The following is a 57,671-nucleotide window of genomic DNA, read 5'->3' on the forward strand; positions in this document are numbered from 1 at the left end:
TTGCTTTGACTTGCTCATATTCCCCTATCAGAAACTGATATTTCTGAAGGTAGTTACGAGTCAGGGTGGTGTCGTTGGTTGTTCTTCGCATAACAAAATATACTCGATAAATTTTGTCAACGAATTACATAACATCTACAAGGATGACAACGTTGAATGGGAATCGTGTTAGTACCCTAAAAACTATTTCCAAAAGTCACTTTCAGCGTTCAATGCCACTTCAGCCTCAGAAGGCGGATATTTGATCTGACTGATCACCATATCCCGGGCCTTTCTGGCATCCGGAAAATTGAAGAACATCCAATCATGGAACATCCCGTTAAATTCGTTGTAGTCGAACACTACCGGTTCAGATTCAGCTTTTAGCCTTAACTTTCGCGAATCGGCCAGCATGATATCGTGGGTTCCCACAAACAAAGCGGTTGGGGCAATTCTGCGAATATTACCGTAAATGGGACTCACCCTGTAATCTGTCAGATCCAGATCAGATGCATATTGTTCTCCTAATGTTCTGAGGACTTTTGGATCCATAAGTGGGTCGTCTTCTTCGATATCCTCAATAAGAGGGTTTGAAAGACTTAGGTCCAGCCAGGGAGATAAAAGTATCAATTGGGAAGGCTGAGGAACCTTGGTATTGACAAAGAACTGGCAAAGGGAATGCGCGATGCCTCCTCCATTCGAATCCCCAACAATGGTCAGGTTTTCGGCACCGTATTTTTCGAGTAGGTCCGAATAAAGGTCTGTTAAAAAATAGATAACCTCAGAGGCTGAACTTTCAGGCAGTAATGGATAATCAGGAGCTATGATATCCTGATCCAGTTTTTCACAAAGATCCCTGATCATATTCCAGTGAAACTTCATGAAGCTTTTTGTAAAACCTCCACCATGTATGAACAGGATCGCTTTATTCGACCTTTCTTCTGATGAGGAAATATTCCAGATCTTCCAAACGTCTTTTGTTTTATGACTGACCTCATACTCGTTTCTCAGGTCAGTCGGTGGCTCACTTTGAGAGGAAGGAGCCTTCCACCAATCAGAATTTAATTTTTCCTTGTAGGAAGAAATTCTCAGGGTGAAGTTGATGGTCTTTGATATCAGATCGGGTTTTCTCATCAGAGGAGTTATTAAGTTCGACTCTAAAACGGAATTACCCACCGCAACATTCAAAAATAAGTAACTCCATCTTCAGAGAGCAAATATTGAATATTGGTACTCAATCCAGATCTTTGATAACTGCCTAAAACTTCGAAGCAGCGGGGCTCAACGTAAGCACTGTCTGCCTAGTTAAACTTTGAGATTCTTCGCGGCAAGCCTCCCAACCCTACTTCAAACACCACTTCGCTCAGAATGACGAAGAGAGGAGTGAATGGTGTGAAATTAAGTTGTCATCCCGAGTGCGCGCTGACTTGTAAGGGGTTAAGATGTTGAACACGAGGGATCTCAAAGTGAGTACTACCTGCCAGATCTAAGTTTGATATCCTTCGCGGCAAGCCTCCCAACCCTGCAATTAACCCCGCTTCGCTCAGAATGACAACATGGAATGGGAGTGAAACCCTAAAAAATGCCACAAAAATAATTCGGCCTTAGAAAAATGAGCGTAAAGAGTATGGCGCAATGTAGCGTTAAGAAAGAAATCATACCGCATGGTACTAGATATATGGGCAAGCCAGGAAAAGGAGCATTGATTTCTTTTAGCGAAATGGAGTCAGACTCAGCTCGGTTTTCGTAGCCGGGAGCTTTTGTTTCTTTTGGCGGTCCAAAAGAAAGGGAGAGCTAGATGAGGTTTAGTTATAAATTGTGATAGCAAATAATGATCACAATATTTAAATACACCACTTCTTCAATCAAAATTGAATGTTCCTTGTTCGATATTCTTAAGCCTCGTATCTTTAAAGCTCACAACCAAGGTTGGGGGTGCTTGCATAGCGGGCTGAGATTACACCCTGATACCTGAACCGGATAATACCGGCGTAGGGAAACCTGTTTACCGCACAGTTACGCAAGTTAACCTCCTCCATTAATTTTAAGTTTTTATGGAGGAATTCAATGTTCAATTCTATTACTGTAAGGTCGTTGTTTACGGCTTTGCTACTCACCGTACCACTACTCTTTTTAACCCATCAATCAACGCTGGCACAAACCATTTCCGGAACCGTGCTGGATGCTCAATCCAAGGAACCACTGGCAGGCGCGGCCGTACGGCAGGCAGGGACCTCCCGAGGGGTTGTTACCGAAGATGACGGCTCTTTCGAGATCAGGCTTTCTGAAAATGGAAAAAGGGCTTTACTTATTACTTACCTGGGATATAAAGACCGGGAAGTTGATCTATCTGTACCAAATAAAACAGGCGAGATCTTCATGTTTCCTGAGACCTATATCGGGGATGATGTTTTTGTGAGTGCCACCAGGGCCGATGAATCCTCACCGATCACCTATACCAATGTGGAAAGTGAAGAGATCGACCGGCGCAACCTGGGGCAGGATGTTCCCTATTTACTGCAAAGCACCCCGTCGGTCACTACAACCTCTGATGCCGGTGCCGGTATCGGATATACGGGCATCCGCATTCGTGGAGTCGACCCGGCACGTATCAATGTGACCATCAACGGGATCCCGGTCAATGATGCAGAATCTCATGCCGTGTTTTGGGTGAACCTGCCTGATCTGAGTTCTTCAACTCAGAACATTCAGATACAGCGTGGCGTGGGGACCTCGACCAATGGGGCCGGCGCTTTTGGCGGTACGATCAACCTTCAGACCAGTTCCTCCAGGGTGGCACCATTTGGAGAGATCAATACCGGTGTGGGATCTTTTAACACTCAGAAGTACAATGTGAAGCTGGGATCCGGACTCATGGAAAACGGATGGCAGTTTGAAGGCCGTCTCTCAAAAATTGATTCAGATGGATTTATCGATCGCGCCAGTTCCGATCTGGATTCCTATTTCCTATCAGCTGCCCACCACGGTGATCGCAGTTTACTGAGAGCGGATGTGTTTTCCGGTAAGGAACGCACCTATCAGGCCTGGTATGGCATCGAGGAAAGTGTACTTGAGAATGACCGTACCTTTAATGAAGCAGGAACTGAAAAAGCCGGTGAACCGTATGAGGATCAGGTTGATGACTATCAGCAGAATTATTACCAGTTGCACTATTCGTATATGCTGACCGATACCTGGAATGCCAATATCTCGGCATTTTATACCAAAGGGTTTGGGTTTTATGAGGAGTACAAAGCAGGTGAAGACCTTGAAGACTATGGCATTGAGCCGGTCCTCCCCTCTACACCAACCGAATCTGACCTCGTACGGCGCCGCTGGCTGGATAATGATTTTTATGGGACCATATTTTCAACGAAATATACCCCTAATGATACCTGGAATGTAACCTTTGGTGGTGGCTACAGCTACTATGATGGAGCCCATTTCGGGGAAGTCATATGGGCCCGTTATGCCGGAGACAGTGAAACTGAAGACCGATACTATGATAATGACGGTATCAAAAAGGATTTCAATCTTTACGGAAAACTGCAATATGGGCTCACCGATAACCTGAATACCTATGTTGACCTTCAGATTCGTAATGTTAACTACGACTTTCTTGGGAATGGATTCGTTCAAAGTTCAACCGGGGGTAACGTTCGTGACAGCCTAGTGGCTATTCAGCAGAGTGATGAACTGACCTTCTTTAATCCAAAGTTCGGATTCGTTTATAACCTGCCTGAACGTCAGCGAGTCTATGCATCCTTTGCCATAGGTGGTAAAGAGCCAACGCGTGATGAATATGTAGACTCAACCCCACAAAGCCGTCCAGATCCGGAGCGACTCTATAACGTTGAACTGGGCTATCGGGGTGATTTCAGCCGTCACTACGTGGGGGCCAATGTCTACGGAATGTTTTATCGGGATCAGCTGGTGCCCACCGGGGCGATCAATGACGTTGGTGAGATCGTCAGGGAAAATGTGCCTGAGAGTTATCGGATAGGGCTTGAACTACAGGGTGGTGTGAGTTTATCAGAGCATTTGAGCCTGTCAGCCAATGCGACCTTCAGTAGAAATAAGATCGTGGAATACACGCAGTTTACCGATCAGTATGATGCGAACTTCAACTATCTGGGTCAGCAGGCCACGACCTACGAAGATACGGATATTGCCTTTTCACCCTCTGTGATCACCAATGGTATCATCGGGTATCAATCCGGAGGACTGAATGCGGAACTGATCAGCAAGTATGTGTCCCGCCAGTATCTGGATAACACCCAAACTGATAGCCGGTCCATCGATCCCTATTTTGTAAACGATCTGAGACTAAGTTATGCTCTCGATAAAATATCTCTGCTGGAAGGTATCACGGCCACCCTGCAGGTTAACAATATTTTCAACCATGAGTATGAAACCAACGGATATACCTTTGGCTGGCTGCAGGCCGGTGAACCGGTGAACTTTAACTACTATTATCCTCAAGCCGGAACAAACTTTCTGTTTCAGGTAACCTGGAAGTTTTGATCATTCGGCAAGTAACAGACTTTAAAGGCCAGAAAGCATTCAAAAAGCCCCGCTCGTGAGATCGGGGCTTTTTCATTATTGAATATTAGCGTGGTCTAAAGTCGGCCGTAAATATGTTTGAACTCAGTTCATAGTATGAGGCGGAGCCTCAATAGGGCATTGCGCAGCAGAACTACGCAACGAGCACTGTCGGTCAACCGTCCCCGGTCTTCCGTCTAAAGTCACTCAAAACTAAACACTAAAAACTCAAAACTCTGCCCTATTCCTTGCTTCGCCGAGAATCCATTCCCCACATCAGTTTGTTGCGAAGAGTCTCGAAGTAATCCTGACCGGGGAGGTGAATAAGGTCGAAGGTCAGGTCCGATTTCAGGATCTCGATCTCAAAGGGAAAATGTTCGATCTCATGGACTTGTCCGTCATATGAAAAGAGTACCTCACTTTGCTGTTTTTCGATCCTGATCTTGAGAGGTTTGGTCGAATTCAGTACCAATGGGCGGGTAGTCAGGGTGTGCGGGTTGATGGGAGTTACCACAAAGACCTCGGTTCCGGGAGCTACGATAGGCCCCCCGGAGGCCAGGTTATAGGCTGTAGAACCGGTGGGGGAAGCTACAAGCAGACCATCTGCCCAATAGGTGTTAATGAGGCTGCCATCATATTCAGCCGATACATTCACCATGGAAATAGAATCTTTTCTGGTGAATAAGAACTCATTCAGGGCGTGAAATTCATCCCCGCGGGAAGTGGTGGCTTTCAGGAAAGAGCGTTTGTCTAAGGTGAAATCATTTTCAAGAAGCCGGTCAAGGGCCGGTTCCAGGTCTTCGATCTGAGTGTTGGCCATAAATCCAAGCCGGCCACTATTGATTCCGAGGATCGGTTTGTGAAGGTCTTTGGATATACGGGCCGTGTATAGGATGGTGCCGTCACCACCCATCACCAGAATGATATCACTTGCCCGGATGGAGTCCAGATCACTTTCGGTTTTTTGTATAACGGCATTACCGTTTAATCCCGTTTCATCACAGATCTCTTTATTGATATAGAGTGAGATGTTATTTTTTTTGGCCCAATCAACGGCCTTAAAGAGAACCTCCCTAACCTCATATTTACCTGGATTGGCGACGATCGCAAGTTTCATCAGTTAGCTCCGTTCATGCTGAAAGAAGAAAGATCGATATTCCATGGGTGTTGCGTCACCGTAATGCCTTGCACGTTATTGTGGGATAACAGGTAGATCGGGGCATTCCAGGTTAAAACCTTTTCAGTGCCGGGGTAGGGTTTTGTGGTAAAAGTGACCTGATCGTTGAAAGCATAAGATGCATTCATCGAAAAACTATATCCGGATCCGTTAATTTGTGGTGCCACATTATTCAGCAAAAATCGATAAAAGGGGTGCGCAGTATGCGTGATACTCATATTGGTATTTTCACCCTGCATCGCCTCAGAAGTATCTGTGTAAGACACTGTAAGCGTGCCGAGGGCATCACTGATCAGGACGGAATTTTGATCCAGGTTGTTCATTACCTGGTTTACCTTATCAGCTTGACCTGACCCAATATTGAAATACATTGGGTACTCAGAGCCGACCGTGGCCTTATGCAATTCATAATTGTTGTAGAAACTGCTGAGTAGTGCACCCGTAGAATCTGCAACTGTTAATAAAGTGGCCGGTCCTAATTCCATAAGAAGATCGATCTTCTCTCCGGCAAATTCCTGGTATAGATTCCGTTCATTGATACCGGATATGATATCAAGCCTGTTGATATCGGGCAGATTGGATGAATGATCGTCATTTATGGTCAGTAAATGCGTGTTATTCTCTTTTTGAATGAATCGGAATCTTCCGGTACCCGCGGCCTGCTGAATAGGACCTGAATCAGGTACACTTTCTTTGGCATAAATGGAGGCCGTGGGGTGCGCTAGCAGTCTCAAAAAATCAGAAGAGGGTTGGTTCAACACAAAAGTAACTGTAGAATCATTTTGAACACGTATTCCATCAATTTCGGAAATGACCCGTTTTGAAGGGTCTTTAACGTATTTCAGCTCGTTTTGAAGGGCTTTGAAACCTCTTATATGTCTGAACTGATCTCCGGTGAATTCAGGGACGTTATTTCTTGCCATGCGTTCAAAAACAAACTTGACGTCACTTGCAATAAACTGTCTTCCGGTTCCGCTTTCAAAAGCCGGCGAGTCATGAAATTTCAGGCTTGTTTTAAGGTGAAAGGTAAATTGTGTTGAATCGTCATTTACGGTCCATCGATTGGCCATCAGAGGGTAAAGGTTGCCATTGTCTCCAATTCCTACCAACCTGTCGTAGATCAGGCTGATGACCCTTAATTCACTATTGGAGGTTGCAAAAAGAGGATCCAGTGACTCAATAGCCGCAATTTCTCCGATCCTGACCTGAACGAAATCATCTCCTTCGGTTGTATCAGGTTCTGGTTGCCGGGCAGTGGTGTCGGTGGCAGCGAAGAGGTCAGAACTGCCCGTTCGAACGGTAACGGTCTCAGGCCCTTTCCCACAAGAGGAAATGAAAAAGACGGGAAGAAGTAACAGGATCAGTTTTTTCATGATAGAATTATGTTGTCCGTGGTTATTTAATTGAAGATATGAACGAGCCAAATCATTCCATATAGGGTAATTCCTGTATTATTTGGTGCCTTTCAGTCCCTTAAGTCCTTTCATGGCTTTTTCGCTGAGTAAATTGGTGTCATAGCTGCGAACCCGTCCGTTCTTCTCACGATGTCGTTCAATTGCGATTCGGATCAACTCTTCCATCAATTGGGTAAAATCAAGATCCGTTTTGTCCCAAAGGTAAAAAGAGAATGACCCGGGTATGGTATTGATCTCATTGAAATACACTTCGTCTGTATTGGAATTAACGAGAAAATCGAGCCGGGCCAGGCCTGAGGCCCCAAGCACAGAAAAGGTTTTAACGGACAGATCCTGAATTTTTTTCGTCAGGGTTTCAGAAATATTGGCAGGGATCTCACGGTCGGCTGATGCCATCCCTTTTTCGGCCCCTTCTCCACTTTGGTATTTATCCTCAAAACTCAAGGTTTCAGTTTTACCAAGTGGCCGCTCACAAACACTGGGCTTACAATCTTCCGGAGTACCGATAACCGAACAATTGATCTCCATTAAGGGATTGACGGCCTCTTCGATCAGCAGATGGGCATCGTACCTAAAAGCAGTTTCAACAGCCTCAGTGAGTTCATTACGGCTATTGGCGATGGCGACGCCTATACTGCTGCCCAAAGACACAGGTTTGACGATCAGCGGATACCCAAAATCTTCAGCTACGGTGATGATATCATCCTGTTCTTCAACCCAGTCACTTTCATAGAAGTTGACGGCTTTGGTTACAGGAATGCCTTTGGCCCCGGCAACCAGCTTAGCTTTTACCTTATCCATTCCCAGTGATGAGCCTAAAACACCACTTCCGGTATAGGGGATATTCATCATTTCACACACTCCCTGAAAGGCACCGTTTTCACCTTCACTACCATGGAAGGCGCATAAAACAGCATAGACCGGTAAACTCTTTGGTTTTGAGAATAAACCGGTGACGTTCTGCTCCCTGAGGAAAGTTTTTCCATTCTCGTCCTTCACAAAAGCACAATCCTGTGTCTGTTTTTCCAGGGTAGGAAGATCCTTGTAGTTACTCAGGTCAAGAAGGTGGTCTCCGGTCAGCCAGCGCCCGGATTTGGTCACATATAAAGGAATGATGTGATAGGAGCTGTTTTCAAGAGCTGAGATCGCCTGGATGGCGGTGAGTACAGAAACTTCATGTTCTGGTGAAACGCCTCCAAAGGCTACAATGAGATTTTTTTGGGACATAGGTTATGTATATGATTTTCAGCGAAAATAGGATTGTTTAGGGATAATTGTAAGCGGATCAGGAGAATTTAGTTGTTAGGTTTTAGGTGTTAGTTTTAGGATACTTGGCACCTAACACCTAAAACCTAACAACTACTTTACTTTCTACTTGTTCCGCATTGTGATATTTTCAATATTTGCCGTCCTCTTCCAACCCAAAATGTAATGGTATTATGAGTAAGGTCATCACATCTGTTGAACAGCTTGATTTTAAATTATCAGACTTGCAGGATATGCCTGCCCCCGGAAAAGTTCTGATGGTGAAGCCTACCTATTTTTCGGTAGAATATGTGATCAATCCGCATATGGAAGGAAATATCGGGGATGTGGATAAACTTGCAGCTCAAAATGAATGGGAGCACCTTCGTTCTGCCTATGAGGAACTTGGATTTTATGTTCACGTGGAAGACGGTGTGCGCGGGTATCCTGATATGGTTTTCTGTGCCAATCAAAGTTTGCCAAATATCACAGATAGTGGGAAGAAAGAAGTGATCATGAGTGTGATGAATTCAGATCAGCGCAAAGGGGAAGTTCCATATATTCAGAAGGTTTACGAAGATAGCAGCTACGATATCGTTCGCCTGGATGAATCAAGATTCTCGGATTTCGAGGGTATGGGAGATGCCTTGTGGCATTTTAAGAAGCGGTTGATCTGGGGTGGTTACGGATACCGTTCTTCCAAAGAAGTGTATGATGTGATATCTGAAACCTTTGAGACCCCGGTCATAGCCCTTGAACTGGTTGACGATCGGTTCTATCATTTGGATACCTGCCTCTGTATCCTGGATAATGAAACAGCGTTGATCTATCCAAAGGCATTTACAGATGAGGGACTTGAACTGATCAGGTCAGTGTTTTCCAATGTCATCGAAGCCTCAAAATATGAGGCAGAAAAGTTATTTGCCTGCAATGCTACCTGTCCGGACGGTAAGAACGTACTTATACAGCAGGGTTGTGTGGATGTGAACCAAAAATTAAAGGACCTGGGTTTTAAAGTTCATGAGTTCAGCACCTACGAATTCCTGAAAAGCGGCGGTTCCGTATTCTGCATGAAAATGATGCTTTGGTAAATATAGTGTTATCGTGCGATGGTGTTACTATATTAGTTTTTATTAAAATGTTTGATCAATGATAGAGTCATTTTTTGACACCTTAAAGCATCCTCTCTAAGTAATTCTGCTTTTGCTTTGGTGATGTATTCTAAGTCTTCAGCAACGTATAATAAGCTCTGAACTTCGGCCGCGGAGCTTTGTGCAAAATCAAAAAATCGAACTGAATCTTTTCTGTGAAACCGTGAAAACCCTTCAGCAATGTTAGTCATAATAGAAACGGTTGCTCTTCTGATTTGATCGCTAAGCCCAAAATCATTTTTAAAAGCCCCTTGACTACTAATTTTGTAATTTTTCGTTACAAGTAACCTGGCTTCTTTCCAACAATTTAAATCTTGAAATCTTGTGATCTTAGTCATGGTACATTTATTAATTATGATTTATATACTAAGAGCGATCTAAAACGAATTACTTACAAAATTTTCAAAAATCATTTTAATAACCACTATAAGATTAGAAACCGTAACACCATCGCACGGTAACACCATATAGCTTTAAACATATGCAAATCGTCAAAACCTCCATCTCTCTCCTTGTTCTTCTCGCCCTGATCATAGTATTGAATACCAAGATCGGTTCGGTGCCTCCGTTAGGAAAGTTCTTTGATCCGGATGCGGGATTCTGGGCGAATGCTGAAAACGGTGAATTTGATTCCCTCGAACTGGATCTTCCGGGTCTTAAAGATAAGGTTAAGGTTTATTTTGATGAACGACAGGTTCCCCATGTCTTTGCTCAAAATGAACATGATCTGTTTATGGCGCAGGGTTATATCGTAGCTCGCGACCGACTTTTTCAAATGGAGATGCAGACCTATGATGCGGCCGGCCGGCTTGCAGAGGTCATTGGACCTCAGCTGTTGGAAAGAGACATCAATACACGCCGGCTTGGCATGACCTATGGAGCCGAAAAAGCAATTGAAACCATTGAGAAAGACCCACAGATCAAAGAAGTAGTTCATGCATATTCCAAAGGCGTTAATGCCTACATTGCCCAGCTTTCTGTAAAAGACTATCCTGTTGAGTACAAAATTTTGGATACAGAACCTGAAAAATGGGAACCGGTTAAAACAGCCTATCTGCTGAAGAACATGACACGTACTTTGGCCGGTCGAAATAATGACGTGCGAAGCAGCAATACCAGGCAATATTTTGGGGACGATTTTATCGAAACCTACTTTACTCAAAAACCCGATCTGAACGACCCGATAATTCCTCCAACCCGTGAATGGGATTTTGTAGCTGATATTCCTGAAGAACCGGACTCCATTTTTGTGCCTGCTGTTTCAAAAGTGATAGACCCTTTTCCTGTACCTGAAGGTATTGGCAGTAATAACTGGGCTGTAAGTGGTGATAAAACCGCCTCCGGTTATCCTATACTGGCTAACGACCCTCACCTGAGCCTGACACTCCCTTCTATCTGGTATGAGATGCAGCTAACAGCACCGGGTTATAATAGCTATGGAGTAACCCTTCAGGGCTCCCCTGCCATCATTATCGGTTTTAATGAACAGACAGCCTGGGGGACCACTAATGTGGGATCGGATGTGATGGATTGGTATGAGGTAACATTCAGGGATGATACCAGGCAGGAGTATTGGCACGATGGAGAATGGAAAGCAACCAGGCGTCGTATCGAGGAGATCAAAGTGAGAGGCGGAGAAACCGTTATGGACACCGTGATCTACACCCACCACGGACCGGTGATGGAAGTTGAAACACCTGAAGAAGGCGTATCGGTGTATCATGCTCTGCGATGGATTGCTCATGAGCCATCCAATGACCTCAAGACCTTTTACGGGTTCAATAAGATGAAGAATTACGAAGATTATCGTGAGGCAGTAGGGAATTATGTGGCCCCGGCTCAAAATTTTGTATTTGCTGATCAGGCCGGTGATATTGCCTTGTGGGTATCAGGTAAATTACCAAAGAAATGGGAATTCCAGGGGCGAACCGTGAGTGATGGGAGTGATCCTGTTTACGAATGGAAAGGTTGGATACCTACAGATCAGAATCCACATATAAAAAACCCGGAACGGGGATTTGTAAGTTCAGCCAATCAGGAGTCCGCAGCACAGGATTATCCATATTACCTGGATGATGATTTTGCTCCTTTTGAAAGAGGTCGGCGAATCAACGACCGATTGTCTGAGATGAATGATATCACTCCTCAGAATATGCAGGAACTGCAAATGGATAACTTTGCCTATACGGCATCCATCATCATACCACAAATGATAGAGTGGACAGACCAAAATGGATTATCAGAACTGGAACAGGATGTGTTAGAAGACATGAAAAACTGGAATTTCATGATGGACGCAGAGCTTATTCATCCAACCGTTTATCTGGTATGGAGGAACCGGTTCTACCGTGCGGTTTTCGGGGATGAGTATGGAGGTACAGAAGCCGGGTTACGATATCCATCACGGGATATATTTGTGGAGGTGATCAAAAAAGATCCTGAAATGCGCTTTGTAGATAACATCAACACACCTGTTGAGGAGACTGTAGAACAAATAGTCACAAAAACATACAGGGAAACGATCGCGAATTTGCTGGATTTCTACGGTGAGGATACTGAAAACTGGAAATGGGGCTACGATATTGATAATGATATCGATCATATAGCACAGATCCCCGGCTTCGGTCGTCAGGACTTGTTTAGCAGCGGGTCTGCTGAATCGGTAAATGCAACACGCGGTGGTAATGGCCCATCATGGCGGATGGTGGTTGAACTCGGACCGGAAGTAAAAGGTTGGGGAGTGTACCCTGGCGGACAATCAGGTAATCCCGGTTCTCCATACTATGATGATATGGTTGATCCCTGGAGAACAGGACAGCTTTTTGAGCTGAATTTTTTGCAGGATGAACCGTTAGATTATAAGTATCAGATAACAATGAATCCTTCTGAATGATGAATAAGACTGAGATCGACCCTGTTGTAAAAAATCTGATCCGTTTCAGCCTGTTGCTGATGATATTACCCGCCTTGTATCTGGGATTGTGGATCTGGATATCCGGAAGTGAGGGGCTGACGTACTCTGAACAAGTACAACTGTTGATGAGCTATATACCGGAATCAGTTCGGAATCCATACCTGGTGACGATCTCCCTCTTCGGGATGAGTATCACCTCAGCAGTCTTTGGGCTGTACGGATATATCAAGAGTGAAGCAGACTACCCAAGAAAGACCAGCTTATTCATTATGACCCTGGCCACTATCATGAGCATCTGGTTTGGCCGCAGTTTGTTTTAATATCAACGTCTCGCCCCGGATGTAATCCTGAATTTCAAAATTGAATGTTCATTGACTGCCTGCCGGTGACTTCGGTTTCAGTCATATTCTGACGAAGGTCACGACTTAGTTGCTTTGTCTGTTTTTGGTATGGGCTTATGAATGTTAATGAAAGCTTTAAATCAGGTCAGGCTTGGTTGCTTTAATCCCGCCCTCACCCAACTCTTTCTTCTCAAGGAGAGGGCTTTTTAAGTTCAAAAATGGATTCATGGTTATAATATCTATCACAAGCGGGACACTTGCGATAGTTTTAGGAGCGAGTTCTGAGTCCCCCACATCGAAATTGAATGTTCAATGTTCAATGTTGGAAACGCCTTCCGCTTCCCGTTTCATCCCAAAAAACTTATCTAGAACCAGAAGAGTGGGGGATGCAATAAAAATGATGACCAGTGTAGCGGCATGTGCAATAGTTGCATAGGCCAGACCGGTAGCTTCAGGAACTGCGTAAAAGATGAACAGACTCTTGGTTATAAAAAGATGGTATGAGCCGATACCACCGGGTGTTGGGATGGAGAGGCCTACAGCACTTACGACTGTAAGAACAACAGCCTCAGTAAAACCAAGTCCATATTCAGCCTGCATATCAAACATCCAGAAACCGGCATAGGTCATAAAAATATAAAGGGCCCATATCAATGCTGAATGAAAGATGAACAGGGGCCAGTTCCTCAGGTCGCGAACAGCAAGTAATCCATCCACGAAGGTCCTGATGACCTTTTGAATTTTGACCACAATTTCAAAGATCTTCCCTTCTGTTCTTTCACTGGCTATCTTGAATAACCAGTAAAATAAACCCAGGCTTATCAATGCTATTCCACCGTATTTGAGTAATGTAAACACCAGCTCCATTTGCGTGCCGGGGTCAGTGATATCAATTCCGAATAAACGGGACAGTACCTGAGGGTCAGCGATCAGAAAAATAACCACGAAGGCCATCAACAACAGCATACCGAGAAGATCCACTACACGTTCAAGTACGATAGTGCCAATGATCTTGCTGTTACTTTCGCCTACCTGCTGTGCTACATAGACCGGCCGGGCTACTTCACCCACCCGGGGTAAGGGAATGTTAACGAGGTAACCGAACATCACACCGGTATAAAGGGTAAGTTTGGATGGGGTCTTTTGCCTATCAGTGAAAAGCATCTTCCAGCGCAGGGCTCTTATATAATGGGCAAAGAGGGTGGCGATAGTAAAGGGTAAGATCCACCAAAATCGCATTCCTCTGGCAGAATCCAGAACTTCAGAAAACTCAACCTCACGAAATGCCAGCCACATGAAAAGTATTCCCAGAAGTATACTTCCTGCGATCTTTAATAGTTTTTTCCCGGTCATCAGTTAATGGTCATTATTTAAAAAGCGTTGGCATTTTATCATAGATGAATAGCAGATAGCACTTAACCCATTAATATCTCATGTCTACAACTTCAGCATCATCAGGGTATTCAAGCTGAAACAGGTTTGATTCGGGAGCATAGAAACGGCCATTACTGAAGTTGGTCACGATCTCATTCTCTGAGATATCGATTGCAATGATACGAAGAGGGCGCAGATCCGCATCCAGAAGTATTTCGACCTCAGCAAAAACAGAAAAGTCATCTGTTGAAGTAAGGGTGACCAAAGTGCGTGCCCCCTGTTTACGTTCCGAAACGGTGTAGGTGGAGTCAATTCCACTCAGCATACGGGATGGGGCGAAATCATCTTCATCAGGATAGTATGTATCGATAATGACTCGGTTTCGGTCGGCATCATAAACACGGGAGGTTTCACCGTCCACTACAATGGTCTGACCATCGGCCATGAGTTTATAGCGTACCTGATCGATCCAGATCTGTCCGGCGCTTGAAGTGGACTCTCCGGTATAGGAATCGGTGTAGGTATGATCAAAATCGGCAGCAAATACTTCCCCGGTCTCAAACCGTTGCTTCAGCAGGTCAAAATTTGGTGTTTGGGCAAGCAAGTTCGAACCGGTAAGCAGGAAAAGAGCAATGAGCAGGACTACAACTTTAAGGGAACCGGAGGTTCCTGCAGGCATTCCTAACCGGAGGTTCGGAACGAGGTGGTCGAGTTGAACAGGATATGATGGAGAAACTGATAACTGCTTACTGTTCACTGCCAACTGTCTATCCTTCATATTCATCCAGGTTATCCAGAAGTTCCTGAAGTTCATCTTCATCCTGTACAAGGACGTCCCGTGCTGTACTGCCTTGATATGGTCCAACAATGCCTGCATTGAATAATTGATCTATGATTCTGCCGGCGCGATTATAGCCGATCTTTAGTTTACGCTGTAACAATGAAACCGAACCTTGCTGATGCAATACCACCAGCTTGGCAGCCGCTTCAAAGTATTCGTCTATATCATCTAACGGATCAGGAATGTCTGCAGTATCATCTTTTATAATTGGGAGGTGAAATGGTTGCTTATATCCTGCCTGTTGACCTATAAAGCCATTTATGCGTTCAACTTCTTCAGTCGAAACAAAAGCGTTTTGGATCCTGATCATCCCGGTTCCATTATTGAAGAGCATATCTCCCATTCCGATGAGCTGATCGGCTCCTCCCTGATCCAGGATAGTTCGGGAGTCAACTTTGGAAGCCACCTGATAGGCAATTCGTGCCGGGAAGTTGGCTTTGATGGTACCCGTAATAACATTCACAGATGGTCGCTGAGTAGCTACCACCAGGTGAATACCAATGGCACGGGCCAGCTGTGCGAGTCGCGCTATGGGTTCTTCGATCTGTTTTCCGGCGGTCATCATAAGGTCAGCCAGCTCATCAATGATCACAACAATATACGGCAGGTGGCGGTGACCGAGCTCCTCATCAAGTTCCCCGGTCTTGTACTTTTCATTATAGGATTTGATATCGCGAACCATGGCCATCTTGAGCAGATCATAGCGCTCATCCATTTCCTTGCACAGACTTTCGAGGGTTTCCTGGGCCTTAGTGGTATCGGTGATGATCGGTTCATCAGAATCAGGCAGCATAGCCAGGAAATGATTCTGAATATTGCGGTATAGTGAAAGCTCGATCTTTTTAGGGTCGACCATCACAAATTTCAGATCATCGGGATGACACTTATATAGCAGGCAGGTTATGATAGTATTGATACCAACAGATTTACCTGAACCCGTGGCACCGGCAATAAGCAAGTGAGGCATCTTGGTCAGGTCGATCATGAAAACTTCATTCTCGATAGTCTTTCCAAAGGCGACCGGAAGGGTGTAGTCGGTTTCTACAAATTTCTTGGTATTCAGCACCTGCTTGATGTACACCGTCTCACGGGTACTGTTCGGGACTTCAATTCCAACTGCAGATTTTCCGGGTATTGGTGAAAGCATACGCAATCCCTTGGAGGCTGTAGCCATTTTCAGGTCATTCGAGTAACTCTCGATCTTGGATATTTTGACATCAGGAGCCGGTTCCAGCTCATAGAGTGTAACAGTAGGCCCTACAATGGCATTGATCCCGACGATCTCGATCTTATGTCGTTTGAGTTTATCAAGGATGATACGCTTGTTTTCCTTGATCTCCTCTAGGTCTACTTCATTACCTTCATCCGGTGGGGAATCCAGAAGGTCTACTTTAGGAAATTTGTACTTAATGACCGGTACTTCCTTGGCTTTCTTTCGGTTGAGTTTATCCAGGTCTTTCTCATCAGCCTGTTCATCACCCTTACCTACATAAACGGAAACCTCGATGTCATCCTCATCACTGTCAATTTCTTCTTCTTTTTCTAAAGAAGCGCGTTGACGTGTATCAAGAGTTTTGATCTCACTTTGTTCCTGTTCCCGCTTTTTCTGGTCTTCTTCTTCAGATTTTTCGACAAGTTCATCTATGGAAGGGGCCGGCTTAACGGGTTCTTTTTCATTTTTCGTCTCTGAAATGGGTTGTTTTTTGAGCTCTTCTTCATCCTCAGGATCATCACTCTCAGATCTTTTAGCTGCTTTGGCAGCTCGTTTTTCAGCCAGCCGTTCTTCCCGTTCCCTGGCTTTTTCTTCTTTACGAAGCTGGCGGGCCGCACGACGTTCTTCCATCTTCTCCTGAATATTTTCTATCCAGAGTTTCACATTGTCAATGGTTTTTTGGAGATCACGGTCAATGAACATCAAAAGTGTGATCAGAACCAGCACTGACAATATTATGATGGAACCAATGCTTGTGATGTTGTAAAGCACCTGTGCGATGGCAATGCCGGCCGTGCCACTCCAGATGGAATCATCCGGAAAATCAGCATTGGTGGTCAGCCACCCTATAAAAGTGGATAGCAAGACCATGCTCCAGATACTGAGAACGGTCAGCCAGCCCAGCTCTTTGAAATCGCGGCGCCTAAAGGTATGCCAGCCGTGATAACCGGTTATCAGTGCCAGTATGATGCTGGTGTAACCGAATAAACTATGCACGAGGTAGTGAGAGATATAGGCTCCCACAGGTCCAAGCCAGTTTTTGACAAGGCGTGAATTGGCATCCGGATTGAACAGGTCAATAAATGAAATGCTTCGGGCGTACTGATAGTCTGCCGGATTATAGGAAAAGATGCTTAAGCCGAGCAGAACAGCGATCGACATAATTATGATGCCGATGATCTCCTTCTTGCGGTTAGAATCGAGTCCGGGGGTGCTTGTAGATGTATTTAGTTTGCTTTTAGCCATTTAGATCTTTGAGAATTCCGTCCCTCATTCCGGGGAGCACATCAAATTCATTAACTTTACAGCAGAATGAAATATCACCATTTGGAACAAGTTCAGCTAATCGTTTTGCGTGATCACTTTTACTTATGGCTCCCTCTAAATCATGCCCATATTTTTCGAAAAGACCAAATGCTACTTTTGCACCGTCTTTGGCAGAATCGGGCAGGTGCCCACCGCTGATGGTATGTAAGAGGGATCCGGCAAAGAGTGTGTCTTCAATTGAAAGTCGTCCCTGCCAGCCTGAACAAATCAATACAATTTCGTCATCATGCTCTTTCAGGGCATTCAGGATACTCTGTTGATTCAGGAAGGTTCCCACATAGACCTCACTTGCCAGCGAGGCCTTTTTGATAGCCTTGGTTCCGTTAGTGGTATTGAAGATAAGGGTCTTGTCTTTTACGGCCTCACGGGTATATTCGGCAGGAGAATTCCCTAAGTGATAGCCTTCGATCTTGGAACCATTCTTTTCACCGCAAAGTAGGTAGTCTTTTTGATCCATGGTGGTGGCGATCTTCATGGCATCACTCATATCAGCCACCGGGATCACTTTTTTAGCCCCATTGTGTATGGCTGTGGTGATGGATGATGAAGCACGAAGTACATCAATGATGACCGCACTTTTACCGCGAAGCTCTTCTTCCTGAAAAGCCTGAACCGAAAAAAATACGTCGATATAATTGATATCCGGCATGAATTCTTACTCTCTAACTATCTGTTATTTTGAATTTATTTTTTGATAAAAGGAGGACGTGTAACAGTGGCGTTAGCTGTCTTGTTTCTAATAACGATCTGAATTTCTGTTCCCTCAGCCGCATACTCTTTTGCCACATAGCCCATTCCAATACCTGTACCTAAAGTAATGGACATTGTTCCGCTTGTAACCTCTCCAATGGACTCACCATCAGCATTTTGGATCTCGTAACCCTGTCGCGGGATGTTACGCTTGCCTTCAACCGTAAACCCAACCATCTGTCGCTTAAGGCCTTCTTCTTTCTTTTGTTGAAGCACTTCCTTGGCAATAAAATCACCTTTGTCGAATTTGGTGATCCAGCCCAGTCGTGCTTCCAGTGGATGGGTGTCTTTGGAAATATCATTGCCATAAAGGGCATACCCCATTTCAAGCCTAAGGGTATCACGGGCTCCCAGTCCACATGGTTCAATACCAAATTCCTCTCCGGCTTCCATAATGGCATTCCATGCTTTCTCAGGTTCTACATGATTCTTATCAAAATACAGCTCAAAGCCCTTTTCTCCGGTATAGCCCGTAGCAGAAAAAACCACGTTATCCATACCGGCCAGGCTACCCATTTTGAAAGAATAGAAGCCGATCTCACTCAGGTCAAGATCTGTCAGTTTTTGTAAGGTCTCAATAGATTTTGGGCCTTGCACAGCAAGCAGGCAGGTGTCATCCGATTGATCCCTGACTTCTGCATCAAAGGAGTTGTTATCCAGGATCCAGTTCAGGTCTTTTTCAATATTGGAAGCATTGACTACGGCTATATACCCGGCGTCATCAAAGAGCTTATAGACGATAAGATCGTCCACAATACCGCCATCGTCATAACACATGCAGGTGTACTGCGCTTTCCCTTCCGTAAGTTTGGATGCATCATTGACCGTAACTTTCTGGATAAGGTCCAGCGCTTCCGGGCCACTGATGAAAAACTCTCCCATGTGCGACACATCAAACATACCTACCCGTTCACGCACGGCGGCATGTTCGGATTTTATTCCGGCATATTGAACCGGCATCTCAAATCCGGCAAAATCCACCAGTTTGGCACCGGCTTTTTGGTGAAGGTCGTAAAATGGAGTTTGCTTTGGCATAACTGAAATCAGGCTGTATGGTTTAATAGGTTGTTAATAATAAATATATCTGTGTGCCCCTGAAAATTCACTGACCCCAAAGGTACGGGTTTGTAAACCAAAAATCGGCATAACATAGCTATTTCTTGGGAATGTTTGTTTAATGGGATATTGACAGGCCGATCCATCCATATGTGTCCCCACATCGATCTATCGGTCCATCGCCGATCGGTGAATCGGTCATTCAGGTCATCCACCACCTCGTAGAACACGTTCCCAACATCCGTGTTGGGAACGCATGTACGGACCTCCCGGTCCGCGTGAATGGATAGTGCCCCGATAGTTTTCATGATCGATTGTACAGCCCAATCTCCGAAGGCCCTCCCAAGCCATACCACCCATCAGGCGGAGGTTCTTTGTTTTTCATTCTAACCCCGGGATAAATCCCGTGGCTAATGATGTCATCCCTTCAGGATGAATGCGCAAAACAATACGGTTCCCGGCTCACCGACTTCGGTCAGTCAAAAATCGGTCGTTCGGTCCATCGCCGATCGGTGAATCGGTCATTCAACCCATCGGTACTAACCCACAACCATCCGCAGGATCCGTGTCATCCGCGTTCCATTCCCTTAGTTAAAAAGACTATCCAGGGTGGATCATTTTGCTTTTACTTAGCCATACTCGGCTGGAAGCAGGAGCCTGTCTCGCCGGCATAGGCAGGCTTATGGAATGGCATTATGCAGCAGAGCTACGTAATGAGTAAAAACCTGTAGGGGCCATTCATGAATGGCCCCTACAGGTTTTATGTTCTCCGAAAAGAAATTCTCCCTTTGAAGGGAGGTCGTTTGATCAGCTGTTCCTGATCGAACGTGTGGGATGTGTAGAAGTGGAATAAGGCGAAAGAAGTAAATAATGTACCACAGCTCGTAACTCCCGCTCCGACGCAGAGCGTACGGAGCGAGGGGCTGACCACTTGGTTTTGGATTATTCGATGTTGGCTACTGAAAATCCCTCCCCTTTTCATATCCCATGCGAATAATTCTTATCTTTAGCGCCTGAAAATTAAATTAAGACCGTTCATCAGATACAGGTTAAAGCAGTAGTTTATGTCTATAAATAAAGAACAGGTAAAATCTGCCCTTAGTCAGGTTCTGCATCCATCCGAACAGCGTGATCTCATTTCGCTCGATATGGTTCAGGATGTGATCGTTCAGGATAAATACATTTCTTTCACCCTTGAATTTCCGGAGAAGGATGAGGCGCTCGAAACACAGTTGAAAGAGAAGGCCGAAGAGGCCATTCAGAAATTCATTGATAAGGAAGCGATCGTGGATATTCAGGCCGCCGTGAATTTATCGCTGAAGCGAAAGATGGAAGACTCTGATCCACAGAAACAGCAACAATCTCAGCAGCCTCAGATCCTGCCCAATGTCAAGAATATCATTGCCGTGGCTTCCGGAAAAGGCGGGGTGGGTAAATCTACCGTGGCGGTGAATATTGCAGCCGCACTCGCCAAAAAAGGCCATAAAGTTGGGCTGATGGATACCGATATCTACGGACCCAGTATCCCAACCATGTTCAATATCCATGACCGGCCGAATATCACAACCCAGAAGAAACTGGTACCGCATGAGAAATATGGCATTCGTCTGGTTTCTATGGGATTTTTAGTAGATGTGGATCAGGCCATGGTGTGGCGCGGACCGATGGTGACCAGTGCCGTAAAACAGTTTATGACCGATGTGGAATGGGGTGCCCTCGATTACCTCATTCTGGATCTGCCTCCCGGAACCGGTGATATTCAGCTGACCATCGTGCAGACGGTTCCCCTGACAGGAGCGGTGATCGTATCTACCCCACAAACGGTGGCCCTGGATGATGCCCGCAAAGGCGTAGCCATGTTCAACAAGGTGAATGTTCCGGTATTGGGGATGGTCGAGAATATGGCTTATTTCACACCGCCGGATATGCCGGATAAAAAATATTACATCTTTGGAAAGAGTGGCGCTTCCCATCTGGCACAGGAAATGAATGTGCCTGTTTTGGGTGAAGTGCCGATACAACAAACCGTTCGTGAAGGTGGCGACTCCGGTAAACCGATCGTACTGGAAGATACGGAGTCACCGGCCGCAACAGCCCTGATGGAAGTGACCGGCAATATGCAGCAACAGCTGGCTATCCGGGAGAAGGAGCAGGACTCCGGTAAGAAGCTGGATATCAAGTTTAAGTCTTGATATAGATCACATAGTTTGTTGGTTCTGACGCAGAGCGTCTGAACCAGCGATTAAATTATAAACAGGGCTGTAATCCCGAGTATATATTGGATTACCAAGGGTGAGTTGTATAACATGAGCCTGCCTGCCGGCGAGGCAGAGGATCTCAAAATTTGATCTATTTTCTTAAGCACACTTTGATATCCTTCGTAAACTTCTAGTTGGTTTCGACGCAGAGCGTCTGAACCAGTACAAACCATGATCTTGGTTTGTTGCTCCCGACCTGTCTGCCGATAGTTACAGAGCATCCGAACTAGTAAGTAATGCAATTACTCCTAGATCAAGCCTGGTTCCGTACGCTCTGCGTCGGAACCAATAACCTATTCAAGATCTGATACAAATAACTCATGGACATTATTTACCTGCTTGACCTCATAGGTACTTTTGTGTTCGCCATCAGTGGGATACGCCTGGCGGCACGGACCGACATGGATGTATTTGGGGGAGCCGTGATCGGCTTCGTTACGGCCATTGGCGGAGGCACGGTGCGTGACCTGTTGCTGAACAGTCACCCCATCACCTGGATGGCGGATATGACCTACCCGATGGTGATCTTAGCTGCTGTACCGTTTACTTTTCTTATGGGTAAAAAGCTGAACAATTTCAGTAAGACCTTCTTCATTTTTGATACCATTGGTATTGCCATGTTTACCATTATTGGCATGGAAAAGGCTCTTTCCTTTGGCTTGAATCCATTCATGGCGGGAACCATGGGAATGATATCAGCGGTGGTTGGAGGGGTTATCCGGGACGTGCTTTGCCGGGAAGTGCCTCTCATCTTCAGAAAAGAGATCTATGCCACGGCCTGTTTGTTAGGTGCGGTCGTTTTTTATCTGGGACTTCAGGTCAACTTGCCTGATAACCTGAACTACCTGCTCACAACGGCCGTGATCATTACTATTCGCACTATTTCAGTTAAAAAAGGACTTTCATTGCCTAAGATGAAGGAAAGAGTTTGAGGCAGGTATTGTAGATGTCAGGTAATTCGAGGACAGACTATTAAACATGTTCTTGTACGACCCTGAAGGGGGTACATATGAATAGCCTCGGCCAATGAAATGCGGTAGCATTGAAGCAGGCCGGGGTTAGAAATATGAATCAACAAAGCTTCGCCCAAAAGATGAGTTAGTCTATACCGTTTAACGAAGCTTGGGCAACCAACTTTTTAGGGGCTTTGGTACCCGCTTGCCCCAACCCTGCGATAGCCCTGTGATATTTTGGCACCTTTCGTTGCTTGGGTTTTTGCTAGTACGGGGATATATCCCAGGGTTGCACCCGCTTACGCGGTTTTACCCCGGGCTATTCATATGTGACCCCTTCAGGGCCTTCATCTTAACCAACATTGTCCTTGAATTATCTGACATCTACTGGTACGACAACGTGCGCTTCAATTACCAAATCAGAATAGGTCATGCTGAGGGTATTCCCGAAGCACCTTCAAGGCTCTGATAATTTATCAGCCAACAACTATGTCGGTACAAAAGAAAGGGGCAATTGAATACAAGTACTCGATCCAGACCTATAATAATAGCCTAAAACTTCGAAGCAAAGATGACAACTTAATATTGGATAGCTTGATCACTAATCGACATTCACAAACCAAGCATCATTCCCGAACCATCTCCTCAAAGTGCTCTTCGATCTTATCCGGGGTCTGGGTGAGCTTACTGACCAACCAGGTGGCAAACAGGCCAAGGAAGAATCCGGGGATGAGTTCATACATGTTGTCTTTTAGAACAGGCACAAAATACCAGATGATGGTCACAATTGTTCCGGTCAAAAGACCGGCTATGATGCCGGATTTGGTGGTCTTTTTCCAGTAAAGAGCCATGATAGATGTTGGGCCAATGGAAGCACCCAGTCCTGCCCAGGCAAACAGTACGAGCCAAAAGACAATGTTTTCTGCAACCAATCCAAATATCATTGATATGATCACTAATACTACAACCACAATACGGCTATAAAGCACGAGTTTCTTCTGAGGCAGTTCTTCGTCTCTTTTGATGAGCTTATCATATATATCACGGACCACACTTGATGCGGCTACCAATAACTGGGAATCGGCGGTGGACATAATAGCGGCAAAAATGGAAGCGATCACCACGCCAAACAAAATGGGATGAAGCTGTGTCTGTGCCAGCAGTGGGTAGAGGTTTTCCGTATCGCTGCCCGGCAACATGGAAACTTCAGGGAAATAAGCCCGGCCCACCAGGCCGATCATCACGGCACCGGCGGCCATCATTACATTCCAGAAGGTGCCAACGTAAGCAGCATATTTAAGCTGCTTGGCATCATCTATCGACATATACCGTGAAAGAATATGTGGATTTCCGGGTGAACCGAGTCCAATGCCTATAAATCCAATGAATGCTCCAAATCCCAGGGCGAAGGGATCCAAAAATCCGATCTCGTGAAGAGTCAGTTGTTCGGCCATCACGCTCCAGCCTCCCAGGTTCCAGATGGCAATGATGGGTAAAAACACCAGGGCAATGATCATGAAAAAAGCCTGTATGGTATCGGTCAGGCTCACCGCCATAAAGCCACCTAATACGGTATATAGGAGAATAATAATCGCTGAGAGAACCACCCCGGTCGTTTGGGTGATCCCAAAACTGGAAGCAAAGGCTTTTCCACCGGCCACAAACTGTGAGGATACGTAACCTACCATAAAGATCAGGAAGATGATGACAAGGATAGCACGGAGGCTCCCGTTCTTGTCATCAAAGCGTTCGGCAAAGAAATCGGGAACTGTGATGCAATCGTACCGCTCAGAAAATTTCCGGAGTCGTTTGGCATAGTACATAAACAAAAACCATTCAACCACGATATAACCAACTGCTGCCCATAGCGCCGAGGCACCCTGTGCATAGGCCATGCCGGTCACACCAAGCAACAGCCAGGCACTTCGTCCTGAGACTACAGCCGAGAGTGCAACCACCAGTCGGTTCATCTTTCGACCGCCAATAAAAAATTCGGATATCCCCTCAGATGAAAATCGTGCAGAGTAGATGCCGATTCCGAACAGGATCACCAAATATCCGATAAATGCGGCCAAAACATAGCCGCTTCCTTCGATGTTGATGGTATTTAATTCATCCATAATTTAAAAAAGTAGGGGCGTATCGCGATACGCCCCTACGGAATTTAATAATTATTGGGAAACAAGAATATCACGGGAAAATACCCATCTGCTCGTACATGGTGCCGATCTTATTGATGGCACTGATGTAGGCGGCCGTTCTCAGGTCATCCAGCTTATGTTCGTTTCTGACTTCGGTGATCTGCTGATAGGAGGTGATCATGGTCTCTTCCAATCCGGAATCAACAAGGTCATACTCATCGGCTCCATGAGCCAGTGACTCGAGTTCAGCCTCGGTGAATTTGCGGTCAGAGATATTCTCGATCACTCCTAGGATCTTCTTATAACTTGTTTCATCAAAGCGCTTACTCATACGACCATAACGGACGTGCTGAATATTCTTCAGCCATTCGAAATAAGAAACAACCACACCACCGGCATTCAGGTAGGTATCCGGTATGATGAGCGCTCCCCGATTCTTCATGATGTCGTGTCCGTCAGCAGTGGTAGGGCCGTTAGCTGCTTCTGCAATGATCTTGGCTTTGATCCTGTCAGCATTATCGCCGGTAAGCTGACTTTCGAGAGCAGCCGGGATCAGGATATCGCACTCTATGTAAAAGGCGTCATCACGGTTATCAAGTTCTTTAGTGCCATCAAACCCGATGATGGTTCCCTTATCCTTGCGATACTCCATGAGTTTTTCAAGATCCATCCCTTTCTCATCATAGATGGAACCTTCGATCTCAGCCACGCCAACCAGCTTGGCTCCGGCTTCGGTCATATACTTTGCTGCATGATAACCTACGTTACCAAGTCCCTGTACCACAAAGGTCTTACCTTCAACACCGGTATCAAGGCCAATATTTTTCATGTCTTTCTTATTATTACAGGCTTCACGAATGCCAAAGTACACACCCCGACCGGTTGCTTCGGTACGGCCGCGAACACCACCCTGTTGGATAGGTTTACCGGTCACACAGGCTTCAGCGTTCAGGTCATCTTTCATTTGGCGATAGGTGTCAAGGATCCAACCCATCTCTCTTGCACCGGTTCCATAATCAGGAGCCGGAACATCAATACCAGGTCCGATAAATCCTTTTTTGATCAACTCATAAGTGTATCGGCGGGTAATTCTTTCAAGTTCAGATTCTGAATAATCACGAGTACTGATCTTGACACCTCCTTTGGCTCCTCCGAATGGAACATCTACGATGGCGCATTTGTAGGACATCAGTGCCGCAAGGGCCATGGTCTCATCTTCATCTACTTTGTGGCTGTAGCGAATTCCCCCTTTGGTTGGTGTCTTGTGATGGCTGTGCTCGACCCGCCACCCTTCAACAACCTCTATGTTCCCGTTATCCCGGCGTATGGGAAAGGCCACATGGTAGACCGTATTGCACATTTTGATCTGTGCAAGGATCCCCTTGTCAAATCGGGTATACTGGGCTGCTTTGTCAAAATTTAAATTTACCTGTTCATAAAATTTATAGGTAGACATATTCCAAATTCTCCTTACTTGTTTTAGGCGTGCTTGATGGTCGCAATTATCTAACACAGAAACAAGCTAAAAGCCTTTGGACTTAATAGGATAATGGCAATGAAATATGCAGGTGATCGGCCGTGCCGGTATGGCGCAGGGTGTTAAACCCCAACGCATAAAATGTAAATTGCAGAAGTCTGTTCCTAAACTCATTCTTGCCAATGGTTCTGATATCGATCGCATAGACGTAGCTGTCGTCTTGCGGATAGTGCATGGAATTTTGAAGGGGCGTGAGGCCCATATCGAGGTAGTCCTCAGGACTTCGTTTGATATCGGTGATCAAAAAGTCACGGTCAGCTAATGATACAGTGGCTACACTCACCCTGAGGATGGGATGCAGGTTTCTGTAATAACTTCTGACCGTTTCGGTTTTACTATTCACGGAGGAAAGATAGATCAATCCATAAATGCAGAATGAGGTGACTATGGCCGAAATTCCGATCGTGCCAAATTTTAGGATCACTGCCTTATTGGGTATTCTTTTAAATGCATATAGTAAATAGATAAGCAGTAGAAGGATGGTAACCAAAATTCCGGCTACCAATGCGATCCAGCCATTTACCTGGTATGAAACATTCAGGAATACAGAAGTTCGGATCAAGATAAAGAAGGGTAAAAGTATCAGGCATAAGCCTAATATTGACATCCAAAGGATCTGTTTCCATAAGGGTCTGGCTGACTTATCAGAAACTGAGGTACCCGACTTGTCAAGGTTTAGCAGCCAGTCGATATCTTTTTGGGTGACTTTCTCCATAATTCATTTAACGGAAAAAGCAGCGTCAGGTTACGCCCCTCTGTAAGATCTCCGGAGAAGGAACGGAAAGCTTTGCATAAGAACCAATAGAATAAAAATAATCGGAATGATGTGGAAAGAATTTTCCTGAATAGCAGCTGATAGGTTAAACAGATTCAGGGCGAACAGGAGGCCTGAGGTAAACAGAGAAACACCATATGACCAAACGGCTCTGGACCACAGTGCAATGCCTGAAAAAATGCTGAGTATCATGGCCAAAATATAGATCACCAGTGTTATTATAGGAAGCTGAGCATTTTGTGGGATAAAAAGGTCAGTGACAAAATCAGGTTGCATGATCATCTGTATGACGTGCAGTCCTTCATAAAGTCCTGTGATCAAAAAGAAAAGTTGAAGAAACAGGTGGATTCTTCGGTGTTTAAGGGTCATAGACGAACAAATATTAGGTTTGGGATGCGTATAATACTTATCCCTCTATCCAATATTTGTTCCTGTCAAATACTGAAAATTTTGAACTATAAAGTTTCTGTTTCTGTAAATATAGGGTCATCCTGCCTGAAACTGTTCACCGTAAAGAGAAGGGCAAAAGCACCGACAGCTGCATAGATCGCGGCTCCAGCAAGATCAAATGTGTACACTATGGCAGTACCGGCAAGGGCACCGACCACCCCAAAGACAAGGCTTGGGATCATTGTGACGCCCCGGTCTTTGGCTATGACACGACTTAGCCATCCAATGATCAATCCTATTGTGATGTATGCTAAAACGTTCATCAAAGTCATGATGGGTCCAAGTTTTGTTAATATGTATTAAAATAATGGGCTATAAGGCGTTTGCGTTCCGATAGGTCCCACAACTTTCCAAATTTTAGCATAGATTCATGGCCTGTAATCAATTAACCCGAATACGTTTATTATGAAACAATTGTTGACCATGTTGCTGATAGGTGGTGTGCTGGCCACGGGCTGTTCACCTTCAGATAGTGAAAAAGAGATCTTTGATAAAGCCATGGATATCCATGAGCGAGTGATAACGCTGGATACCCACGTCGATATCAACGTGAATAATTTCACAGAAGAAACAAATTACACGCAACGACTTGATACGCAGGTCGATCTGGTGAAAATGAACGAAGGTGGCCTGGACGTAGCGTGGCTGATCGTTTATACCGGTCAGGATACACTGACAGAAGAAGGCTATGCGGCTGCCTATGAAAACGCAGATTCTAAATTCAAAGCGATCCATCGTCTGGTTGAGGAGATCGCTCCGGATCAGATCGAACTGGCCACTACATCAGAAGATGTTCGCCGTATAGTAGGTGAAGGAAAGAAGGTAGCCATGATCGGTGTAGAAAATGCCTATCCGGTTGGAACCGATCTTTCCCGAATTGAAGAGTTCTATAACCGTGGAGCCCGGTATATGTCACTGTCTCATAACGGACACAGTCAGTTCGTGGATTCAAACACCGGTGAACGGGATGGCGAGTGGATGCATGATGGCGTGAGTGAATTAGGAAAAGAAGCCATCGCCGAGATGAATAGAGTGGGGATCATGATCGACCTGTCTCACCCATCCAAGAAGGCAAATATGGAAACTATGGAGCTGACCAAGGCTCCGGTCATCGCCTCACATTCTTCGGCCCGTGCTGTATACGACCATAGCCGAAACCTGAGTGATGAGGAATTGCTGAAGCTCAAGGAAGTTAGCGGAGTGGTTCAAACCGTAGCTTTTCGCGGCTATGTGGACGGCGACAAACATGCTGCCTGGCAGGAAGCTTCGCGCGCAATACTGGAAGAAGAAGCTGAAAAACTCGGATTTGAATTGGTTAGCTGGGGCGATATTCGTGAAATGACAGAGGAAGAACGCGATGAATACATGGAAATGTATCGCACTGCTCAGGATAATGCCGAGCCAAGAATCGAATCAGAAGTAAGTGTGAATACGCCTCCTGTGGATGTTGCCGATTTTGTGGACCACATTGATTACATGGTTGAATTGATCGGTATCGAGCATGTTGGGATCAGTTCTGACTTTGATGGCGGTGGCGGAGTTTACAACTGGATGGATGCGTCTGAGACCTTCAATGTAACGCATGAGCTCGTTAAGCGCGGATATACCGAGGAAGAGATCGGAATGCTTTGGAGCGGAAACCTGCTTCGGGTTCTGGATGAAGTTCAGGCTGTAGCGGGTAGTATGTGATCTGTTTGTTACGACGCAAAGCGGTCGTAACAAGTAAGTGCCAACTATTCCGATGAGTAAATACTACTTGTGCCGACGCTCAGCGTCGGCACTTTTTTTGTGTTTACCATATTCAATTGGGCGCCAATATGTAATTATATCTGATTACGCAAAATCGCGATCGCCCTTAGGTACTCGTGCAGAGGCTCTGCGTTGGCATGATTATTAAGTCTTGGAACAAAATAATTTAGCTGATGTTAAGATAATGCTAAGAAAAGTTAGAATACGGTTATAAACTTTAAGCCCTCGCCTAACTTTCTTAACTTTAGTATCTAATTACATCAAGACTAATTTAAATCAAGAAAGAGTGATTGCAGAAGCAGACGTCGCAACCGATGTCAAAATTATAAAAGCTGACTTAAATAATACTAAACACGCTTCAGATATTGTCAAGATCGTCGACCTCTTTGCGAGAGACCCAATGGGGCAGGATCAACCACTGGACGAGGAAGTCCGGGTGGATATGATCGCGGAGATGAAAAAAGTACCAACTACCATGACCTACATGGCATATGCCGGTGATAAGGCACTTGGAATTGTAACCTGCTTTGTAGGTTTTTCCACGTTCACAGCCAGCAAGGTATTCAAGATCCACGATGTAGCGGTTCATCCCGATGCGCGCGGTATGGGTATCGGAACTATGATGCTGGAAACCATTGAAGAAGAAGCTCGTGAAATGGGCTGCTCCAAGATCACCCTGGAAGTGAGGGAAGACAACCCGGCGCGTCGCTTGTATGAGAAACAGGACTTCGATTACGGAGATCCCAAATGGTATTTCATGACCAAAGATCTGGCGTGAAAGAATAACGAATATTGAACATTCAACACTGAATGTTGAAGTGAAAGCCTCTTCTTAGCTGAAGAGGCTTTTTTTATATTTGTGTGTTTTTGATTTGTACTAACTCAGCAAGAGTAACCTTGAAGCGTCCGCAGGTCCTTCAAGGTTACGGGTTCTTATCACTGAATTTTAAAACAGTCCGCACAATTACTTGATCGTCTCAACCAATTCCCCATTCTCATACCGTTCCTGCTGTATGATCTTGCCATTTTCATCATACAGAGTCATCAGGCCCTCATATTGTAAATTACTCTCAAAATAGGCTTCATACTTTAATTGCCCATTTTCATGCCACCTTTTGTGATATCCCAAATTATCTGAAGTAATATCCTGCCATTCTTCGACAACCCTTCCATTCGGCTTTATGTGCTTGACCATCTTGAATTGGTTTCCAATGAATCCATATTCAAATCGATCCAACGCTTTGCCATTCTCATTATATCCAACAGAGCTTTTCATGATCCCTTTTTCATAAACAGTTTCACTAAATAACCTGTCATTGTTTACATACCTGAATTCCTGTGTTCCTGTGAATGGATTTCCCTCAGAATCATACCTGATGCCCATTCCCCGTTTCTCGATCTTCAGTTCCTCAGATCTTGGCGGGTTAACGAATAGCTTAACAGTAGAATAAAGCTCGTCATTGTTTCCGGTAATATCTAAAGGATAATCCGGTTGTTGTGTACAGAACATGAGCGTAGAGATCAAAAGGACAGGTAAGAGAAATAGGGCTTTTGATCCTGATCTGACTGCTGAAAACTCTTTCAACATTATTTTGAATCGCTTTTTAGTCAGTGAAAAATCAATATGACTGGTAAACTGTTTCATGATGTGTTATTTGATCGTTTCGATGAGTTCTCCATTCTCATAGCGTTCCTGCATGGTAATATTTCCGTCTTCGTCATATTCGGTCAGTAATCCCTGGCGCATCTTATCTCCAATATTATCGCCAGAGTGGTAAACCTCTAATGCGAGCTGGCCGTTATCATGCCACATACGCGTGTACCATAATCTGTCATTGCTATCAGAAGGTGGAATATCTTTATAGATTAGGTTTCCATTTCTATACATTTCCATTAGATGTGGATCGTCATTGTAAACCCCGTGTACCTGACGAATGACATCTCCATTCCTCGTCATGCGTGAGCCGGTATTGATCCCATCTTTATAAAACATCTCCATATATAGACTGTCATTTTCGATATAATATATCTTTTGAGTTCCGGTAAACGGTTCGCCAGAAGAAGTAAAGTGAGCACCAACTGACGAGGGAATGCCAAGCTCCTCTGAGCGATTAGAATCTAAATGAAGCTCCGGAACAAAATATATAGTATTAGAATTTTGCACCGGGTTATCTGTTTTTGAGGAGAAAACTATGATCAAGGCAACAGACAGTGGAAGGAGAAAAAGCCAAACAGCTCCAACTTTTAACTTGGAGATCTTTTTACCCATCATTTTGAGACGTTTTCTGGTTAGGGAGTAATTTATACTGCTGGTGGTCTTTAAGGAATTATTCCCGGAACTGACCCGGATGAGCAATTCCTGATAATCGCTTATGGATGACCCGCTGCGGACCACTGCTTCATCCGCCAGAAATTCATGGTTCAGCTGGATCGCATGTTTGTACAGATACATCAGTGGGTTGAACCAGAATATGACTTTCAGGAATTCGATCAATAACACATCAAATGAATGGAACTGGCGAACGTGCGTGAATTCGTGATCCAGGATCTCAGGTTCAATTTTACCTGACTCAAACGGTTGCTTTTCGATGAATATGTAATCCAGAAATGATTGAGGGGTGATCGGTTCTTCAAGTAATACCAGGGTGGCATCTTCTAACTTTTTACGGGTTCCGGCTCTGACCTTATTGCGAATTTGATTCAGGCCAGCCGCAAACCGGATCAAAAGAAAGAGAGTGATGGCTCCATATAGGGCAAGTATTACATCCAGGGTACCAATTGACCAGTTTGATTCATTAACGGAATTTGGAGTGCTCTCAGAACCGGGCGAAAGCCCTTGTTCCGGGGTGAACAGGGGTTGAACCGATCGATTTACCGCCTCGGCCGGTGCATTCACCACCCGTTCCACTTGTTGCATCTGTATACCGGCGATGGATTGCTCAGGCTGAATTTCAAAAGAAATGAGTGGAGCTGTTAACCCGAAAACCAGGGCAAACAGTAAAAAGAAACGGTTGAAGCGATGCATCTTCTCATTTTCGAGCAACAGCTTATAAAGCCCAAAAAGTAGCCCAAGCAGTAAAGTGGATTTAACTAAGTAGATGATCATTGGTGCTTCCTCTCTATCTCTTTTTCAACTATGCTTTTTAGTTCCTTGAGTTCTGCCTCCGATAAGTCCGTCTCGGAAGTAAAAAAAGAGGCAAACTGTGAAGCGGAATCATTAAAGAATTTCTTGATCAGTCCATTTACATGCTTCGAGAAATAATCGGATTTTTTGACCAACGGGTAATACTGTCGGGAGCGCCCCATTTGCTCATAATCCACAAAGCCTTTTTCGGTCATGCGTTTTAAAAGGGTGGCTACAGTAGTGGGAGCCGGTTTGGGCTCCGGGTATTCATCCAGCAGGTCTTTCATGAAAGCCTTTTCCAGCTTCCACAGGTACTGCATCAGCTCTTCTTCAGATTGTGATAGATCCATGTTATTCTACAATGTTAGAATTGTTTCTACAAATGTAGAATAAAAAATCAAACTTCCAAAATTTTCTTATAATCTGTCGAGATCTAACCTAATTCGCCTCCAAGCTATTGAAAAACCTGTTTTTCATACTTCCATTGCTATTTCTGATGCTATCCTGTAATGAGCAAGCCCCTGGTCCTCCATTTGAACTCAAGCTTTCACTACAGGAGAATACCGGGCAGGTTCCACCCATACTGGCGCTGACCATGGGCGGTAATTATGTGTTTGAACCTCAGTATCCGGGTGAACCAACCGAGCTGCCGGAAGCATTGAAAGAGGGCGAGGTTATTCATGGGATCCTGGATCTCGAGCAGTATGTGGTGCAGGGTTTTGCAGAAGGATTCATTGATTCCTCTGTATATCAACGAAATATGATGTTGGTCGGAGAAGAAACAGTTACTGAGCAGTGGGTGGACGTGATCTTTACGGTGGCTGTTGGAGAAAATGAAAACGGAGATATGATGGTAATTGTGGAGGGTGAAAACGGTGAATTTGATGAAGAAAATCCCGTTTACTTTGAATCGTCTACCGTGGTGTTTCAGGACAATGTTTTTGAAGTTATGGAAGCCGGAGTCACGGCCCGAATGGAATATTATAACGGCAGAGAAATTGTAGAATTTGAAGGATCTGCGAGCTTGCTCTATTTATCTGACACCCAACCCTCGGAAAGTTTGCAACTCTATTTCGTTCATCTTCGAATGGGCGCATGGACCGTCAATGATCAAACCTTTGATGTGGCTCTTATCAAAGAAAGTGCTCCGCCATATCGCATCGAGCCGTATACCTATTTCTATATCGATCTTGATGAGAACGGCCAATTCGATATCATGGAAGATGGTATTGAGGCCTATCCGGTCACGGAGCCGTTCAATATCGCGGGGGAAAGCTGGGAGATCTCAGAAATATCAGCAGATGGAAGTTCCATTATCATCGTGGAGTCGGAGGAAGATGTAGATCCAAAAGTTGGGTTACGACCCGGAACAAAAGCCCCGGATTTTACCGCGGAAACATTGAGCGGGGATAAATTAAGTCTTTCAGACCTGCGAGGAAAATATGTGCTGATAGATTTTTGGGGCACCTGGTGTGGACCCTGTATTGAGGCCTTGCCCGTGATCAAGGAAGCGTATGAGACCTATGGAGGTGAGGATTTTGAGATCGTCGGGATCGCTAAAGAACTCAGCATTGAACGTTTTGAGCGTTTTGTGAACCGCGAAAACATACTGTGGCCTCAGATACCTGAGATCTATGAGGAAAACAGCGAAATTCAGGAGTTGTATTTCGTGAATTCCTATCCAACCTATTACTTAGTGGATCCTGAAGGTGAGATCGTGGAATATGGAATGGCGTTATCAGCCGATAATTTAATGAATACCCTGTCGGACTATTTGGAGTGAATGACTATTAACGAACTCACTTCGTCTCATCCACCACCTCAACGACCTCATTGGCCAGAGACAGCACGGCCTGTGTGTATAAGTCACTTGGATTATAGCGGTAGATAGCCCCCTCAACAGTACCGGTGATCTCTTTAAAATGAGCCAGATACTTAGCCACAGAGTTGATGTTGTTCGGCATATGATAGAGGTCCTTGCCCACCCACCAGCGGTTGAGGGAGTAAGGGATGAATTGGGCATACGACATGGCCCCGGCATAGCTGGATCTCAGCTCAAACACGTCCAGTTCGTTATTTTTTACAAAAATAAGCAGCTCTTCCAATTGAGCCTTTGCAAATTCGGCACGGTGGTCCTCTGCATACATAGATACATATACATTGAACGGATTATAGGTGCCGCTATATTTCCCAAATTCTGATTCAACACCCAGGATACCGGCGATCACATTCTTTGGAATACCATATTCTTTTTCAGCTGACTCCAGGTCCGAGGCATATTGTTTCATGAAGTCATTGATAAGGGTTTTCTTGTGATCATAATTCAATACCCTTTGATACTCACTGAAGTCCTCGATCACCCGTTCTGCAGCCCGGGTAAACTTAAGAGTGATATTTTCAACCGGTTCATACCTCGGATCATCCAGCATCTCATTGAAGGCATACCCTTTTCCTTCAAAGTATTTTGCCAGTTCTTCAATATTCTTCTTCATGACAGCAGGATCCGGGTCGGTTGCCTGAGCATTACCGGATAGAACAAAGGTGAAAAAAAGAAGCAGGATGGTAGTGATTTTAGCCATGGGATCAAGATGAAATGGTTCTCTCTAAGTGTTCTTTCATTATAACAAAACTGAACCGATTTGAGAATTAAAGATTGTGAATTTTTGAGGTTACTCAATTAAAAAACGTAATTAATTATCTACAGTTCATGCCTGTGTTCCAACGCAGAGCATAGGAACGAGTAAAAAGTATTGATCCTTAAAATATAGCATCCCTGAGAACTCGCTCCGCACGCTCTGCGTCGGAGCGAACTGTTCAAGTCAGGAAAAACTTCAATATTCATTATTCCTAGTTCAATATTCGAAGTTCAACTTAAAAACCCTTACCTTTTAGGGCTTTTAAAAGTACGCTGTGGCGAATTAGGTTTTGCACAGCGATGAACTTCAAAACTATTATCAAAAAGTACCATGGCAAAAGAATTTGATGTATGTGTTATCGGGTCAGGCCCCGGCGGATATGTAGCCGCCATTCGCGCTTCTCAGCTTGGCTTTAAAACCGCAATTGTAGAAAAAAGGCACCTTGGTGGTGTTTGTTTGAATATCGGTTGTATCCCAACCAAAGCCTTGCTGCGTTCGGCAGAAGTCTATGAATCGATCGAACACGCTTCAGATTATGGGATAAACGTAAAGGATTATTCAGCTGATTTTGGAGGCATCGTGAAGCGAAGCCGTGGTGTTGCCAACAAGATGAGCAAAGGTGTTCAATTCCTCATGAAAGCGAATAAGATCGATGTATTCATGGGAACCGGTGTTTTCAAATCTAAGTCTGAGCTGGCTGTCAATGATGACAAAGGCAAAGAGCAGGAAAGCATCAAGGCCAAGCATTTTATTGTGGCAACTGGTGCCCGTCCGCGTGAGCTGCCAAGCCTGAAGATCGATGGAGAAATGATCATCGATTCCGAAAAGGCCATGCAGCTTGAAAAGCAGCCTGAGAAAATGGTGATCGTAGGTGCCGGTGCTATCGGAGTAGAGTTTGCATATTTCTACAATACCATCGGAACTGAAGTAACATTGGTTGAGCTTCAGGACAATCTTGTGCCTGTAGAAGACAAAGATGTTGGAAAAGAACTTGGTAAGATCTACAAGAAAAAAGGTATTAACGTGATGACCGGAAGTACGGTCGAGAACGTGAAGAAGAAAGGCAAAGGTGTTGAAGTCACCGTAAAGACCAAGAAAGGCGAAGAGAAGATCGAAGCCGATGTGGTTCTTTCTGCAGTAGGTGTGACCGGAAATATTGAAGGCCTTGGGCTCGACAAAGCCGGCGTGAAAACTGAGAAAGGTGCTATTGTGGTTGATAAGAAAACCTACAAGACCAATGTTGACGGCATCTATGCCATCGGTGATATCATCGGAGCCCCCTGGTTGGCACATAAAGCGTCTCATGAAGCGGTGGTTCTGGCAGAGCAGTTAGCCGGGCAAAACCCACACCCGATCAATTACAACAACATCCCGGGCTGTACCTATTGTGAACCACAGATCGCCTCAGTTGGTTACACAGAACAGCAAGCCAAAGATGAAGGTTATAACGTGAAAGTCGGTAAATTTCCACTTTCAGCTTCAGGTAAAGCAACAGCTCTTGGGCATGAAGAAGGCTTTATCAAGGTTGTATTTGATGACAAATACGGTGAATGGCTTGGATGCCATATGATCGGATTCGGTGTGACAGAAATGATCGCTGAAGCCGTTGTGGCTCGTGACCTCGAAACCACCGGACATGAAATTATCAGTGCGGTTCACCCCCATCCAACCCTTTCTGAGGCCGTGATGGAAGCTGTAGCTGAGGCTTACAACGAAGGCGTTCACTTAGGAACTCCCGTTAAGAAGAAATAGGTCACAGATTACGCTGATTGTATGATCAGCACAGATTTGTGATAAGAAATTTGGCTCCTTCGGGAGCCATTTTTGTCTTAGTTGCTTATTGCCTCTCGGTCTGACGGCTTTAAGCCCGTCTGACCGATGGTTGTTTTGAATAACGATACCATTAGTCTGGTTCAAGCGTCTCGCTTGGACCAGACGTAGTTCGTACAAGCGGGACGCTTGCACAAGTTTCGAAGAATAGATACTTATAATATCGATCGGACCGGTTATGGGTAAGATCGAGTATGATAAGATAAAGAGTCCTCCCTTGAGGGAGGTGCCTTGGTTTTGACTCGTCAAAACCGGCGGAGGGTGTAAGCCAAGGGCAAAGAAGTTACTGTTAAGCTTGCCGAAACCCGGCAAAAACCATTAACCTGGTTCAAGCGTCACGCTTGTACCAACCGTTGTTCGCACAAGCGAATCCGTGAAAAGGCGATATGCTTATATGAGTATCTGATCGTTTAATGTCTGGTACACGTAACCCCCGCCGTAGGGGCAATTCATGAATTGCCCCTACGGCGGGATAATGAACTAACATGTCACATAAGATCATCGAACTTTACGATCTGGGTCATGCCTCATACCAACCGGTATGGGACCTGCAAAAGTCTGTCCAGCAGCGACTGATCGATGAAAAGCGGGCTGAGCAGAAAGGTGAGTTCAGTGGAACCCGTTTGAATGATCTCATGCTGTTTGTGGAACACCCCCATATTTACACGCTTGGTAAAAGCGGCAGTGAAGAACATATGCTTCGGTCCATGATGGAGCTTCAACAGCTTGAGGCTGAGTTTCTGAAGATAGACCGCGGCGGCGATATCACCTATCACGGGCCGGGACAGATCGTTGGCTATCCCATTCTGGATCTTGACCGGCATTTCACGGATGTGCACCGATATCTTCGATATCTTGAAGAAGTTATGATCAAGGTGTGTGGTGATTATGGCATTGACGCCCATCGAATCGAGGGGCAGACCGGTGTATGGGTTGAAAATGAAAAGATCTGCGCAATGGGAATAAGATGTTCACGCTGGGTGACCATGCATGGTTTTGCGCTCAATGTGAACACTGATTTGAGATATTTTAACAATATAGTGCCATGTGGTATTGATGATAAAGCAGTTACCAGTTTACAGAAGATTTTGGGTAAAGAAATTGATGCCGAAGAGGTTAAGAAAAGATTAACAAGGCACTTTGAGGACGTATTTGAAGTTTCGATCTTAAACAAAGGCTCACTTCAAGAAGTGGAGCAGATTATTTCGTAACTTTAATATCATATTAATACCTAAAAAGTTGTCACTCTGAGCGCTTAGATGGTCTAAAAGAATTTGAGTTTATTGCGAAGAGTCTCAAAGCAGAACCCAGGAACAATTTTACACTTTGAGATCCTTCGCGAAATACATGGAATACCTAATAAAAATTCAATGCGCTCAGGATGACAACCGTCTTGCCGGTCTTAGACGATTGGCACTAAATCACTAAAGAAGCACCATGATCAAAGAACTTCAGGTAGTAGACAAACAATCAGAGAAAAACCGTCGGCCAGACTGGCTGAGGGTAAAACTCCCATCGGGAGAGAAATTCAAAGAGGTCTCGCAAACCATTCGAGACAATAACCTGAATACAGTATGTTCTGAAGCCCGCTGCCCGAATATGGGAGAATGCTGGGGTGCCGGAACCGCAACTTTTATGATCCTGGGAGATGTTTGCACCCGATCATGTGCTTTCTGTGCCATTAAGACGGGAAGGCCACCGGCCGACCTGGATTGGGATGAGCCAAAGCGTGTGGCAGAAGCTGCAGCCAAAATGAAATTAAAGCATGTGGTACTTACTTCAGTAAACCGTGACGAGCGTAAAGATGGAGGGGCTCCAATATTTGCCGCCTGCCACGAAGAGATCCGCAAAGCCATTCCGGGTGTGACAATAGAGTCTCTCATTCCTGATTTCCGGGGTGAGTGGGACGCAGCCCTTCAGATCGTTTTTGATACGCCACCGGATGTTTTGAGTCACAACCTTGAAACGGTGCCAAGTAAATATCGAAGAGTTCGCCCTCAGGCGCGATATGAGCGTTCCCTCGAACTCCTGCAGCGAACCAAGAATGCAGGGATCAGAACCAAGACCGGTATCATGGTTGGTTTGGGAGAAGAAAGAGAGGAAGTGATAGAGCTGATGCAGGATTGTGTGGATCATGGTGTGGATGTATTGACGATCGGTCAGTACATGCAGCCAACGAAGATGCACCACCCGGTACTTGACTGGGTACATCCCGATCAGTTTGCTGAATACAAAGAGATCGGTGAAAAGCTTGGCATAGAGCATGTGGAAAGTGGTCCACTGGTGCGTTCATCTTACCATGCTGAGCGACATGTTTAGAGATTTGCAGGGAGCACGTAGCGTCTGAAAGACCTGCGAGCGTTGCGCTCCAAACGCTGCAAGGTCTAAGGACGCTCGCAGGTTTTCCTTTAGTGATTAACTACTAACTAATGCTCCAATATCTTAACTTCCAAAAAATACGAGGCACATGATTGCACTATTTACCGTATTAGCTATCAGTTACGTTTTGGGGTCCATACCATCCTCACTGTGGGTTGGTCAGATCTTCCACAAAATGGATATTCGGAAATTTGGGAGCGGTAACCTGGGTACAACCAATGCCTTTCGTAATTTAGGGTGGAAGTCAGGTGTCAGTGTTTTGGTGCTGGATTTCATGAAGGGGTTTGTAGCTTCCTATTGGGTGGCCATGTATGCATTTGAGATCAGTAATGGACCTATTGCACCCCCGGGATGGGAAGCTGATGCTTTTCTTAAGATCACTTGCGGACTTTTTGCCGTGACAGGGCATATGTTCCCTATCTTCGCCAACTTTAAAGGAGGAAAGGGAGCTGCCACAGCGTGCGGAATGCTATACGGTATCGAACCTATCTCGATCGGGATCTCATCGGTGATCTTTATAGTCATTGTACTTACAACCCGTTATGTCTCACTGGCTTCCATGACGGCGAGTTTCATTTATCCGATCAGTTTACTGATCATGCGATTTGGAATGGGAATAAATGTGGATGGAAGTATCATCTTATTTGCGATCATTATTGCAGCAGGGATCATTTATAAGCATAAGTCAAACATCCGAAGGCTATTGGATGGCAATGAGAATCGGGTGAATATTTACGGAAATAAGGAAAAGAAGGAAGAGGAATCTCAGGAAAGACATCTTGAGAAAGCAGAAGTATGAGTAACAATAATGTGACAGTTATAGGAGCGGGAAGTTTTGGAACCGCTTTGGCTATGGTTCTCGAACAGGCCGGAAATAAGGTTCAGATCTGGGCGCGTGAGGAAGAGATCGCGACACGGATCAATGAGGATCACATCAATCCGTCATACCTGAATGATATTGTACTTCCGGATACCATTGTTGCCTATAATAACATTGAACAGTGTTTACAGTCACAGGATATGGTTGTATTTGCCACTCCTTCTCATGCTCTAAGAGAGGTGGCTAAAAAAATTAAGCCTTGTTTGGACGGGCATGAGATATTGGTTACAGTAGCCAAGGGTATAGAAAATGATACCTTCAATACCATGTCGCAGGTACTGATAGAGGTCATGGAGGGAACAACCTATGAGGATAATATTGGGGTGTTATATGGACCAAGTCATGCCGAGGAAGTGGGCAAACTCAAGCCAACCACGGTTGTAGCTGCCGCCTATTCCACCCGTACGGCCAAGATCATTCAGGAGACTTTTCTCACCCCAATGTTCAGGGTATATGTCAATAATGATGTGATCGGCGTTGAAATTGGCGGGTCTGTAAAGAATATCATGGCTATTGCTGCCGGTATCGTAGATGGTGCTGAATTGGGTGATAATGCCAAAGCTGCTCTTATTACGCGTGGGCTTCACGAAATGAAACGGATGGGACAAATGTTAGGAGCTCACTCAGACACCTTTTCCGGCCTGACCGGGATGGGTGACCTGATCGTAACCTGTACAAGTTCACATAGTAGGAACAGGTCGGTAGGTTTCAGGATCGGACAGGGTGAAAAACTCGATGAGATCATCAACAGTATGAATATGGTGGCTGAAGGTGTAAAAACCACAAAATCGGTACGTGACTGGGCTGAAAAGAACAATGTGGAGATGCCAATAACCCAGGCCGTGTACAGCGTTCTGTTTGAAAATATGGACCCGAGAGATGCGTTATACAAATTGATGACACGTGACCCTAAGGATGAAATTGTGATGTAATTGGGTTTCGTGTTACGTGTTACAGGTTTTGCGAAAACTGAGCCTGTAACACGTAATGCGTAACTCGAAACCCTATTTACGATGGAAGACGAATTTGAATTTTATATGCAGTACTCCAACTCTGTGGAGGTGTCGAGGCTTACGCGAAACGACCTCAAGAACCTGGTTCAGACCGGGGAAAGCAGCTTTCTGGAATTTAAGCATAGCGTGGCTTCCCCGGAAAAGATAGCAAGAGAGATCGCTGCATTGGCTAACACCAAGGGAGGGACCATTCTGATAGGAGTTGAGGATAATGGAGAGATCATTGGGGTAGAAAGCTACCATGAAGAGGAGTTTTGGCTCAATCAGGCTGCTAAGGAAGAGTGTATTCCTGAAGTGGATATCAGGATAGAGTTGGTAAATATTGGGGAGCGGGACGTGCTGTTGGTAAAAGTACCGGAAGCTGATAAGAAACCGATCTACGTAAAAGGAAAGAAATACAGGCAGGTGTTTGTAAGGGTAGATCATGAAAGCGTTGTTGCCAGCGATGAGTATGTGGAAGTGCTCAAACAAAATGCTTCAACAGAAGGTGTTACATTCGAATATGGTGAAAATGAACAACAATTGTTTCGTTTTTTGAATGAATATGGAGACATCACCGTTAAAAGGTTCTCACTTCTAATTAGTGTAACCACATACCGGGCTGCCAAGATATTGGTAAACCTGGTGAGTGCCGGTGTACTCGATCTGTTTGAAAAGGATGGGGTGACGCATTACACTTTTTCCCATAAAACTTCGTAATTTTGACTCATTCCAAATAGTGAAGACCCTATGAGTGTACAAGAAGACAATTTAGATGATGTGATCGCTTCCCTTATAGATGTTGATGAGGAAGAAGAGGCCGGTGGTGCATCTGCCGGGAATGATCCTTTTCAAAAGGATGAGCTTACAGGAGCCCCTGTTGTTTTGACTGAAAGAGCTGCACGGCAGATCGAAAAGATAAAACAAGAGGAAGGTCTGGAATCCAATTTATACCTAAGGGTTGCAGTAGATGGTGGAGGTTGTTCCGGATTAAGTTATAAACTGGGGCTGGATCACCGTACAGATGAAGATAAGGTCTTTGAGAGTCATGGAGTTGAGATCATTGTGGCCCCAAAACATCTGATGTACCTGGAAGGAATGCAGATCGACTATCCGGACGGTCTTGACGCCCGCGGGTTTACCTTCGACAACCCGAATGCCACAGAGAATTGTGGGTGTGGGACTTCCTTTGCTATCTAATATTTTACATTGTTATTTAATTTGCAATGATGTAAAACAGCTCGTAGGCTCAAATTCACTAAATTAAAGGATCGAAAAGATCTAATTACTATCCGGCGAAGAACTCATCCCCAGTTGCTCTTTAACGCGCTTCATGCCTTCAACCGCTTTGAGCTTCCAATCTTCTGTTACGTAGCGTCGTACCATAAGAACGGAACATGGAGCTCTGTCAGCAATGATATCAGGAATAGTACCAAATAGGACATTACGGATACCCCATTCATGGGAAGCACCAATGATCAGAAGGTCATCCTGATGTTCTTCCAACTCAGAAAGGATGCCACCGCTCACATCTTCTGATTCTTTTACAACGATCTCCACCTTGTCAAAGTCTTCGGTCAGTGGTTTGATTCGCTCCCGCAGCTCCTGCTCTTCATCACTGATATCTATGCCGGGTTTCACCAGTCGCAATACCCTTAATTTAGCATCCATAGTTCTGGCTACCCTGATACCTATCTCCATACCTAAGCGAGCGTGGAGTCCCCCGCCCCATGGTACTACAACAGACCTGATATCATCCAGATTACGGTCTTTGAGTACAGCGAGGTCAGCCTTCAGGTTTTTGATGATCCTTTGAACCGGTGTGTTATAGATCCTACCCAGGCTGAAGCCTCCCTGCCAACCCATGACCATCATATCTGCTTTTCGGTTCTCAGTTTCCGCGATCAATCCTTTGAAAATATCGTGAGAAGCAGCTGCGGCAGATTCAATCACGGTTGAAGATAATACGCTTTGGCTGGTCTTATCCAGGGCTTCTGACCTTGACCTCTTACTGATCTCCTCAATACTTTCTCTGACCGGTTTATGTTCTTCCAACATTTTTTCGATCGTTGAGACCGGTGTTTGGAATGGAACCTGAAGCATGTTCAAACCGGTAACTTTACCCCCTTCGTCTTTTCCGGTAGCTATCAGCTGAGAGATCTTTAACAAGGCTTTTTCATGAGCAGGATTTGCCAAAGCAGCCACGATATTGCGACCTTCCCTTGTATTCAGGGAACGAATGGCAGGTGCCCATTCCTCAAATTCAGACTGATGCAGTACTACCGGTTCTGTAAAAATACCGAACCCAAGCTTTTCCCAATTCTGTTTGAGTTCGGGAAGGGCGTGGTCGATCTCAACACGAGAACGGCCCCAAAAAAGGTACCATGCGATGCTACCAATGATCAAGACAACAACGGCTATTTGGGCAAAAGGACCGGAGGAAACGATAATGGAAAGGCACCCAACAGCAGCCAGGATCTGAAGCCAGGGGGTGCCCGGCGTTCTGTAGGTAGGTTTATACCAGTCAGGATGTGAGACTCTAAGAACCACACAACCAATATTAAGGGCAGCATAACTGTAAAGCTGAAGTACACTCGCTATTTTTGCCAGATCTTCAAGACTTTCAAGTAATAAAAAAAATAGAGCCAGTACACCGGTCAAAATAATGGCACGGTATGGTGTGAGTAATTTCGGATGGATGGAGCTCAGCCAGTTGGGAACCATACGGTCGCGTGCCATAGCCAGGTTGATACGGGATGACGCCATGATGCTGGCGTTGGCAGAAGAAAGGGTAGCTAACAAACCGGCAATAATAATAGCAACGGCACCGGGACTTCCAAGTATTGTTCGGGCAGCTGTTGTCAAAGGGTCTCTGACATCAGCAATGGTTGATTGTTTGAACATGCCACCTATGACGAGTACAATGACCACATATAAAACGGTTACAAGGGCTACAGATCCAATGAGGGCGCGGGGTAGGTTTTTGGATGGATCTTTGATCTCTTCAGCAACGGCCGCGATCTTTACAAACCCAAGAAAAGATACAAATACAAGGGCCGTGGTGGCAGAGATAGAATCAAATCCAAAAGGCATAAAGGGATCATAGTTCGAACTATCAATATGAAAGACGCCCATTATGCTGAAGGTGCCCAGTATGGCAAACAGAATAAGTACTACAACAACCTGGGTACGCCCGGATTCTTTAGCGCCTATCACATTCAAAATGGTCAATAGTACCCCACCGATGACGGCACCCCAAAATGCAGTGATAGGTAAAAATTGAGACATATACTCGCCCAATCCAAATAGGTAAAAAGCGATGGCAAAGGTCAAACTAAGCCAGATACCCACACCGGAAATGGCACCCATGGCCGGACCAAGTGATCGCGATACAAAAAAGTAATCCCCTCCTGATGTTGGCATTCCGGTAGCCAGTTCTGCAGCGCTTGATGCGGTTATCATACAAACCACACCGGCTATGAGGTAAGCGAAAATAGCGGCGGGACCCGACATTTCAAGGGCTACACCTGCCAGTAAAAAAATTCCTGCTCCGATCATGGTACCTGCCCCAATGGTCAGGGCATCCCAAAAACCGAGTTCACGCTTTAAATCAGCCATAAAATGAGTTTATGTGGTTTGAAACACGAAGAATCTAAGACCTATTTGACACAAGAAAAATTATTGTGCCTTCTTTTTTCAGGAATCTTCATCCTTCTTGGCAATGAGCCTTACACCGCGCTTGAAAGTAATGTAGTGCCAAACCCACTCAGCGAACACCCTGAAGCGGTTTCGGAAACCGATCAGGAAGAAGATATGAATGAGTCCCCATAGCAACCAGGCAAAGAACCCACTGAATTTGAATCCCCTGATATCGGCAACAGCTTTGGCACGCCCGATGGTTGCCATGGTTCCCTTATCGATGTATTCAAAATCTGTGCGGGATCTTCCCTTAAGTTCGTTTCGGATAAGATCACCCAAATACCTACCCTGTTGAAGGGCAACCGGGGCCAGACCGGGGAGGGGGTCACCATTCTTATCTTTTGCATGTGCTGCATCACCGGCTACAAAAATATTTGGATGGCCTTCAATGGAAAGGTCCGGCTTTACGATCGCACGCCCAATGCGGTCGGTATCAACTTCAAGTTGTTTGATCAATGGAGAAGCGTTTACACCGGCTCCCCAAACGATATTTGGAGTTTCTATAAAACGGCCTTCCACCTGTACGCCATCTTTCCTGATATCTTTGACCGGTGTATTCAGCAGAACTTCAACTCCCATATCTTCAAGGGTCTTTTGTCCCTTTTTTGACAGTGGTTCATCAAAGGCATTGAGGATACCGTCCATGGCCTCAATGAGGTAGATCTTGGTTTCATCCGGTTTTATGTTCCTGAAATCCTGCATCATACTGCGTTTAGCGATCTCAGCGATGGAACCGGCCATTTCAACTCCTGTGGGTCCGCCCCCGATGATCACATAGGTGAGATAAGGCTTTCGCTCTTCAGGGTCAGAGAGTTGTTCAGCCTGTTCCAGGGAGAGAAGGATGCGTTCTCTAATGTCTAAAGCATCAGACAGGGATTTTAAACCCGGCGCATGTTTCTTCCAGTCCTCATTGCCAAAGTAATTGTATTGGGCTCCCGGTGCCAGGACCAGATAGTCGAAGGGCAAAAGTGAACCATTCTTCAGGTGTACATTGTTGTCCTCCTTATCGATTCCGGTGACTTCCCCCAGGATAACCTCAACATTCTTTTGCTTGCTGAAAATAGCCCGGATCGGCATGGCGATATCACCGGGAGATAATGCAGCGGTAGCCACCTGGTAAAGCAATGGCTGAAACAGGTGATGGTTGGTCTTATCGACAATGGTGATGTGAACATCAGAGGATGCAAGCTTCTGAGCAACTGATATTCCCGCGAATCCTCCTCCTACAATTATTACGTTCTTACTCATTCCGTTTTTATTAGTTATGCAAGAGACAACAAGGACTCAGGGATTTAATTTACGAATACCGGATCAATTCATTTTAGCTTGTGCTTCCATTACGATCTGTTCTACTTCTTCCTTGCTGATCGTTTCCTTTTTATTACAATATTGACAAACCACTTCCTGTCCCTCACCTTCCATATCCTTGAGGTCGTCGAGACTGAGCATAGAAAGCGCACTTTTGAAACGCTTACGGGTGCAGCGACAGAAGAAATCGACAGGCTGACGGTTAAGCTCTTTTACTTTAAGAGGGGATACGGCTTTTGCCATGATCTCATCGATATATTGCCCGTCAGATAAGAGCTCATCAATAGCAGGAAAAGAACCAAGGCGTTCCTGCAACAGGTCGATCTGCCCATCAGGAGCTCCCGGCATGCGCTGGATCATGAGTCCGCCGGCATGGGTTACATTACCTTCTTCATCGATGCCTACATCCAGAAGTAAAGCCGATGGGATCTGCTCTGATTGCGCCAGGTAATGGGCTATATCACTGGTGATGTCGCCGTTTACGATCTGTATACTGCTAGTCCGTGGCTCGGCCTCGTTATATAGGACTTTGGAAAAAGTGAGGATCCCAAGACCGATCCCATCACCGATGTGAACCTCAGGATCTGAATAATCAAGTTCAGCAACAGGATTCTTAACGTAACCCCTGATCTCGCCCACCTGATTGGCTTCTGCTACCAGAAAACCAATAGGGCCGTCGCCATCCATGCGCAGCTGAATACGTTCCTCACCTTTCAGTTCAGAAGCCAATAGCATGGTAGCTGTAAGAGCCTTTCCAAGCACTACCGTATTGAGCAGTGACAGGGTGTGATTATCTTTCGCAGTTTTTACAACCTCAGTGGTTTTTACAACAGAAATTTTAAAATGCCCGTCGGTGGTGATTCCCTTGATAAGACGGTCTTTGAAATTAAATTCTTCAATATTCATAGGAGGACTAACAGGATCTCTTATTTAAGTAGTTATTATGGATCAAAGATACGCAGAAAATTAATTTTTATTGGAAAGCGTCTTATAGATATATCTGATATAAGTGTTAATACCTTACCTTAAGGCTCTGTATGTGGCTCAATTCCCTTCAGGCCGATATAAGCGAGGATCACCCCAAAAACCACGGTTGATGCGGCCATCATCAGGATGCTTTCTATAGCTATGTTGTTATCCAGCATCCATCCCATTAAAAAAGGGCTCAAAGCGGTACTGAATACCATGATGGATGCAAAGAGTGAACGGACAGTTCCGATGATCCTTTCCCCATAAAGCTCAGCGTACAAGGCAGACTTGGTGCTATTCCCAAAACCAAGGGTCATTCCAACCAATGCCATATACAAAAAGGCGGACCAAATACCGGGATGATAATAAGCCACCATCACACCTGCTCCGAGAGGAATGATATAAAAGGGAAAGATCTTGATGGCACTCAGTTTGTCTATGACCGGTCCTATACCAAGGGAACTGATGATCCGTGCTACTGCAAAAAAGATAAATGCAGATGCAATAATGGCTGCGGTCCACCCAAGTTGTTCGGCGATGGAAACCTGATACAGAAAAAGGGCCGTGGCCCAGAAAGGCGGAATTAAGATCGCCGGCAGGATCAGCCAGAATGTTCGGTTGTTGATGATCTGTAAGTATGAACCGGATTCAGAACTGTCATCTTTGGCTTTTTTAACTTTTTGATTGGATTGCTCGATCTCAGTTCTCTTCAACACATAAAAGATGAAAGGGATGAAAACCAGAGCGATAAGTGTAGCGATGATACCCCAGGTGGTTCGCCAGCTGGTCACAGCCAGCATAGCAGCGATGGCTACAGGAAGAATTCCTTCTCCGATTGGATAACCCAGGCTGGATATACTCAAAGCCTTTCCGCGTTGAAGAGTAAAATATCGGGCCATGGCTGTTTCGGCAGTGTGCCCGCTAAGACCCTGACCGGAGAGTCGAAGCATTAGAATGCCGGCAAATAAAAACCCGATATGCCAGGAAAAAGCCATTGTGAGAGCGGCTATCAATAGTCCGCTTGCCACATATAAACTGTATTTGCCAATGGGTAATACATCTATCCATTTACCCAGGTATGGAAGGATAGTGGCGCTGGCAAGTGTGGCTGCAGAATAGATGGAACCAAAAGCCGCGTTGGACAGGTCAAAATCACTTAAAAAGTAAGGTACGAACAGAGAGATCAGAAAGGTCTGGCCAAAGCTTGAAAAAAAAGTAAATGACAGCCCAAAACTCAGAACTTTTCGCTCTTTTAGTACAAAAGTAAGGTAGCTCAAGGAATATCGATCTTCAGATTCATTCTATCGTTGATGAATGCTAAAAATACTGCTAATTAGGCCGAATCAACATTATAAAGTGAATGTATTATTCTATCTCAGATATAAGGAGGGTCTATTTCTGTTGCATGTTTATTTCAATGGTGTCGACAAAATGGATCAGTCATTGAAAAAGCAGAAAGCGATAGGATTACTCCCAACGTGAGTTCGATATAAGAATTGAGCTGAAAAGATGACCAAGTAGCGAATGTGGTCATTCCCGCGAAATGACTCTTCAACGTATATAAACGGCACTCTTTATATCGAACGGGTGTTCCCATGTAAATAAGAATCAAATAAGTGGTTTATGACCACACATAAACCCGAACCCAATAAAAAAAGGCACTTCACTCTCATGAAGTGCCTTTAGAAACGTTAAAATGATCTGTCAGGTGATCTTGATCAGTCAATAAAGCGTTTATACATGCTTCCTAATCGGCCTGAGATATCGGCATTGGATGAATACTTATTCTTGATCTTACCAACGGTCTCGATGCGTTTTTCAGCCAGGGCATTTGAAGCTTTATGGGCTGGAATACCATGCTCTTCTGAATAATTCAGAATGTCTGTGATGGTATTGTAGATATTTCCTGCATTATTCAGTGCCCGGTCTTCGTTGTAACCCTCAAGTTCACTGGCAATGTTAATGATCCCTCCAGCATTGATCACATAGTCAGGAGCGTAAATAATACCTTTATCAAGCAGCATCTGTCCGTGCTTATCCTCTTCGTCAAGTACGTTATTGGCCCCACCGGCAATGATATCGCATTTGAATTGCTTCATCGTCTCATCATTGATCACCCCGCCTAAAGCACAGGGAGTAAAGATGTCCACATCCAGGCCGTAAATATCATCAGGGTCAACGAGCTCCCCACCAACCTCTTCAGCCAGTTCTTTGGCTTTGTCATCATAGATATCACTGATGTACAACTTGGCACCTTCCTTGGATGCATGACGGGCAAAGAAGGAAGCTACATTCCCGGCTCCCTGCAGGGCGATCTTCTTGCCTTCAAGGGAGTCACTGCCATAGGCCTTCTTGGCACAAGCTTTGGCCCCCATATACACTCCATAGGCTGTAACCGGAGATGGATTACCGCTTCCACCCAAAGCCTTAGGTATCCCGGTCACATATTTGGTTTCGGAGTAGATCCATTCCATTTCCTTTTCAGTCATACCGACATCTTCTGCGGTAATGTAACGGCCGCCAAGACCGTCTACAAAGCGACCAAAGGCACGAAACAGGGCTTCAGTTTTATCAGTGCGCGCATCTCCGATGATGATGGCTTTCCCTCCGCCTAAATTCAGTCCTGAAATAGCTGATTTGTAGGTCATACCGCGGGAAAGTCTAAGCACATCTCGCAGAGCAGCTTCCTCCGTCTCGTAGTTCCACATTCGGGTTCCGCCAAGAGCAGGCCCCAGGGTGGTATTGTGAATGGCGATAATGGCTCTTAGGCCGGTGTCAGGATCTGAACAGATGACAACCTGTTCGTGTTCATTATTGGAGAGTTCATCAAAGATCGGAAATTTGGAGCTGGAGTAATTCAAGGTCTTTAGGTCTGTTGTTAAACTGAAATCATTTAGCGTATATCCCAATCGGAAACGCTTCCAAAGGTCAGCATTTATTTAATGATTCTCAATCTGAACCGAGTCATTTCATACTAAAAGATGTAAGTGACTGTTGTTGTAACAGGGAGCGGGCCTGTGAGAGTACTTTTAAAAATAAAGCTGATTATGATGCTGATTTTCTCTCTGTAAATAGTATTTTATATATCCAATGAAAACGCGACAAGCGTTGGCGTACCGGCCTGACCGCCGATCTGCCTCTATGAATAAAAATAAAGCAAAAAATAATCATGTCATTCCGCTGGACGTTCGCGCAGCCGGAAGAAGAAGAGACTGCCTCCAAATTAGGGGAACAGCTTGGAATTCCGGCCAAAATAGCCCGATTACTGGCTATCCGCGGCATAAAAACTTACGATGATGCAGAATACTTTTTCAGGCCAAAGATAGAAAACCTTCACGATCCTTTTTTAATGAAGGATATGGAAGCCGGTGCAGAACGGCTGGCTTTGGCCATTCGCCAAAGTGAGAAAGTACTCGTTTACGGAGATTATGACGTAGACGGAACCACGGCTACGTCATGTGTCTATACTTTCCTGAAGGAATTTGGTGTGGAAGCCGATTACTATATTCCCCATCGCTTCAAGGAAGGATATGGCATCAATCCTGATGGGATCAGATATGCCGAGGAGGTCAATGCCTCACTGATCGTATCCGTCGATTGTGGTATCACAGCCATTGAGGAAGCCCGGGAAGCTAAAGAAAAAGGCATCGACCTTATCATTTGTGATCACCATACGGTTGGTGATGGAATTCCCGATGCCGTAGCGGTATTGGATCCCAAACGACCCGATTGTGAGTATCCTTTTGATGGATTATCCGGAGCGGGAGTCGGATTCAAGCTCATACAGGCAACCATTAAGAAACTGGGCTTGCCCAAGTCGGTCTCTTATCAATTCCTGGACCTGGTAGCTATTTCCATTGCATCTGATATTGTTCCTATCATAGATGAGAACCGGGTGCTAATGAAAGCCGGATTGAATATGATCCGGAAGAGCCCGCGTGTGGGTGTTCAGGCTTTGCTGGATCTCATAAAAGTGAAGAAAGAAGAAGTGAACACCTCAAAGATCGTGTTTTCGATCGGCCCCCGCATCAATGCGGCCGGACGAATGGGTGATGCCAGTACAGCCGTCAAGCTGATGATCTCAGAGACCATGGCTGAAGCAAAGGCACATGCCCATGAATTGGAATCCATCAACCTGAGAAGGCGTGACACGGATTCTAAGACCATGAAGGAGGCCATGAAGCAGATCGATCAGGATTTTGACATGGAGGAGACCTCTACCATTGTGCTGTATGCTGAAGACTGGCACCTGGGTGTGATCGGTATTGTAGCTTCAAGACTTGTTGACCTGTATCACCGCCCGGCTATCATGCTCAGTAATGTGGACGGCAAGATCAAGGGATCCGCACGAAGCATCAAAGGCTTCAATATTTATAACGCCATCAAGAAATGTGATGACCTTCTGGAGCAGTTCGGTGGTCATGAGTTTGCAGCCGGGTTGACCCTTGCCGAGGATAACCTGACCGAATTCAGGCGCCGCATGAACGAGTTGGCTTTCAGTGACCTTTCCGACAATTCCTTTGAACCGGAGCTGACCATAGATGCCGATCTTGATCTCACTGAGGTTGACATGAAATTCTGGAAACTGTTGAGTCAGTTCGAGCCCTTTGGTCCCGGTAACATTCGCCCCATATTTGTAAGTAAAGGCGTAACCGTAGTTGGTGAGCCCACTATTGTAGGAAATGGTCATCTGAAAATGAAGATCAAACAGGGGCAGTCGGGTTCCTTTGATACCATCGGTTTCAATATGCATGAATATCTGCCATCGGTGCGAACCGGTGAACCGTTTGACATTGCCTATGTGCTGGAAGAAAACAACTGGAATGGCCGGCGCACCCTGCAAATGCGACTCAAGGATATCCATATACCTTAAAAGTAAAAGAGGTGTTAGGTGTTAGAAAAAAACTAACACCTAACACCTCGCACCTAAAACCTATTTATCCTTTTTCCACAATTTAATATTGTATGTAGATAATAAACCCTTTATCTTTGCCGTCCTTGATTAAAGGGACTGTAGCTCAGTAGGTAGAGCAACGGACTGAAAATCCGTGTGTCGGCGGTTCAAATCCGCCCGGTCCCACACTCAAGTAAAGCCTTGACTCGCATTAACTTATAGCGGCTCAAGGCTTTTTTTGTTATTACTACTTTTTGCCTCGTTGCTAAGCTCCGGCTTAGCAACGCAGTCCCGGAAGCTCTAGCTTCCCGTGAGGTATAAGAAGTTGATTCTTTTGAAACCTGGCTCCCGTTTTGGCTATGCCCCACTAACGCGAAAACAGCTATTCTCTCACCCTTATGTTTCTCATCCCACTGCTCTACTCCGCAATGCCTTCTGTATAGTCTGTCATACCACCAACTCCCACAGCCCTTCACCAACCTAAGACGAACTACTAGCGCACTCTTTTTAAAATCCATCACCACACCCCAAAATTTTTGTGTCTAATGCATTACATTGCAGGCCATTACTGAAACATAACACCAACAAATCTTTTAGATATGAAACGAATTGGGCTCCTATTGATTCTTTCCGTAATTATGGCAGGTCAGGCTTTTGCACAAAATTATACCCCGTTAAATACTCCGGAATGGCCGGAATCGGATACGACTATGTATACGGTTGGTGGTGAGCGGCACGGGATCAGCTTTTTTGAACAGCATCGTTTTCCGGAAGTTGAGTATACCGCCGGCGAGGAACTGACCTTTGATACCTATCATACCGTAAATGTGATGTATGAATGGTATGAGCGATGGGCTGAGCAGTATCCTGATATTGTGGACCTGTATGAAGTGGCTAAAAGTTTTGAGGGAAGACCCATTCTGCAAATGACCATCACCAACAAGGAGACGGGAAAGCACACCGACAAGCCTGCGGCCTATTTCGAAGGTGGCCGGCATAGTGGTGAGATCACCAGCAGTGAGTCTATTTTATGGCTGACCAAGCATCTGCTAGAAAATTATGGGAAAGATCCTGAGATCACTGAATTGATAGACACCAAAGCCATCTATCTTCGCCCACAGAATAACCCGGATGGGTCGAATCTTTATCTTCATACAGCTCAGGCAAACCGAAGTTCTGTGCGTCCGCACGACAATGACAGGGATGGCCTTCTGGATGAGGATGCTCCCGAAGATCTTGATGGAGACGGTATCATATATTCAATGCGTAAAAAAGCCGGTCCCGATGAAATGGACGAAGCCAATTACATCATCGATCCCCGGGACCCGGAAGGCCGTTTGATGAAACGGGTGCTGCCGGGAAAAGGTGACTGGCTTGTGTACTCTGAAGGTATCGATAACGACGGGGACGGAGATTATAATGAGGATGGTATTGGCGGACTGGATCTTCACCGGAATTATGCCGAAAACTGGCGGCCTGATGTGGGACGTGAACTCACCGGACGGGGATATACTCAGTATGGAGCCGGAGATTATCCTTTAAGTGAGCCTGAATCACGATCGGTAGTGATGTGGATGCTTACTCATCCGAATATCTCGGTCGTAAATTCCATGGATACACGCGTACCCATGCACCTGCGTCCACCATCCACGTCTAAAAGTGAAGAGCGTATGTACCCTGAGGATCTCGAGCTCTATGAAAAGTATGATCGTTTGGGGCTTGAGATCACCGAATATCCATGGGCAGGTGATGTCTATGAGACCTACATGACCCGCTATCCCACTAATCGTGTGACCGGAGACCCTTCACGTCCAAGTCCCTTGTTTGGGCACGGACCTGATTTTGGTTATTTCTATTTTGGCTCCATCTGGTATGGCGATGAACTGTGGAATAACGGAGCGATGGAAGATTATAATAACGATGGGATCTATGATGATTACGATGCCATGCAATGGGACCTCAGGGAAAATGAAGGCCGGGGCTTTAAGTCATGGACCACCTTCGAACATCCCGAGCTTGGAGAAGTTGAGATCGGTGGTTCTCATCCCAAATTCTTCAGTCAAAACGGCCCGCCATGGCAGCTTGAACGCTGGGCTGAAAAACAAGCCTTATTCAATTTGATGATGGCGAAAGAGCTTCCGCAGATCACATTGGATGAGATCGATGTTGAGCAAACCGGGGATAATACTTATAGAATTTCTGTTAGCTGGACAAATACAGGGAACTTGCCGGTGGCCTTGAAGCAGGCACAGTTGGTCAAGATCGTCCGTGAGGATCGGGTTGAACTCGATTTTGATTCGGAGCTGACCAAGGGACATGAAGATGCCAAGCTGAAGATCATCACGCCTGAATTATATGATAAAACCATTCGTGCCGGTTATACGGGAGCCGGAGAATCACAAGAAGTGTATTTCGAGGTTGAGCTGAATGGCATTGATGGAGCCGAGGGCAAGGTGAAGATCCTCTCTACCCGGGGTGGATATATTGAGAAGGAGATCGAAGTGGGTGATCCTCCTGAAGAAGAATGATCTGAATTTCGATCAGATAATTTAAAAAGCCCCGACCATCTTTGTGATGACCGGGGCTTTTTTGTTAAATACTTTTTGGGTCGAGGCGTAGTCTAAATCGTTCCGACGCAGAGCGTTCTGAACGAGTAAGTAGATCAGGGTATTATAGTACACGTTGCTAAGCCGGAGCTTCGTGACGAGCCATAAGTTGATCAGGCTAAATGCTCCATCATTCGGTTCAGTCAAAAAAGGATTATGACAGTTGAATCGTCGAGAACCGGGTGATGGTGTTGATCATAGGCTTGAAAGCCTTTGAGTAGATCCTCCGTGATTTCCTGCACAGAGGATCCCATATCAAATGCCTGACAAACCAGGGCAACTCAGTACCCGGCAGCCTGACCGTCTACCCTGGATTCTGAAGCACCGTAATAGACCCCTTTTTCATGATCACGCATGATACCCTGGTAGCGGCCGAAGAAACTGTCTCCGATCTGAACCTCGTGGCCCATAGCTCTGAGGGCTTTGACCACAGAAAAAGGTACACCGGATTCGATACTGACCTGACCGGTGTCCGTCAGCTTATCATCAAGATCATCAGTAGGCTGGGTAGAGCCGGAATGTTCCCAGCGGAAGGCATCACCGGCCTCCTGAATATTCATGCCAAAGTCGATGATGTTGGTTAAGATACTGACATGGCCGATCGGCTGATAACCGCCTCCCATATTGCCAAAGCTCATCAGTGGTTTTCCGTCCTTCATCACAAAGCCGGGAATAATGGTATGGAAAGGCCGCTTGCCGGGGGCATATACATTGGGGTGATTTGGGTCCAGTGAAAATAACTCACCACGATTCTGAAAGCTGAATCCGGTTCCGGGTACCACAAAACCGGTCCCCATACCACGGAAATTGCTCTGAATGAGGGAAACCATATTGCCTTCTTCATCGGCGGTAGTGAGGTAGATGGTATCACCGTCTTCCAGAACATCCACACCGGTGGTGAGGTCACGGCGGGCCCGGTCACCGATCAGTTTGCGGCGTTCGGCCGCATATTCCTTGGAAAGGAGGGTTTCGTACGGGATGTCGTAATGATCTGAGTCCGTGTAATGTTTAGCTCTGTCTTCAAAAGCCAGTTTTTTGGCTTCAATAAGCAGATGAAGGGTTTCAGCCGTGCCAAAACCGGTTTCAGAAAGATCAAATCCTTCCAGAATATTCAGTATCTGAAGGACAGCGGTTCCCTGCACATTCCCACCCACCTGATATACATCGTAGCCACGATAATTTACGGTTTGGGGCTCCACCCATTCAGAATGATGTTTGTCAAAATCTTCAAAGCGCAGGTACCCGTTATTCTCCTTCATCCAGGTATCGATTTTTCTGGCGATCTCACCACGGTAAAAGGCATCACGACCTTGTTCCGCTAACAGGCGAAAAGTGTTACCAAGGTCGGGATTTCGAAATACCTCTCCTTTTTCTGGTCCACGCCCATCAATAGTGAAGGTTTCTTCAAAGGCTCCGGGTTGATTTTTCAGGAACCGGGCACTTCGTGTCCACGCCTCTGAAATGGCCTGACTAACAGGAAATCCATTTTCAGCATAATGGATAGGTTCGGCAAGTATTTCACTCATCTCTGTTGTACCAAAACGCTCATGCATCTCAAACCAGCCATCAACGGCTCCCGGTACGGAAACGGAAAGCAGGTCGTAGGGAGGGATGCCATCCTCGTCTTTCTCTTCCAGTATTTCCATCAGGCGGTCATAGGATAAACCCCGCGGCGAACGCCCACTGGCATTCAGGGCATACAGCTGCCCGCTTTCTTCGTGCCAGATAATGGCAAACAGGTCGCCTCCGATCCCGTTTCCGGTAGGCTCCATGAGCCCCATGGCGGCATTGGCACCAATAGCGGCATCAATGGCATTGCCTCCGTTTCGCAGGATATTCAGCCCAACTTGAGTAGCGAGGGGCTGACTGGTGGCCACCATGCCACGCTGAGCGATCACCTCAGAACGGGTCAAAAACGGTTCCCCAGCCTCACGGTCGATCTGAGCCAGCAGAGACTGGGTGGGCAGTATTAAAAGGAAGAGGATAATAGTAGAAGTAAGAAAATAAAAGCGTTTCATCGGGTGGTGATTTGAGTTAATAATGCACTGTATTATACAATCGGAAAAGGCATTGTCAAAATGAGGCGTTCCAAATGCAGGCGAAATTTCCAATTTATTACAACCGAAACGCAGTGAATAGGCAGTCGATTTAAATTAAATCAAATAAACTCACTCATATCACATCCATGAATACAAGTCTAAAATCCAAGGACCATCAATTTAAAAACCCTTCATCCAGAGTTCTAAAAGGTGAGTACATGGATCTGAAAGGCTGAGTATTATGTGTTCCTGCCAAAGATCAGCAGTCCGGTCATCAAACCCGGCGGTTAACACAGATATGCTATATCAGTAGGGAAAGTTAGCACGCATTTTAGTTCTAACCATGAACTAAAATGCGTGCTATGCTGAATAGAATTATTCTGTTATTGATACCTGTCTTTGTGATCTCCTGCACTCAGGATGATAAAAGATCCATCAGGCTTGGGGTTGATCAAACGATTGAAATACCCGTTGAGTATGTATCCGTGAGGGCTGCACTCCAGCTGGACGGTTCAGAAGCGGCCAAAGTTGAACAAGAGGGATATGAGACACTGGCAGAAGCGGTAACTTTGTTAAATGATCTGGGCTATGAAGGTGACCTGCTTGAGATCAATTCAGGAGAGGTCAACAACCGAAGTTACCGGGACAGGGTATCCTTCGAGTACAACGCGTCCATTCTGTTTGATATCCACGACCTGGATAAGATCGACACCTTCAGACGGGCACTGGTGGAAAAAGGTGTCAATGCATTTAGGATCATGGATTATAAAAACTCGAAAGAGGATTCCCTGTATGATAAAGCGTATCGGCAGGCCATTCAGCGTGCGAGGGAGAAAGCACAAAAGCTCATCGAAAATGAATCCGTTGTGATCGGTGACATATTGAATCTTAGCGAAAACATATCGGAAACTGTCTTCTTCGAGGAATATGAACTTGATGAAGTGGTCCAAACCAGACAAGCGGCTGAAATGCCTCCTCCAGTCAACCCACTTTTCAACAAACCTACATATAAACGGCAGATCGAATTTACGATAGAGTTTGCCTTAAAGTAATCAGTAAAGGCCTTTATATAGTCAGGTTGTTCTGTTTTCTAAGTGTTATTAAGTCATTGGCGTTAAGTTCATTAAA

General features: G+C 45.3%; 45 protein-coding genes, 1 tRNA gene and 1 riboswitch. Of the genes, 20 read left to right on the forward strand and 26 right to left on the reverse strand.

The window, feature by feature from the left end; all coding sequences use genetic code 11:
* Nucleotides 1-183 precede the first annotated feature (183 nt).
* Nucleotides 184-1,113 (reverse strand): alpha/beta fold hydrolase, encoded by a 930-nt coding sequence (locus tag AC13FX_RS00635; RefSeq protein ID WP_482878470.1) that lies wholly within the window; start codon nt 1,111-1,113, stop codon nt 184-186.
* A 787-nt stretch (nt 1,114-1,900) separates the two neighbouring features.
* A riboswitch (TPP riboswitch) is annotated at nt 1,901-1,994 on the forward strand.
* Between the two features lie 52 nt (nt 1,995-2,046).
* Here AC13FX_RS00635 and AC13FX_RS00640 point away from each other — a divergent pair.
* Nucleotides 2,047-4,503, forward strand: a complete 2,457-nt coding sequence (locus AC13FX_RS00640) for a TonB-dependent receptor (RefSeq protein WP_482878471.1) — start codon at nt 2,047-2,049, stop codon at nt 4,501-4,503.
* Nucleotides 4,504-4,762: 259 nt separating this feature from the next.
* On the opposite strand, the gene AC13FX_RS00645 is transcribed toward AC13FX_RS00640, so the two are convergent.
* From AC13FX_RS00645 to AC13FX_RS00655, 3 genes are all read right to left on the reverse strand, one after another.
* Nucleotides 4,763-5,638, reverse strand: a complete 876-nt coding sequence (locus AC13FX_RS00645; protein WP_482878472.1) for an NAD(+)/NADH kinase — start codon at nt 5,636-5,638, stop codon at nt 4,763-4,765.
* Nucleotides 5,638-7,071 (reverse strand): ABC transporter substrate-binding protein, encoded by a 1,434-nt coding sequence (locus AC13FX_RS00650; protein WP_482878473.1) that lies wholly within the window; start codon nt 7,069-7,071, stop codon nt 5,638-5,640. Before AC13FX_RS00650 ends, AC13FX_RS00645 begins: the two co-directional genes overlap by 1 nt.
* 78 nt (nt 7,072-7,149) lie before the next feature.
* The gene (locus tag AC13FX_RS00655; protein ID WP_482878474.1) at nt 7,150-8,340 is read right to left on the reverse strand and encodes a D-alanine--D-alanine ligase family protein; all 1,191 of its coding nucleotides are present in this window, start codon (nt 8,338-8,340) and stop codon (nt 7,150-7,152) included.
* Between the two features lie 212 nt (nt 8,341-8,552).
* On the opposite strand from AC13FX_RS00655, the gene AC13FX_RS00660 reads away from it, so the two are divergent.
* Nucleotides 8,553-9,449, forward strand: a complete 897-nt coding sequence (locus AC13FX_RS00660; protein ID WP_482878475.1) for a dimethylarginine dimethylaminohydrolase family protein — start codon at nt 8,553-8,555, stop codon at nt 9,447-9,449.
* 32 nt (nt 9,450-9,481) lie between these two features.
* On the opposite strand, the gene AC13FX_RS00665 is transcribed toward AC13FX_RS00660, so the two are convergent.
* Nucleotides 9,482-9,847: a four helix bundle protein gene (locus AC13FX_RS00665; RefSeq protein ID WP_482878476.1), complete on the reverse strand. Its 366-nt coding sequence runs from the start codon at nt 9,845-9,847 to the stop codon at nt 9,482-9,484.
* Between the two features lie 143 nt (nt 9,848-9,990).
* Between AC13FX_RS00665 and AC13FX_RS00670 the strand changes: the two genes are divergently transcribed.
* Together AC13FX_RS00670 and AC13FX_RS00675 are read left to right on the forward strand one after the other, a co-directional pair.
* On the forward strand, nt 9,991-12,402 hold the full coding sequence (locus AC13FX_RS00670) for a penicillin acylase family protein (protein ID WP_482878477.1): 2,412 nt from the start codon (nt 9,991-9,993) through the stop codon (nt 12,400-12,402).
* Nucleotides 12,399-12,743 (forward strand): hypothetical protein, encoded by a 345-nt coding sequence (locus AC13FX_RS00675; RefSeq protein WP_482878478.1) that lies wholly within the window; start codon nt 12,399-12,401, stop codon nt 12,741-12,743. Before AC13FX_RS00670 ends, AC13FX_RS00675 begins: the two co-directional genes overlap by 4 nt.
* 330 nt (nt 12,744-13,073) lie before the next feature.
* On the opposite strand, the gene AC13FX_RS00680 is transcribed toward AC13FX_RS00675, so the two are convergent.
* The 6 genes from AC13FX_RS00680 to AC13FX_RS00705 all read right to left on the reverse strand — a co-directional run bounded on the left by AC13FX_RS00680 (nt 13,074) and on the right by AC13FX_RS00705 (nt 19,632).
* On the reverse strand, nt 13,074-14,117 hold the full coding sequence (locus AC13FX_RS00680; protein ID WP_482878479.1) for a lysylphosphatidylglycerol synthase transmembrane domain-containing protein: 1,044 nt from the start codon (nt 14,115-14,117) through the stop codon (nt 13,074-13,076).
* 70 nt (nt 14,118-14,187) lie between these two features.
* A complete protein-coding gene (locus AC13FX_RS00685) occupies nt 14,188-14,916 on the reverse strand; it encodes a LolA family protein (protein WP_482878480.1) in 729 nt (242 codons plus the stop codon).
* The gene (locus tag AC13FX_RS00690; RefSeq protein WP_482878481.1) at nt 14,906-17,437 is read right to left on the reverse strand and encodes an FtsK/SpoIIIE family DNA translocase; all 2,532 of its coding nucleotides are present in this window, start codon (nt 17,435-17,437) and stop codon (nt 14,906-14,908) included. The genes AC13FX_RS00685 and AC13FX_RS00690 overlap by 11 nt, the downstream gene beginning before the upstream one ends.
* The gene (locus tag AC13FX_RS00695) at nt 17,430-18,167 is read right to left on the reverse strand and encodes a 2-phosphosulfolactate phosphatase (protein WP_482878482.1); all 738 of its coding nucleotides are present in this window, start codon (nt 18,165-18,167) and stop codon (nt 17,430-17,432) included. The genes AC13FX_RS00690 and AC13FX_RS00695 overlap by 8 nt, the downstream gene beginning before the upstream one ends.
* A 35-nt stretch (nt 18,168-18,202) precedes the next feature.
* Nucleotides 18,203-19,303, reverse strand: a complete 1,101-nt coding sequence (gene gcvT, locus AC13FX_RS00700; RefSeq protein WP_482878483.1) for a glycine cleavage system aminomethyltransferase GcvT — start codon at nt 19,301-19,303, stop codon at nt 18,203-18,205.
* Between the two features lie 8 nt (nt 19,304-19,311).
* Nucleotides 19,312-19,632, reverse strand: coding sequence for a hypothetical protein (locus AC13FX_RS00705; RefSeq protein ID WP_482878484.1), 321 nt, complete (start codon nt 19,630-19,632; stop codon nt 19,312-19,314).
* A gap of 756 nt (nt 19,633-20,388) precedes the next feature.
* On the opposite strand from AC13FX_RS00705, the gene AC13FX_RS00710 reads away from it, so the two are divergent.
* Nucleotides 20,389-21,516 (forward strand): Mrp/NBP35 family ATP-binding protein, encoded by a 1,128-nt coding sequence (locus AC13FX_RS00710; protein ID WP_482878485.1) that lies wholly within the window; start codon nt 20,389-20,391, stop codon nt 21,514-21,516.
* A 386-nt stretch (nt 21,517-21,902) separates the two neighbouring features.
* Complete coding sequence (locus tag AC13FX_RS00715) at nt 21,903-22,514, forward strand: trimeric intracellular cation channel family protein (protein WP_482878486.1); 612 nt, start codon at nt 21,903-21,905, stop codon at nt 22,512-22,514.
* A 647-nt stretch (nt 22,515-23,161) separates the two neighbouring features.
* Here the strand turns inward: AC13FX_RS00715 and AC13FX_RS00720 are convergent.
* The 5 genes from AC13FX_RS00720 to AC13FX_RS00740 form a co-directional block, all read right to left on the reverse strand.
* Complete coding sequence (locus tag AC13FX_RS00720; protein ID WP_482878487.1) at nt 23,162-24,655, reverse strand: sodium/proline symporter; 1,494 nt, start codon at nt 24,653-24,655, stop codon at nt 23,162-23,164.
* 70 nt (nt 24,656-24,725) lie between these two features.
* On the reverse strand, nt 24,726-26,132 hold the full coding sequence (locus tag AC13FX_RS00725) for a Glu/Leu/Phe/Val family dehydrogenase (protein WP_482878488.1): 1,407 nt from the start codon (nt 26,130-26,132) through the stop codon (nt 24,726-24,728).
* Between the two features lie 82 nt (nt 26,133-26,214).
* The gene (locus AC13FX_RS00730) at nt 26,215-26,928 is read right to left on the reverse strand and encodes a hypothetical protein (RefSeq protein ID WP_482878489.1); all 714 of its coding nucleotides are present in this window, start codon (nt 26,926-26,928) and stop codon (nt 26,215-26,217) included.
* 30 nt (nt 26,929-26,958) lie between these two features.
* Nucleotides 26,959-27,357, reverse strand: coding sequence for a hypothetical protein (locus AC13FX_RS00735; RefSeq protein WP_482878490.1), 399 nt, complete (start codon nt 27,355-27,357; stop codon nt 26,959-26,961).
* 86 nt (nt 27,358-27,443) lie between these two features.
* Nucleotides 27,444-27,701, reverse strand: coding sequence for a GlsB/YeaQ/YmgE family stress response membrane protein (locus AC13FX_RS00740; protein ID WP_482878670.1), 258 nt, complete (start codon nt 27,699-27,701; stop codon nt 27,444-27,446).
* A 142-nt stretch (nt 27,702-27,843) separates the two neighbouring features.
* Here AC13FX_RS00740 and AC13FX_RS00745 point away from each other — a divergent pair, with 142 nt between their 5' ends.
* Nucleotides 27,844-29,127 (forward strand): dipeptidase, encoded by a 1,284-nt coding sequence (locus tag AC13FX_RS00745; RefSeq protein WP_482878491.1) that lies wholly within the window; start codon nt 27,844-27,846, stop codon nt 29,125-29,127.
* A 346-nt stretch (nt 29,128-29,473) separates the two neighbouring features.
* Nucleotides 29,474-29,965, forward strand: coding sequence for a GNAT family N-acetyltransferase (locus AC13FX_RS00750; protein ID WP_482878492.1), 492 nt, complete (start codon nt 29,474-29,476; stop codon nt 29,963-29,965).
* A 186-nt stretch (nt 29,966-30,151) separates the two neighbouring features.
* Here AC13FX_RS00750 and AC13FX_RS00755 read toward each other — a convergent pair whose 3' ends face one another.
* The 3 genes from AC13FX_RS00755 to AC13FX_RS00765 are packed head-to-tail and all read right to left on the reverse strand — an operon-like array spanning nt 30,152 to nt 32,661.
* Nucleotides 30,152-30,832, reverse strand: a complete 681-nt coding sequence (locus AC13FX_RS00755) for a toxin-antitoxin system YwqK family antitoxin (protein WP_482878493.1) — start codon at nt 30,830-30,832, stop codon at nt 30,152-30,154.
* 6 nt (nt 30,833-30,838) lie between these two features.
* Nucleotides 30,839-32,293: a M56 family metallopeptidase gene (locus AC13FX_RS00760; protein ID WP_482878494.1), complete on the reverse strand. Its 1,455-nt coding sequence runs from the start codon at nt 32,291-32,293 to the stop codon at nt 30,839-30,841.
* On the reverse strand, nt 32,290-32,661 hold the full coding sequence (locus AC13FX_RS00765; RefSeq protein ID WP_482878495.1) for a BlaI/MecI/CopY family transcriptional regulator: 372 nt from the start codon (nt 32,659-32,661) through the stop codon (nt 32,290-32,292). The genes AC13FX_RS00760 and AC13FX_RS00765 overlap by 4 nt, the downstream gene beginning before the upstream one ends.
* A gap of 107 nt (nt 32,662-32,768) precedes the next feature.
* Between AC13FX_RS00765 and AC13FX_RS00770 the strand changes: the two genes are divergently transcribed.
* On the forward strand, nt 32,769-34,094 hold the full coding sequence (locus AC13FX_RS00770) for a TlpA family protein disulfide reductase (protein ID WP_482878496.1): 1,326 nt from the start codon (nt 32,769-32,771) through the stop codon (nt 34,092-34,094).
* Nucleotides 34,095-34,110: 16 nt separating this feature from the next.
* Here the strand turns inward: AC13FX_RS00770 and AC13FX_RS00775 are convergent, their stop codons facing one another.
* Nucleotides 34,111-34,890, reverse strand: a complete 780-nt coding sequence (locus AC13FX_RS00775; protein WP_482878497.1) for a lytic murein transglycosylase — start codon at nt 34,888-34,890, stop codon at nt 34,111-34,113.
* 387 nt (nt 34,891-35,277) lie between these two features.
* On the opposite strand from AC13FX_RS00775, the gene lpdA reads away from it, so the two are divergent.
* From lpdA to AC13FX_RS00810, 7 genes are all read left to right on the forward strand, one after another.
* The gene (gene lpdA, locus AC13FX_RS00780; RefSeq protein ID WP_482878498.1) at nt 35,278-36,699 is read left to right on the forward strand and encodes a dihydrolipoyl dehydrogenase; all 1,422 of its coding nucleotides are present in this window, start codon (nt 35,278-35,280) and stop codon (nt 36,697-36,699) included.
* A 563-nt stretch (nt 36,700-37,262) separates the two neighbouring features.
* Nucleotides 37,263-37,988, forward strand: a complete 726-nt coding sequence (gene lipB, locus AC13FX_RS00785) for a lipoyl(octanoyl) transferase LipB (protein ID WP_482878499.1) — start codon at nt 37,263-37,265, stop codon at nt 37,986-37,988.
* A 226-nt stretch (nt 37,989-38,214) separates the two neighbouring features.
* Nucleotides 38,215-39,096, forward strand: a complete 882-nt coding sequence (gene lipA, locus AC13FX_RS00790) for a lipoyl synthase (protein ID WP_482878500.1) — start codon at nt 38,215-38,217, stop codon at nt 39,094-39,096.
* Nucleotides 39,097-39,244: 148 nt separating this feature from the next.
* A complete protein-coding gene (plsY, locus tag AC13FX_RS00795) occupies nt 39,245-39,955 on the forward strand; it encodes a glycerol-3-phosphate 1-O-acyltransferase PlsY (RefSeq protein WP_482878501.1) in 711 nt (236 codons plus the stop codon).
* Entirely contained in the window at nt 39,952-40,968 is a 1,017-nt protein-coding gene (locus tag AC13FX_RS00800; protein WP_482878502.1) for an NAD(P)H-dependent glycerol-3-phosphate dehydrogenase, read from the forward strand. The genes plsY and AC13FX_RS00800 overlap by 4 nt, the downstream gene beginning before the upstream one ends.
* Before the next feature lie 81 nt (nt 40,969-41,049).
* Nucleotides 41,050-41,748 (forward strand): AlbA family DNA-binding domain-containing protein, encoded by a 699-nt coding sequence (locus AC13FX_RS00805; protein WP_482878503.1) that lies wholly within the window; start codon nt 41,050-41,052, stop codon nt 41,746-41,748.
* Between the two features lie 30 nt (nt 41,749-41,778).
* Nucleotides 41,779-42,228 carry a HesB/IscA family protein gene (locus tag AC13FX_RS00810; protein ID WP_482878504.1) on the forward strand — a complete coding sequence of 150 codons (450 nt, stop codon included), beginning with the start codon at nt 41,779-41,781 and terminating at the stop codon, nt 42,226-42,228.
* Between the two features lie 81 nt (nt 42,229-42,309).
* Here the strand turns inward: AC13FX_RS00810 and AC13FX_RS00815 are convergent, their stop codons facing one another.
* From AC13FX_RS00815 to AC13FX_RS00835, 5 genes are all read right to left on the reverse strand, one after another.
* The gene (locus AC13FX_RS00815; protein WP_482878505.1) at nt 42,310-44,646 is read right to left on the reverse strand and encodes an amino acid permease; all 2,337 of its coding nucleotides are present in this window, start codon (nt 44,644-44,646) and stop codon (nt 42,310-42,312) included.
* Nucleotides 44,647-44,724: 78 nt separating this feature from the next.
* Complete coding sequence (locus tag AC13FX_RS00820; RefSeq protein WP_482878506.1) at nt 44,725-45,975, reverse strand: NAD(P)/FAD-dependent oxidoreductase; 1,251 nt, start codon at nt 45,973-45,975, stop codon at nt 44,725-44,727.
* 63 nt (nt 45,976-46,038) lie between these two features.
* Nucleotides 46,039-46,941, reverse strand: a complete 903-nt coding sequence (gene hslO, locus AC13FX_RS00825) for an Hsp33 family molecular chaperone HslO (protein ID WP_482878507.1) — start codon at nt 46,939-46,941, stop codon at nt 46,039-46,041.
* Nucleotides 46,942-47,060: 119 nt separating this feature from the next.
* Complete coding sequence (locus tag AC13FX_RS00830; protein WP_482878508.1) at nt 47,061-48,281, reverse strand: MFS transporter; 1,221 nt, start codon at nt 48,279-48,281, stop codon at nt 47,061-47,063.
* Nucleotides 48,282-48,722: 441 nt separating this feature from the next.
* Nucleotides 48,723-49,865: a Glu/Leu/Phe/Val family dehydrogenase gene (locus AC13FX_RS00835; RefSeq protein WP_482878671.1), complete on the reverse strand. Its 1,143-nt coding sequence runs from the start codon at nt 49,863-49,865 to the stop codon at nt 48,723-48,725.
* Nucleotides 49,866-50,173: 308 nt separating this feature from the next.
* Between AC13FX_RS00835 and recJ the strand changes: the two genes are divergently transcribed.
* The 3 genes from recJ to AC13FX_RS00850 all read left to right on the forward strand — a co-directional run bounded on the left by recJ (nt 50,174) and on the right by AC13FX_RS00850 (nt 54,426).
* Nucleotides 50,174-51,877 (forward strand): single-stranded-DNA-specific exonuclease RecJ, encoded by a 1,704-nt coding sequence (recJ, locus tag AC13FX_RS00840; RefSeq protein ID WP_482878509.1) that lies wholly within the window; start codon nt 50,174-50,176, stop codon nt 51,875-51,877.
* A 134-nt stretch (nt 51,878-52,011) separates the two neighbouring features.
* Nucleotides 52,012-52,084, forward strand: a tRNA-Phe gene (locus AC13FX_RS00845).
* Between the two features lie 413 nt (nt 52,085-52,497).
* Entirely contained in the window at nt 52,498-54,426 is a 1,929-nt protein-coding gene (locus AC13FX_RS00850; protein ID WP_482878510.1) for a M14 family metallopeptidase, read from the forward strand.
* 359 nt (nt 54,427-54,785) lie between these two features.
* Here AC13FX_RS00850 and ggt read toward each other — a convergent pair whose 3' ends face one another.
* Nucleotides 54,786-56,522 (reverse strand): gamma-glutamyltransferase, encoded by a 1,737-nt coding sequence (gene ggt, locus AC13FX_RS00855; protein ID WP_482878511.1) that lies wholly within the window; start codon nt 56,520-56,522, stop codon nt 54,786-54,788.
* Nucleotides 56,523-56,905: 383 nt separating this feature from the next.
* Between ggt and AC13FX_RS00860 the strand changes: the two genes are divergently transcribed.
* On the forward strand, nt 56,906-57,595 hold the full coding sequence (locus tag AC13FX_RS00860) for an SIMPL domain-containing protein (RefSeq protein ID WP_482878512.1): 690 nt from the start codon (nt 56,906-56,908) through the stop codon (nt 57,593-57,595).
* Nucleotides 57,596-57,671 lie beyond the last annotated feature (76 nt).

Source organism: Gracilimonas sp. B-17 (assembly GCF_056857935.1).

What these genes read in the sequence shown, in the direction of transcription:
- AC13FX_RS00735 (WP_482878490.1), bottom strand. Translation starts at nt 27,357, where the DNA reads ATGACCCTTAAACACCGAAGAATCCACCTGTTTCTTCAACTTTTCTTT.
- AC13FX_RS00710 (WP_482878485.1), top strand. Translation starts at nt 20,389, where the DNA reads ATGTCTATAAATAAAGAACAGGTAAAATCTGCCCTTAGTCAGGTTCTG.
- AC13FX_RS00815 (WP_482878505.1), bottom strand. Translation starts at nt 44,646, where the DNA reads ATGGCTGATTTAAAGCGTGAACTCGGTTTTTGGGATGCCCTGACCATT.
- AC13FX_RS00645 (WP_482878472.1), bottom strand. Translation starts at nt 5,638, where the DNA reads ATGAAACTTGCGATCGTCGCCAATCCAGGTAAATATGAGGTTAGGGAG.
- AC13FX_RS00850 (WP_482878510.1), top strand. Translation starts at nt 52,498, where the DNA reads ATGAAACGAATTGGGCTCCTATTGATTCTTTCCGTAATTATGGCAGGT.
- AC13FX_RS00695 (WP_482878482.1), bottom strand. Translation starts at nt 18,167, where the DNA reads ATGCCGGATATCAATTATATCGACGTATTTTTTTCGGTTCAGGCTTTT.
- AC13FX_RS00860 (WP_482878512.1), top strand. Translation starts at nt 56,906, where the DNA reads ATGCTGAATAGAATTATTCTGTTATTGATACCTGTCTTTGTGATCTCC.
- AC13FX_RS00715 (WP_482878486.1), top strand. Translation starts at nt 21,903, where the DNA reads ATGGACATTATTTACCTGCTTGACCTCATAGGTACTTTTGTGTTCGCC.
- AC13FX_RS00640 (WP_482878471.1), top strand. Translation starts at nt 2,047, where the DNA reads ATGTTCAATTCTATTACTGTAAGGTCGTTGTTTACGGCTTTGCTACTC.
- lipB (WP_482878499.1), top strand. Translation starts at nt 37,263, where the DNA reads ATGTCACATAAGATCATCGAACTTTACGATCTGGGTCATGCCTCATAC.
- AC13FX_RS00740 (WP_482878670.1), bottom strand. Translation starts at nt 27,701, where the DNA reads ATGAACGTTTTAGCATACATCACAATAGGATTGATCATTGGATGGCTA.
- AC13FX_RS00680 (WP_482878479.1), bottom strand. Translation starts at nt 14,117, where the DNA reads ATGACCGGGAAAAAACTATTAAAGATCGCAGGAAGTATACTTCTGGGA.
- AC13FX_RS00755 (WP_482878493.1), bottom strand. Translation starts at nt 30,832, where the DNA reads ATGAAACAGTTTACCAGTCATATTGATTTTTCACTGACTAAAAAGCGA.
- AC13FX_RS00705 (WP_482878484.1), bottom strand. Translation starts at nt 19,632, where the DNA reads ATGAAAACTATCGGGGCACTATCCATTCACGCGGACCGGGAGGTCCGT.
- AC13FX_RS00655 (WP_482878474.1), bottom strand. Translation starts at nt 8,340, where the DNA reads ATGTCCCAAAAAAATCTCATTGTAGCCTTTGGAGGCGTTTCACCAGAA.
- AC13FX_RS00760 (WP_482878494.1), bottom strand. Translation starts at nt 32,293, where the DNA reads ATGATCATCTACTTAGTTAAATCCACTTTACTGCTTGGGCTACTTTTT.
- ggt (WP_482878511.1), bottom strand. Translation starts at nt 56,522, where the DNA reads ATGAAACGCTTTTATTTTCTTACTTCTACTATTATCCTCTTCCTTTTA.
- AC13FX_RS00675 (WP_482878478.1), top strand. Translation starts at nt 12,399, where the DNA reads ATGATGAATAAGACTGAGATCGACCCTGTTGTAAAAAATCTGATCCGT.
- AC13FX_RS00820 (WP_482878506.1), bottom strand. Translation starts at nt 45,975, where the DNA reads ATGAGTAAGAACGTAATAATTGTAGGAGGAGGATTCGCGGGAATATCA.
- recJ (WP_482878509.1), top strand. Translation starts at nt 50,174, where the DNA reads ATGTCATTCCGCTGGACGTTCGCGCAGCCGGAAGAAGAAGAGACTGCC.
- AC13FX_RS00635 (WP_482878470.1), bottom strand. Translation starts at nt 1,113, where the DNA reads ATGAGAAAACCCGATCTGATATCAAAGACCATCAACTTCACCCTGAGA.
- AC13FX_RS00660 (WP_482878475.1), top strand. Translation starts at nt 8,553, where the DNA reads ATGAGTAAGGTCATCACATCTGTTGAACAGCTTGATTTTAAATTATCA.
- lipA (WP_482878500.1), top strand. Translation starts at nt 38,215, where the DNA reads ATGATCAAAGAACTTCAGGTAGTAGACAAACAATCAGAGAAAAACCGT.
- AC13FX_RS00745 (WP_482878491.1), top strand. Translation starts at nt 27,844, where the DNA reads ATGAAACAATTGTTGACCATGTTGCTGATAGGTGGTGTGCTGGCCACG.
- AC13FX_RS00650 (WP_482878473.1), bottom strand. Translation starts at nt 7,071, where the DNA reads ATGAAAAAACTGATCCTGTTACTTCTTCCCGTCTTTTTCATTTCCTCT.
- AC13FX_RS00685 (WP_482878480.1), bottom strand. Translation starts at nt 14,916, where the DNA reads ATGAAGGATAGACAGTTGGCAGTGAACAGTAAGCAGTTATCAGTTTCT.
- hslO (WP_482878507.1), bottom strand. Translation starts at nt 46,941, where the DNA reads ATGAATATTGAAGAATTTAATTTCAAAGACCGTCTTATCAAGGGAATC.
- AC13FX_RS00670 (WP_482878477.1), top strand. Translation starts at nt 9,991, where the DNA reads ATGCAAATCGTCAAAACCTCCATCTCTCTCCTTGTTCTTCTCGCCCTG.
- AC13FX_RS00725 (WP_482878488.1), bottom strand. Translation starts at nt 26,132, where the DNA reads ATGTCTACCTATAAATTTTATGAACAGGTAAATTTAAATTTTGACAAA.
- lpdA (WP_482878498.1), top strand. Translation starts at nt 35,278, where the DNA reads ATGGCAAAAGAATTTGATGTATGTGTTATCGGGTCAGGCCCCGGCGGA.
- AC13FX_RS00765 (WP_482878495.1), bottom strand. Translation starts at nt 32,661, where the DNA reads ATGGATCTATCACAATCTGAAGAAGAGCTGATGCAGTACCTGTGGAAG.
- AC13FX_RS00805 (WP_482878503.1), top strand. Translation starts at nt 41,050, where the DNA reads ATGGAAGACGAATTTGAATTTTATATGCAGTACTCCAACTCTGTGGAG.
- AC13FX_RS00690 (WP_482878481.1), bottom strand. Translation starts at nt 17,437, where the DNA reads ATGGCTAAAAGCAAACTAAATACATCTACAAGCACCCCCGGACTCGAT.
- AC13FX_RS00665 (WP_482878476.1), bottom strand. Translation starts at nt 9,847, where the DNA reads ATGACTAAGATCACAAGATTTCAAGATTTAAATTGTTGGAAAGAAGCC.
- AC13FX_RS00720 (WP_482878487.1), bottom strand. Translation starts at nt 24,655, where the DNA reads ATGGATGAATTAAATACCATCAACATCGAAGGAAGCGGCTATGTTTTG.
- AC13FX_RS00775 (WP_482878497.1), bottom strand. Translation starts at nt 34,890, where the DNA reads ATGGCTAAAATCACTACCATCCTGCTTCTTTTTTTCACCTTTGTTCTA.
- AC13FX_RS00800 (WP_482878502.1), top strand. Translation starts at nt 39,952, where the DNA reads ATGAGTAACAATAATGTGACAGTTATAGGAGCGGGAAGTTTTGGAACC.
- AC13FX_RS00810 (WP_482878504.1), top strand. Translation starts at nt 41,779, where the DNA reads ATGAGTGTACAAGAAGACAATTTAGATGATGTGATCGCTTCCCTTATA.
- plsY (WP_482878501.1), top strand. Translation starts at nt 39,245, where the DNA reads ATGATTGCACTATTTACCGTATTAGCTATCAGTTACGTTTTGGGGTCC.
- gcvT (WP_482878483.1), bottom strand. Translation starts at nt 19,303, where the DNA reads ATGCCAAAGCAAACTCCATTTTACGACCTTCACCAAAAAGCCGGTGCC.
- AC13FX_RS00730 (WP_482878489.1), bottom strand. Translation starts at nt 26,928, where the DNA reads ATGGAGAAAGTCACCCAAAAAGATATCGACTGGCTGCTAAACCTTGAC.